We start from the raw sequence: 56,791 nt of genomic DNA on the forward strand, positions 1-56,791 counted from the left end.
GAGCGGACTTTGGCAAAGACCTCGATCTCATCCCCTTCATCGAGCGGCTGATCGCCGATCCAGTTCATTTCGCGCAGCAGGATCGTGTGTGTTGCCAAAGCCTCACGCGGGCCCACGATCACGCGGCGTTCGTCCGCATCAAGGCGCACCACGTAAAGCGGCTCGCCCGTGGCCACACCAATGCCTCGGCGCTGGCCGATCGTGAAGTGGATGATGCCGTTGTGTTCACCCAGGACCCGGCCGTCCATATGGACAATCTCGCCAGGTTCGGCAGCGTTTGGCCGCAGCTTTCGGATCACCGCGGCATAGTCTCCGTTCGGCACGAAGCAGATGTCCTGGCTGTCAGGCTTGTTGGCAACCGACAACCCGAACTCTTCGGCAAGGGCACGGACTTGAGACTTCGGCATGCCGCCGAGCGGAAAGCGGACGAAATCCAGCTGTTCCTGCGTTGTGGCAAACAGGAAGTAGCTCTGATCCCGGTCAAGGTCCGTGGGGCGGAAGAGCGCACGCTTGTTGCCCTGGGCTGCCGAGCGAACATAGTGGCCGGTGGCCAAGGCGTCCGCGCCAAGATCCTTTGCCGTTTTCAAAAGGTCGGTGAACTTGACGGTCTGGTTGCAGGAGACGCAGGGAATGGGGGTTTCGCCGGCGATATAACTGTCGGCAAACCGGTCCATAACCTGTTCCTTGAAGCGGCTTTCATAGTCGAGCACGTAGTGCGGGATGCCGATCTTTTCGGCGGCCCGGCGTGCGTCATGGATGTCGACGCCCGCACAGCATGCCTTTGCCTTGGCGACGGCGGCGCCATGGTCATAGAGCTGCAAGGTCACACCAATAACATCATAACCTTCGGCGTGCATCAGCGCGGCAACGACGGAACTGTCCACGCCGCCGGACATGGCAACGACCACGCGCGTGTCTTCGGGGCGGCCGGGAAGATCCAGACTGTTCAACATGTTCAAAAGCACTTTCAGAAAGTTCGGGCCCTGCCGGTCACAGGCGTTCAGTAAGCGCTGTGTCCGGTCACCCCGGAAACGCTCGTTTCCTCGGGCCATTTCCAACTGGGGCGCACTATACAGATAAGGGCGCTGCTTGCCAATTGCGAGCCGTGCGCACCCGGCATGCATTGCCGGAGCGGCAAAGCTTGCCGCGTTATGGCTGGTTGGTGTCAGGTTGGCAGGGTTAAAATATTTTGAGATTCAATGCCTTGACTGGATTTTTGAAACTGGCCCGCGGTTTGCTTTCTTATTCTATGACTCTGTCTGCCCAATTGCGGGCAAATTTTATTGAGGTGCTCTTGTGCTGCCTTTTGGATTGATGACCGATATGACTGCCGCTTCTTCGCCTGCCAATCGTGGCGGTGCGAGTGTTGCCGGGCCCATGGGGGAAGCCGAGAACGGGTTTCGGCAGTTTTCGGATGATCTTCAGGAGACCCTGCAGGCATTGGCGCCTGACAGTGTTGCGCAAGAAGGCGGCGCTGTCTCAAGCGGTCAGTCAGCACCGAACCTGGATGCGCCGAAGGCCGATGCGGCAGAGCTTGCTGGCGACGCCGTTGTGAGCGCAGAAGCTGCAGCGGGTGACGAGGCGCTGGAGGCCGGTGCCGTCCTGGCCGATGACCCCGGTGCTGCCGTTCCTGGAAGCTTGGGGGAGATTTGGCAGGCTGCTGCTGGTGAAGCCCCTGTCGTTAATGGTGCTGGACCTGTTCCTGCTGCTGAAGATGGCGGATTGGCTGAAGAGGCGGGCCTTCCGCTCGTTCGTCCCGCCGGTGACGGCGATGCAGCTGCTGCAGGAAGCCGAGGTGGTGATATTCGGGGCGAGGCAGTTGCTGCGAAGGCAGGTGCTGCCAGCAAGCCTGGTTTTGCGTCCGCATTAGCTTCTGCTGGACAAGGCGCCGCTGGTGCGCCACCTGCAGCCGGGGTGTCCGAGGCGGCCCCTGCCAGCTCTTCACAGGATGTCTCTGATCTCCCGTCTCCGGTAAATCGTCAGCCGATCATCGCTCAGCAGGTTGAAACTGCTGCCGGTGATGTGGCTGGGCAGGAGGGAAAAGCGGCAGCAACGGTGGTTAAGGTTGCCGATCCAGCAAAGCCGCTATCACCATCATCTGCCGCTGAGGACGGTCTCAGCCGGACAAATGATGCGCCGATCATTGAGCCAAAGCAGCGGCGATGGCAGGTAAGTTTGCCGCCGGAGTTGCGCTCGCAGTCCGTCATGGTTCAAACGGCACCGCAAAACGTACCGGTTGCTCAGGCTGAGGCTTCGGACGAAGTTCTCGATCCGCTTCAAAAAGCGGCGAGGGCTCAAGCAGCAGCGCAGGCCGCCGGGTCCAAGGAGCCTGTTGCAAAGCCTCTGAACACGTCTGCACAAGCCGGTGCACAAATCAATGCACAGCCAGGGATTTCTTCTGCAGTCAATAATCAGCCTGTTTTGGTTCCGCAGACCGCAGAGGTGTCTGTGACGCAGGAAGAGGCAAGTGTCCGTCAACCAGCTGCGCCTGAGGTTGCAAGGCCTGCGCCGGTGACACCGTCGTTGCCTCAAGCGCAACCGGCTCCGGCAGCAAGCGCACAGCCTCCTGTGACGCCAGTTGCCGTTTCAAACCGGCCGACGAACTCCACCATCCCGCAGCCAGCAATAGCAGAGCAGGGTGGTGCGGATCTGGGTGTTGATGACCTTGCTGTTGATGTGGACGCTGAACCTGTGCGTTTGGAGCGCAGACCAGCTGGAGAGGTGTTGTTCGCAGGGGCGAAGGCGCCTTCGGTGAATTCCGCAACACCGCAGATGCAGGGACTGAGCAGCGGCCAACCGCAGATGGTGGCCATGCAGAGTAGCGGCGGAGCTGGTCAGCAGAGTGCTATCCCTGCAGCTGCTCTCTCAAATGAAATAATCGCGGATGAAGTTCTCCCTGCATCGGCTTTTGAAACAGATCTGGGTGCGGACCTTGATTTCACCGCGACCGTGCGCGGTGGTGAGATGCAGGGAGCTGCCCGCACCGAAGCCTTGCAGACGCCAAATCAGGCACAAAGCTCTCAATTGGCCTCTCAGGTCGCAGTTGAGATGGCACGGAACCTGAAAAACGCGCAGACCCGGTTTCAGATGCGGTTTGATCCTCCCGAGCTCGGGAGAGTTGATGTCAACATGAAGGTTGCAGCGGATGGCAGTGTTCAGGCGCATCTGATTGTTGAGCGTCCTGAAACGCTCGACATGTTCCTGCGGGATCAGCGCGGTTTGGAGCGCGCGCTCGAGGCGGCCGGGCTGAACACCAATTCAAATGATCTGCAGTTTTCGCTGAAACAAGGGCCGGGACAACAGTTTGCATCCCAGGATGAGCAGGGACAGCAAAACGGGCAATCCGGCACAGCCAATACCGATGCGGATAGCGGCGGAGATGCCTCTGCGGATGAGACCATGGATGGACAACTTCTCAGGATGACGCTGGCAGAGCAGCGCGGCGGTCTGGATGTAAGGATTTAATGGGCACCTAGAGTGCCTGAGGAGAGTGTGATGACCTTTTTTTCACCGAGTACAAGCAACACCACCAGCACAAGCGGCGCGACACAATCGTCGAGCCAATCCAGCACACAGGCTAGTGAAGCGGGCTTGTCGGCGAACTACGAATTGTTTCTCAGCATGCTGACCACGCAAATCCAGAATCAGGATCCCTTGGATCCGCTCGATTCTGCCGAATACACCAACCAGCTGGTTCAGTATTCGAATGTCGAGCAGTCTATTCAAACGAACAAGAACCTCGAAGAGATGATCAGTTTGCTTTCCAGCAATCAGTCATCTGCCTACGTGAATTACATCGGCACCGAAGTGACGGCCGCTGGCGGAACGGCAATGTTCGATAACGGTCAGGCGAACTGGAAATACGATGTCCTGGAGGATGCGACCGGGACCGTCGAGATCCTGAATGATGCAGGGCAGACGGTCTATTCCGGGGAAATTGAGCTCAAGGCGGGCGGTGGCACTTACACATGGGATGGGGCCACTGACTTGGGAGGCACGGCATCCAAGGGCGCCTACACGATCCAGCTGGATGTAAGTGACAGCGCCGGGAATGCCGAGCCCGCATCCATCGAGGTCTCGGGTGTCGTTGATGAAGTGGATTTTAGCGGAGCCGTTCCGTTCCTAAGGATTGGGGAGCTCTCAGTTCCGGTGAGCGCGGTGAAGTCCGTACGGTCTATCTAAATCTCGTTGGCTAAGTAATTTGCCTGAAATTAGTGGTTTTGCAGGGCGCCAGTGAAAGCTGGCGCCCTTCATTTTTGCATCTTGAGCGGATTTCAGCGCATTGCATTGCAAATTGCATGGCGGCAGGCTTATGGTTAACAGAACCTAATAAGTTTCACTTGTTTTTGAAGTAATGAATTCATCAATCCCTAAATATCATTCACAGATTCCAGATATTATAGTTAATAAAAGTCAAATATTGCTTTAGTCGTTTGTTAAGCGTCATTGTGTAGTCTCAAACTCAACCTTGGTCATGGTTAGTGTGAGAGTACAATGACCGAACAAATTCGTTCGCGTGTAAAATATGTCATCGGCCCGGATGGGAGCCCGCTCACGATTGCGGATCTTCCACCTACCTCTACCAAGCGCTGGGTTATCCGGCGGAAGGCGGAAGTGGTAGCAGCAGTGCGGGGCGGCCTATTATCCCTCGAGGAAGCCTGTCAGAGGTATACCCTGACAGTGGAAGAGTTCCTGTCTTGGCAGAGCTCGATCGAAAAACATGGATTGGCAGGGCTACGCGCAACGCGGATCCAGCAATACCGGAATTGATGGCCTGACAGCCAAAGATATTAACGACCGCGTGGGGGCGGTGCGACGAGGTCGGCTTAGCCGGCCTTTTTTGTTGCGCGCTTTTTCGGTAAACTTATCCAAAGGTTAATGAGGTGGGCAGTTTTTCCCCACTTCAGTTGCAAAATGCCTTAGCGAATTTCGCAGAAAACAGCCAACTCACCCGCATTGATAATGTTTTGTTAACTTCTTGTTAACCTTCCGGGCGGCAAATTTTGCCCATCAGAGGCATGGCGTGATTTGCCGACTCTGCCGATAAGGGCAAGTGGCAGGCGAAAGATGCGGGCGGGCATTCGTGAACGGACTTATTGAATTCATAAAAACACTGGGACCAGCGCGGATAGCGGCGATGGGGGCCGTTGCAGCGATCCTGGTCGGTGTCTTTGCGTTTATCATCTTCCGGGTGACTGCGCCGCAGATGACGACGCTCTACAACGAGCTGACGCTTGAAGACTCCGCAGCGATCGTCTCCCAGCTTGAAAGCCAGGGGGTGCAGTTCAAGTTGGCCCGCGAAGGCGCGTCCATCATGGTGCCGCAGGAGCAAGTCGCGCGTTTGCGGATGCAACTCGCCGCTGAAGGCCTCCCGACAGGTGGTTCCATCGGGTACGAGATTTTCGACCGCTCCGACACGCTCGGCGCGACCAGCTTCGTTCAGAACATCAATCACCTCCGTGCAATGGAAGGCGAGCTGTCGCGCACGATCAGCTCCCTCGACCGGATCCGCTCCGCGCGTGTTCATCTCGTGATCCCTGAGCGCCAGCTGTTCCAGCGTGACCGGCGCCCGCCGTCTGCTTCAATCGTTTTGAACGTGCGTGGGGGACTGGGGCCCGGAGAAATCCGTGCGGTTCAGCACCTCGTGGCGACGGCTGTTGACGGGCTGGACCCGGATAAAGTGTCAATTGTCGATGAATCCGGCCGCTTGTTGGCGTCGGGCGCAAGCAGCGATGACGAGGGCATGGTATCTGCCCGGCTGCAGGAGCGTTCAACTGCCATCGAAAGCCGCCTGCGCAATCAGGTCGAGGAAATACTGAATTCCGTTGTCGGGCCAGGCCGTGCCCGGGTGCGCGTCAACGCTGATATCGATTTTAATCGTCTGACAGAGACGACAGAGACCTTTGATCCAGAAGGGCAGGTCGTCCGCTCGACCCAGACGAAGGAAGAAGCTACGTCCAGCACGCGTCAAGATGGGCAGGTCACGGTTGGAAACGAGCTTCCAAATGCCGACGCAAATCAGAACAACGAGGCTGAAGAGCAAGATACGTCTTCGCTAACCGAGGAGATTGTCAATTACGAGATCTCCAGATCCACACGCACGGAAGTCGTTGAAGCTGGCCGTATCACACGTCTTTCGGTCGCAGTGCTTGTGGACGGCACCTACGAGACTGATGGAGATGGCAATTCCGTCTACACACCGCGCTCGCAGGAAGCTCTCGACCGGATTGCTGTGCTTGTGCGTTCAGCTGTGGGGTTCGATGAAGCGCGTGGCGACGTTGTTGAAGTGATCAATCTTCAATTCGCCCTGCCGCCGGAACTCGACATTGCTGAAGCAGATGGTCTCTTTGAGTTTACGCGCTCTGATATCATGCGGTTTGCAGAGCTCGGTGTCCTGTTCCTGATCGCAATTCTGCTCCTCCTCTTCGTCGTCCGTCCGCTTCTGCGCCGTATCGTGACACCGGAAGAGCGGCAACCGCAGGAGTTGGTGATCGGCCCAGATGGTACGTTGGTCGCTGACAGCGAAGTGCCGAAGGAGGAAGAGGAAGAAGATGAATTCGTGATCGAATGGTTGGAGCAGGCAAAACAAGAAGGTGCACTGCAGGCCAGTTCGATCGCGAAGGTTGGCGAAATGATCTCTGATCATCCAACCGAGGCCGTGAACATTGTCCGTGGTTGGCTAGATGAGCAGGCGGCGTAATGGCAAGCGATCAGCTACAACAACACCTTACAGTCAGCGTTGATGAGGAAGAGCGCGAACTAAAGGGCGCAGAGCGGGCGGCGGTTTTGCTGCTGGCTCTCGGTGAATCTCACGGTGCACCCATCTGGGATAAACTGGACGAGATCGAGGTTCGGCAAGTGTCCGCTGCCATGGCGAACCTTGGACCTGTCACTCCGAACATGCTTGAGGATCTCTTCAAGGATTTCGTGCGCCGCATCAGCTCGAAAGGCGCGTTGACCGGAAACGTGGATGCCACTGAGCGGCTGCTAGCGACCTTCCTGCCAGGCGACAAAGTCTCTGTCATCATGGAGGAGATCCGTGGTCCTGCAGGCCGGAATATGTGGGAGAAGCTCTCCAACGTTCAGGAAAACGTTCTGGCGAACTACCTGAAGAACGAGTACCCGCAGACCGTTGCGGTGGTCCTGTCGAAAATCAATTCCGATCACGCGGCGCGCGTCCTAGGCATCCTGCCTGAGGAGTTGGCGCTCGAAGTTGTCAGCCGGATGCTGCGCATGGACGCGGTTCAGAAGGAAGTTCTGGAGAAGGTCGAGCAAACGTTGCGGGTGGAATTCATGTCCAACCTGACCAACACCTCGCGCCGGGACAGCCATGAAATGATGGCTGACATCTTCAACAACTTCGACCGTCAAACCGAAGCCCGTTTCCTGGCAGCTTTGGAAGAGGACAACCGTGAAGCGGCAGATCGCATCAAGACCTTGATGTTCACCTTCGATGATCTGCTGAAGCTGGACGCGGCAAGTGCTCAGACTTTGTTGCGGCATGTAGAGAAAGATCAGCTTGCGATCGCCCTGAAGGGCTCTACGGACGCAGCACGCGAATTCTTCTTTGGCAATATGTCTTCGCGTGCCGCGAAGCTGTTGCAGGACGATATGGAGGCCTTGGGACCGGTCCGCTTGCGCGATGTAGACGATGCGCAAACTGGAATGGTCAATCAAGCCAAGGATTTGGCTGCCAAGGGTGAGATTATGATCTCGAAATCCAAGGGCGATGAAGAGATCATCTACTAATGCGGCACGAGGCTGGGACATATACGAGATTGGGCACGATGACGAACCCGTCTAAATTTCTGTTCAACACTGACTTCGCCGAGCCCGAAGAGCCCGAAGTTGTTGAGCCGCCGAAACCGGAAATTCCGATGATGCCGGTCGCCGACCACCAGGCCCAGCTCAAAAAAGCCAAGGCGCAGGCATTTGAAGAAGGCCGGGTTCAGGCGCTCAAGGACTTGCAGACCAAACAAGAAACCTTGTTAACGGAAGAGGTTGGGCACCTGGTGGCCGCCGTGGGCCGGGTACTGGAAACCATCGACGATTCCGTTGCCAATCAGGAGAAGGATGCTGTCGGCCTTGCATTTCTTGTGGCTAGACGCCTCTGCGCACATCTGATTGCCCGGCAGCCACTGGCAGAAACCGTTGCTTTGGTGTCAGAGTGTTTGGGCCCTTTGCGGCGGGCACCCCATCTCGTCATTCGTGTGGCTGAGCGGGACGTGGAAGCGCTTAAGGCCAAGGTCGACCCCATCATTCATGAAAAGGGTTTCGAGGGGCGCCTGGTCATTCTTGGCGAGCCGGAGATTGCCAGAGGCGATTGCCACATCGAGTGGGCGGATGGCGGAATTCGGCGGGACCGCAAAGCTCTTGAAGCTGAAATTGATGGCAGCATCCGCGCGTATTTGAAAGCAGGGCGCACTCCGAAACCGGCTCCGAAGGCCGATGGAGCATCTGAGAAAGACACTGAGGCATGAGTGACGAACAAGACACAAACATCCCTCTGGATGAATTGGAAGCGCCGGACCGGGTTGGAGAGGCTGAGGAGATCCATAATCCTCAGTCGGCAGCCGATCTTGAAGCGGTATTCGACGTTCCGGTTAGGATCTCGGCGGTCCTGGGGCACTCGAAAATGCATGTGTCGGACCTGCTGAAACTCGCGTCAGGTACGGTGTTGGAACTCGACCGCAAAGTCGGGGAAGCCATTGATATTTATGTAAATGATCGCCTAGTGGCACGTGGAGAGGTTGTTCTCGTTGAGGACAAACTCGGTGTGACCATGACGGAAATCATCAAGACCGATCGATAGAAGAGGGATCGTATGCGTCTGCTGATTGTCGGAACTCTGGGCGGCCAGCTCACTGCAGCGTCGAAGATCGCCATGCAGCGTGGAGCTCAGGTCACGCACGCCGATGACGTCGAAGGAGCACTGAAAGTCCTGCGGTCCGGCCGTGGCGCCGATCTTTTGATGGTTGAAGTTCACCTCGATATCGAAGGTCTGATCGCCAAGCTGCAGGCGGAACGGGTTCATGTGCCTGTGGTTGCTTGCGGTGTCGAAACAGATGCACAAGCTGCCGTTTCCGCAATTCGTGCCGGGGCGAAGGAATACATCCCGCTGCCTCCGGACCCGGAGTTGATCGCAGCCGTTCTTGCTGCCGTTGCCCAGGATCGTGGCGATCTGATTTACCGCGACGACGCTATGGCATCCGTTGTGAAACTTGCAGAACAGGTAGCACCGTCCGAGGCGTCCGTCCTGATCACGGGGGAATCGGGGACCGGTAAAGAAGTGATCGCCCGTCACGTGCACAAATGCTCAAACCGCGCGTCAAAGCCATTCATCTCGATCAATTGCGCAGCCATTCCAGAACATCTTCTTGAATCCGAATTGTTCGGACACGAGAAGGGGGCTTTCACCGGCGCAGTTGCCCGCCGGATCGGCAAGTTCGAGGAAGCCGATGGTGGCACACTGCTTCTGGACGAAATTTCGGAAATGGATGTCCGGCTGCAGGCAAAATTACTGCGGGCGATCCAGGAACGTGTCATCGACCGGGTTGGCGGCACACGGCCTGTACCCGTGAACATTCGCATTCTGGCGACATCGAACCGCGATCTTGCCGAGAGTGTGCGGTCTGGAAGCTTCCGGGAAGATCTGCTCTTCCGCCTGAATGTCGTCAATCTGAAACTGCCGCCCTTGCGCGAACGCCCAGCCGATATCATGGAGCTGGCGCAGTTCTTCATTGCCCACTATTCGGAAGCCAATGGCGTGCCGATCCGCCAGCTTTCTCTGGAAGCGCGGCAGGCTCTGATGTCCAATCAATGGCAGGGCAACGTTCGTGAATTGGAAAACACGATGCACCGCGCCATTCTTCTGGCAAGCGGCGCTGAGATCGGTGTTGAAGCCATTCGCATGCCGGACGGTACACCGTTAAGCGCTGCGCGGGGACCTGCAGAACGGGCGGCGCAAACTGCTGAGGCTGTCACCCGGAATTTCGTTGGCCGGACAGTTGCCGACGTGGAGCGGGATCTGATCCTGGACACGCTCGACCACTGTCTCGGGAACCGGACGCACGCGGCAAAAATCCTTGGGATCTCCATCCGGACACTTCGCAACAAGCTGAATCAGTACACGGATGAGGGCGTTCAAGTGCCGAGCCCGGGCGAGGCAAGGGGCTAATCAAGTAGCAGGTTGACATATAAGCAACTGAATTCGCGTCAGTTTGGAATGGGATCTAAGTCGTAAATGTCAGACACAGCAGCAGGTGGTGGCGGTCCAACCGGACCAAACACCGGGCAGGAGGGTGCTTCCGGAGCGCCATCCGGCGCTGCCGTTTCGGGTTTTCCGAGCGTTCATGAAATCATTGATACGCTGCGCAAGGGCGATGTCGGCCTTGCGACCGGTATTTTGGTGATCCTGACGCTGCTGATCCTCCCGATGCCACCGGTCATGCTGGACATGTTCCTGGCGGTGTCGATCATTTTCTCCGTCCTCGTCTTGATGACAGGACTCTTCATTCAAAAGCCGCTTGAGTTTTCGTCATTCCCAACGGTTCTTCTGATCGCGACCATGTTGCGGCTTGGTCTCAACATAGCCTCGACCCGGCTGATCCTGGCAAACGGCCATGAGGGCACGGCTGCTGCGGGAAATGTCATCCAGTCGTTCGGCAATCTGGTGATGGGCGGCAATTTCGTCATCGGGATTATCGTTTTCGCGATCCTTGTGATCGTGAACTTCGTCGTCATCACCAAGGGTTCGGGCCGTATCGCGGAAGTCGCAGCCCGTTTCACATTGGACGCGATGCCGGGTAAGCAGATGGCGATCGACGCTGATCTGTCTGCCGGGCTTATTGATGAATCGGAGGCCAAAGCTCGCCGCAAGGCTCTGGAAGATGAAAGTTCGTTCTTCGGGGCGATGGACGGTGCTTCGAAGTTCGTCCGCGGAGACGCAATTGCGGGCCTTCTGATCACATTTATTAACATTCTGGGCGGCATTTTCATCGGTGTCGCGCAGATGGAGCTGACCTTCTCGGAAGCTGCCAACAACTACACGCTTCTGACCATTGGTGACGGTCTCGTTTCCCAGATTCCGGCATTGATCGTGTCTACGGCTGCCGGCCTGCTTGTTTCCAAAGCTGGGGTTCATGGAGCCGCTGACAAGGCGCTCACAAGCCAGTTTACAGGCTACCCCAAGGCGCTGGGCATGTCGGCGGCCGTCATGGTGGTGCTTGCCCTGTTGCCTGGCATGCCGATGATCCCATTCCTGGGCCTTGCTGCGGGAGCCGCATATCTCGCTTATCAGGTCGGGGCGAACAAGAAGAAGGAAGCGGCCAAGGCCGCCGTGGTCAAGGCCATCGAAGAAGCGCCGCAGCCGCCACCGGAGCCGCCAATCACAGATGCGCTTAAGATGGATGAACTGCGGATCGAGCTTGGCTATGCACTGCTGCCGCTGATCAATGGCAAGGCCAACGGCGATTCTGATGTCCTGACCGAGCAAATCAAGGCCTTGCGGCGCCAGATTGCGGGCGACATGGGCGTGATCATGCCGCCGGTCCGCATCCTCGACAATATTCAACTCGGCGCAAATGACTATGTGATCAAGGTGAAGGAAGTTGAGGCCGGGCGCGGCATTCTCTATCCAAACCACTTCATGGTCATGGACCCGGCGGGCGGGCAGGTCAAATTGCCGGGCACGCACACCACAGAACCGACCTTTGGACTGCCTGCGACCTGGGTCGAGGCGCAGTACCGCGAAGACGCCTCCTTGCGCGGTTACACCGTTGTGGACCCGGCGACCGTCTTGTCGACGCATCTGACAGAGACCATCAAGAACAATATCAGCGAATTGCTGACCTATGGTGATGTTCAGAAACTCCTGAAAGAACTCAAGGGCGAGCAGGCCAAACTGGTCGAAGACCTGATCCCATCCCAAATCACCGTGTCCGGCGTTCAACGCGTGTTGCAGGCCCTGCTAAACGAGCGGATATCCGTGCGCGATCTCGGCACGATCCTGGAAGGCGTTTCGGAAGCAACGGGCATGACCCGCAACACGGACACGATTGCAGAGCATGTCCGCACGCGGCTCGGCCGGCAGATTTGTGCAGCTAATCTTGCAGCCGGTGGGTACCTTCCGCTCATTGCCATGTCGCCACAATGGGAACAGGCTTTCTTGGAGGCCATCATCGGTGAGGGGGACGACCGCCAACTCGCGATGCAGCCGAGTAAGCTTCAGGAATTTGTTGGGGTGGTACGCGACGCCTTTGAGGAAGCGGCCCAGCAGGGTGAGGTTCCTGTTCTGTTGACCTCGCCGCAAACCCGGCCGTTCGTTCGCTCCATTGTGGAACGCTTCCGGGCGCATACAACGGTCATGAGCCAGGGCGAAGTCCATCCTCGGATCAAACTGAAGACGATTGGTTCAATCTGAAACCATCAAATGAGAACATTGACCCGTGCGGCCACGGCAGTCGGGCTGGCATAGGTTGATTGTGGTGCAGAGGCGTTTTGGAGGAAAAACCGGGCCTGCTGCGTTCCCGAGGCGATTGTGATGTTCGTAATAGAAGTTGTGAGCTGCGTTCTCAATGCCTGCGATTTCTGGAGGGAATTTGAGCGCTTTTGTGACCAACCCTCGTTGTAGCTTTTCCAGCGAGCCGTACGCTTGGAGCTGAAACGTTTATGATAGTCACGCTGGATGTAATTTCCGACCTTGGGCATTGCGCATCTCTCCTGGATACGCATCGATCTTCACAAAACATGGTTAACAGCGTGTTAATCAACATGCGTATTGCACACAAAGTCTCTGAGACTGAATTCGTCCTTGTCGTATCAGCGGTCGTCAAACCTGCATGTTGATGCGGGTTGCGATGGCGGACGGAGTGTTGTAGCCGCCATCGGGATTATAAAGACGGACTTTCATCAAGTGGAGCGCTTGCAGTTCGTTCGATGCCTGATTGATCCGCAACACCGAGTTCACCAGTTGGGTGCCGATGTGTTGGCTTTTTTGAATAGCTCTTGACCGCCGCAGATTCCAGATTTGGTCGTTCCTCGCCCAGGCTTTTTTGCGGGAATCTCGTGTGCGGAAGAAGTTGTTTTTAAACTTTGATCCAGTGACCGGCATTGCGGCCTCCAATGTTTCGTCAAAGGTGCAATGCGCTCAGAACAGTTAACGGATTGCGCTGGTGTATGATGCAAAACCGGAGGTATCGAGCGATTCTTGGCTTACGGTTAATCAGCTGATACATGCACTTTGAAAAGTGTTGCTCATTGGAGTTTTTATGCCAAATCCGATTTTGAACCTCGACGGTTATACGGAAGTGCCGGACACAAAAATTGCCGTTGTTGTCACCTATTTGGAAATGACCGAAAGGCCCTCAGAAGCGCTTGCTCCGCAGCGCTCTGATATTGCCTTGGAGGCTTGGTCGTCTCCATCGGCTTCCGAGTACAAGGCGTTGTTTCGGGAAGTCGGAGAGGAATGGATCTGGTTTGGACGATTGATTAAGCCGGACGCCGAATTGGAGACCCTTTTGTCGGAACCCGCTCGCGAAAACTTCCTTCCGCTGCGCGCCGGTAAGGCGGTTGGCACATTGGAGCTGAATTACGCCGACCCGGAGAATGTCGAGCTCGCCTACTTTGGCTTGGTGCCAAGCGTCATTGGTGGAGGTGTTGGCCGGTGGCTGATGGCGCAAGCGGTAGAGATGGCTTGGTCGCGGCCTGAAACAAAACGTTTGTGGTTGCACACTTGTACGGCGGACAGTCCCCAAGCGCTGAAGTTTTATCAGTCCTGTGGTTTTAAGCCCTACAAACGGGCCATCGAAGTGGCGGATGATCCGCGTGGACTTGGATTGTATGCCAGTAAAACCGCGCCGCATGTTCCTTGCCTGATGGGCTAGAACTGGTCGCTGCATCTTCGATCAAGCACTCTTTTTGACCCGCTCCGGAAACGCATGGGCGATCGCCTGTCGGTTTGCGTCCAGAACACCGCGTTCGGTGATCAGGCCGGTCACGAGATGGGCGGGGGTTACGTCGAAGGCCGGATTGCCCACTTCGGAGCCCTCCGCAACTATTTGGACGGTCTCCAGCGCGCCGGTGGCCGTGCGGCCCGTAATCCAGCTGACTTCATCCCCATTACGTTCCTCAATCGGAATATCGCGCACGCCATCGGATAGGGAAAAGTCGATGGTGGGCGAGGGGAGCGCAACGTAAAACGGCACATTGTTGTCCTTGGCTGCCAGCGCCTTCAAGTATGTGCCGATCTTGTTGCAGACATCACCGGTGGCTGTTGTCCGGTCTGTACCGGTGATGACAATGTCGACCTCTCCATGTTGCATCAGATGGCCTCCGGCATTGTCCGCAATGACCGTGTGAGGCACCCCGTGATGTCCGAGTTCCCAGGCCGTCAAGAAGGCCCCCTGGTTCCTCGGCCGGGTTTCATCCACCCAGACATGAACCGGAATACCGCCGTCATGGGCCATGTAGATGGGTGCTGTTGCGGTCCCCCAATCGACCGTCGCAAGCCATCCGGCATTGCAGTGCGTTAAAATGTTGATCGGCTCACCAGGCCGTTTGGTTTTGCCGAGAGCCGCGATCAACTCCATGCCGTGCATACCGATTGAGAGATTGATCGCGATATCCTCATCGCAAATCTCATTTGCCAGAGCGTAGGCGGCTTCTGCCCTGTTTTCAGGAGGAACCTTGATTAGGGATCTCCGGCACCTCTCCAGCGCCCAGTTCAGATTGACTGCAGTTGGGCGTGTTTCCAGAAGCACGGTACAAGCCGCCAGCAGGGACACGTCTGACGGATCTTCGTGCATTGCGAGTGCCACGCCATATGCAGCTGTTGCGCCAATGAGCGGCGCACCGCGTACTTGCATGACGCGAATCGCATGTGCCGCTTGGGCCATCGTGCGCAGTTGAACGGTCTCAAAGGTAAATGGAAACTTGGTTTGGTCGATAATCTCGACCGTGACACCGTCATCTGCGAGCCAGATCGTCCGGTACTTCTCTCCGTCGACATTCATGGCGGCGCCTCCCAAAAAACCGGATTTCTCTTTGAATAACGCAACATGATGGCGCAAACCAGCCAGCCTTCGCTGGTCTCAGGGTTGAAAATCGCTTAATCTTTGTTAACCATCTTTGCGCGATTGGCAGTGGATACCCGGCAAAGAGGAATGGCGTCGCGGCCACACCCGGTTAAGACTCAATTAAGACTTGGTGGACCCGACGAGAAAACGGAGCTGGTACTCAATGGCTGAAATGCAGGACAATGTGGTTCCGCACACGCGCATGCGATCATTGCGCGATGCCATCCGCAAGGTGCAGCTGGGCGAAGTAGAACGCTCCGATGTGGTTGTTGAGCTGCAAGACACTGAACGTGCCCGGCTCGACATGCTTGCGGATGAGTTGAAGGACGTTTTCCGGGAAATCCCGGAAGATGACGATCAGTTTTCCTTGCAGATCATCTCCGGCTCGACACCGCGTCTATGGATTGATGCGACCAGCCATGTGGCTGTTGCCGGGGACAGGCGCACATACCGTTTCCTGAAAGACACGCGCCTTGGCCGGGTCGTTATTCTGGAGACGGCCAATATCGACGACATGGCTGATTGCCTAACCGAGTATATCGCGGAACGCGTTCTTGAGCGCGAGAAGGCCCTTGAAGGTGACTGGCTGAACAACCGTTTGCGCCAAGTTGCGATGGAATCCAAAGTTGTCCGTGTGAAAGAGAGCCATACACCTTGGCTGCCTGTCGCCGGCGCTTTTGGGATCGGTCTTGCGCTTGGCATTGTCGGTCTGATTGGCTTTGCTTGGTTTGCCAATCCTCTGTGACACATGGCTTAAGACTAGTGATACTGAAACTTTTCGAGGCATTGTTCGGAGAACAAATTTAACTTCGTCAAGCGTTTCATCATTGTCATGTGTTCAGAAGTCATTGCTGATCTGTATCCAGCCGAATCAATGAATTGAGCGATCTCGTCGATGATGCTCTCCGGGACCCTCTTGCGAAACGCTTTTGAATCGCAAGAATAATTTATTATTGTTTCGATATCATTTGTGTGTTCGAAGGTTTGTTCCTCCAGCTTGGTTGGTTCTTGAAGTATTTTCCTGATTTCGATTGCAGCTGTATCGCCTGCGAGAAAACCGTTTGCCAACGACCCAAGGATAAATGAGATTTTGTCGAGCGGCTTACCATTCAATCCCTCGAGGTAATTTGTGTCCGTTAAACGGAAGCCTGCATTGCCCGGTACATAAGTGGTTGTAACACTCTTTGGTTCGATGCCGGAGAATTGATCTATTATTCGTTCGTCATATTTTTCTTCCCGGCTCCCAAACAGGCTAAGCGATGATAGGTGGCTGTAGCCAACGCTTGCAACGACGAGGGCTACCGGGCAGATAATCAACAATGTCCTGAAACTGAAATTCACCTTAAATCCTAGTTTTTATCATGTTTGTCTAAATCTAGAGTTGCATATGTTGGTTAAGTATTTTTTGAAGTTTTAGCCAGCGAGCTTACGCAGGTTGTGTTTCTAAGTTGAGGGTACAGCAATGTCCCGTTGCGAAAGTGGTTTTACAGGTCCGCCGGTTTCTTCAAATCCATGCTCTTCCATCTGGCATGTCCAGCCGTCAGTTTGCCTGGCAATCGAGAATAAATTGTAGCGGGCAGCCGGTTTGTGACCGCCCGGGGCGCTGGTCGCTGACGGCACGCCAATGACCGGCACGGGGCCGTCCGGCCCCTCGATACTTTCAAAACTGTCGATATGCGTATGGCCGTGCAGGATTAGTTCGGCCCCGGCACGCTTGACGACGGTGCGCAGCCGGGAGGCATCGGAGAGGCGTTTGTGCCATTTCGTTGCGTTCTTGAATGGCGGGTGGTGAATGAGAACGACACGAAACAGCTTTTCTTCCGCAAGTTCCTCCAAAATTGCCCGCAAGCGGCGGCTTTGTTTTGTTCCAACGCGCCCGGAGGCAAACCAAGGCGCCGTTGCCCGGCCAGTGGTGACGCCAATGATTGCGACATCGCCGCGCTTGCGCACATAAGGAAACGTTGCCTCTGAGCCGACTTTTTCAGAAGGAACATCGTCTTCGCCATCGCCGCGCATAAAAGGCCACCATGCGGTTCGGGCTTTTTTGACGGCACCGCGGACATAGGCATCGTGATTGCCCGGAACCACGGAGACCTGGTCAGGCGGACCCAATTCGTCCAGCCATGCTCGGGCACCGCTAATTTCAAGGGGGAGCGCGATGTTGACGAGGTCACCGGTCACCGCGATGTGGTCCGGCGCTTGCGCCTTCATGTCCTCGACCAACTGTTCAAGGTGATTGCCGCCCATGATTTTGGAGCGGTTGCGCTGCCAGTTCAGATAACCGAGCAAACGCTTGGAAAACAATTGAAGGAGCTTGGGGTCCGGAAGGGGACCCAAATGGGGATCGGAGAGATGCGCAAGCCTGAACATGGAGGCGCATCATCAAAGCAAAAAGCGCCGCGTCAAGAAAAAATGAGCGGCGCCAAGCGGATAGTCTGCGAAATGTCGTTGGGAGGAGTTTACTTCGCAGATTTTGTTTGTGTTTTTGTCTGCCGAGGGGCTGAGCCCTGGGTCTGACCGGTCCGGGTACCTTCGCAGAGGCTGGCTCCGACTACATGCACAAATCCAAACATGGCACAGAATCCAACTTGGCCGACAACTGCTTGATCAGTTGGTCGGGAACGTGGTCAGAGATGCAGCGATCCGCGGATTGCTGGTGTCGATAGCCGGTTTCCACTGGTAGTTCCGGCGACGCTTCTGAAAAAGTGTCTTGAACATAACGCTGTCCTTTGAGTTGTCGGGGTGGGCAATCGGCTGCCCTAATCGTCATCAATCTGCCTCTTATATAGGCGTGCGGTGCACAAAGGAGGAGCGTTATTCCTTCGGGGCTGCCCTGCAAGGATTGCATGGGTTAATGAAGCGTTCCCAAAGGCTTGCAAAATGCAGACAAAGGCAGGACGACGGTTGTTGCGCGTCGTCCTGCCAATTTTTCAGTAAATGTTCGTTGAGCTGATCTTCAGTTAAGCTGCCGCCTTGAACCGGTCCCTGTCATGCGGTGCCAGGAAATTGAGATCCGGCCCAACCGGTACAATCCGGTGCGGGTTGATCGTTTCGTGCGAGCCGAAATAGTGCTGTTTGATGGTCGCCATATCGACCGTCTCGGCAACGCCTGGATGCTGATAGAGTTCTCGCAAGTAATTGAAGAGGTTGGGGTAATCGGCAATCCGGCGGATGTTGCACTTGAAATGCGTCACGTAAACCGGGTCAAAGCGCACAAGCGTTGTAAACAGGCGCCAATCGGCTTCAGTCAAGACCTCACCTGCAAGATAGCGTTGCTTTGAGAGGCGGGCCTCGAGATCGTCCAGCGTTTCGAAAAGCGCTGTAACTGCTTCCTCGTATGCCTCTTGTGTAGTGGCAAAGCCGGACTTGTAAACGCCGTTGTTCACGGTGTGATAGATGCGCTCATTGACCGCGTCGACCTCAGCGCGCAGGGCTTGCGGATAATAGTCGATCGTTGAACCGGTCAGGTGATCGAATTCGGTGTTGAACATCCGAATGATTTCCGCCGACTCGTTGCTGACAATTGTCTTTTGCTGCTTGTCCCAAAGGATCGGCACTGTGGCCCGGCCTGAATAGGTCGGATCTGCCTTGACGTAGACCTGCCACGCGTAGTTCGCGCCGGTGAGCGGCTCTGCTTCCCCAAACTCCCAACCGTTTTCCAGCATGAGCGGCTGGACGGCGGAAACGGAAATGTAGTCGTTCAGGCCTTTCAGGGTCCGGAAGATCAAGGTCCGGTGCGCCCATGGGCAGGCATAGGAGACAAACAAATGATACCGGTTGGCTTCGGCCTTGAAACCGCCGTCGCCCGTTGGGCCTGGGCTCCCGTCTTTCGTGATGAAATTCCGGAATGCGGCGTCCTTGCGCACGAACCGCCCGCCTGTTGATTTGGTGTCATACCACTGATCGTGCCACACGCCGTCGACGAGCGTTCCCATATCGGTCTCCTTGGAGTTTGTTCTTCGATTTAGGTTGTGCCGTGATGGCAAATTTCAATCAACTGAATGGACTGTCCCTGTCTGGTGAACAATTGGATGCTCGCAAAAACGTGGTCTATCCCGTCAAAAAGTTCTGGACCGGCAGGAGCCATGCGTGGTACGCGCTAGCTTCTGTTTGAAACCGCACGCAGATTCCACCTGCGCAGCGCGTAAGGACCTTCGGGATTGATGAGCACAGGTCACATGCTCCGACGACGAACCAGCCGACGAGGAAACTCTCGTCTGCACCGTTGCGGCTGACCTATTCCCGATAACTCCGACAAACAGGGATACCGGCAGGCGCGCAATCGCCAAATTTTGCCAGCTGGAACTAATCCCATGAAACAGACCTCTTGGGTCATTCGTCTCGAAGACGCCACCGACGACACCGCAATTGAAGACCTGCAAGCAGAAGCTTTCGGGCCTGGCCGGTTTGCACGAACCGCTTTCAGGGTCCGTGAGAACGTCCCCCACAGGCAAGATCTTGCCTTTGTCGGCCTGTCCGGATCCAGGATTGCAGGGTCTGTCCGTTTGAGCCCCATCACGATCGGTGAGACCGACGCGTTGTTGTTAGGGCCATTGACGGTCTCTCCGGATTTCAAGAACCGCGGTTTAGGCAAGGCGCTGATGTGGACAGCCCTTGAGGCTGCAAAGGCGGCCGGAGACGAATACGTGTTGCTGGTTGGGGATGCGCCTTATTACAGCCCGTTTGGCTTTGAACAGGTGCCTTTCGGCAGCATTACCTTACCTGGCCCGGTCGACCCGCAAAGGCTCTTGATTGCACGCTTGCAGGATGGGGCGCCGCCGACCGGCGCAGTTCAGGGCAAGGCTGCATAGAGCACGTCGCGAATAAGCATCATCTCTCAACGTGCTCAAAGCAGTAATTGTTGACGCATTCCCGGCCGGGAAACCTGTGTCGATTTGCTCAGAAACGCTCTAGCGGCCTTCCCGGTACCAGGTTGCCGAGACGGCGCCCAGAAGGATGGCGAGACCAAGCAGTCCGATGAGGAGCGGGAACCGGTCGACACCATTCAACAGGCTGGCTTCGGTTTGTTTGAGGCCGATCCAGCCGTTGCCTTCGTAACTTGCCGACTGGCGCATGGAGATGACGCGCGGGAGATCTATATCACCGCCGACATCCCTTAGCCGTTGGACAGCTCCGCCTGTCGCATCGGTCACGGGTGACAGCACTTCGGTATCAGAGAGAACGTTGGTGTACTCCCTCGGGTTTTGCGGACCAACGTGAATAAGGGCATTCATCTCACCATCTGTGACGGAGAAGAGGCCAGTTTCCGTCACGGGGGAGGAGCCGCGCCACAGCCCAGGCTCTTGTTCTGTCATGGTGAGGTCAACGCTGTCGCCTGTGGGCGAAACGACGGTCACCTCATTGACCGTTTCCCCGAGTGTTTGCCGTTCGACAATCAGTTCAGGGCCGCGCAAAGATACATTGAGTGCTTCTTCTTCGAGATCCGGTTCCTGCATCAGCCAATGGGCAAGGCGCCTCAGCAGTGGGACATGCGGGCCGCCGCCCTCAAAACCGCGCGCCCACAGCCAAACATGATCTGAGAGCAACATAGCAACGCGGCCTTCGCCTTCCCGGTTCAGAACCAGAAGCGGCGTTTCGCTTGGACCGGACATCAATGTCTGGCCGCCGTCCAACTCGGTATCAACCACCCGAAACCAGCGGCTCCACCCTGGAGGATCTTGTTCGGCGCCCGGCAAGCCCCGGGTCACAGGATGCCGCTCGCCGAGGTTGGCAAGGGTCGCGTAAAAAGGCTCTTCCAAAATGGCTCCGGTTGGACGGGCCGGAAGAATGGGGGCAAGCGGCGTTCTGTAAAGACTGCCGCCTTCTGCGTAATCAGGTCCGCCAGCCAACAGGACGGCGCCGCCGTCGCGCACGTACCGCGTGATGTTGTCGAAATAGAGCATCGGCAACACACCGCGCCGGACATAGCGGTCGAAGATGATCAGATCGAACTCATCGATCTTGACCGAAAACAGCTCCCGGGTCGGAAAAGCGATCAGAGACAGCTGGTTGATCGGTGTGCCGTCCTGCTTTTCAGGCGGGCGCAAAATGGTGAAATGAACGAGATCAACGGATGCATCGGATTTCAGAAGGTTCCGCCAGGTGCGTTCTCCAGCATGCGGAGAACCGGACACGAGCAGCACCCTCAGGTTCTCGCGGATGCCGTCCACGGTGACGACAGCCCGATTGTTCAACGTCGTCAGTTCGCCGGGCAGGGCCTCTGCCTCGATTTCGAAGATGTTGTCGCCGCCATGGGCGATCTCTACCGGGATGTCGATCTTCTCCCCGGTCCGCGCGGTGCGCAGGGTTACGACATCACCGTCCCGTTTGATTGTCAGGTTCACCTGATCTCCGGGGCCGGTTCCCAATCCTTGATCGACAACAGTGAGGCTGATGGTCTGTTCAGAACCGACAAGGCCAAAGCGCGGAGCCGTATCCAGAACGATCCGGCGGTCGCGTTCATCCGCAGTCCCAGTGATGAGTCCGTGAACAGGGGCATCGAAGCCGAGCGCTTCTGCGTTTTCCGGGATATCGTGGATCTGTCCGTCGGTGATGATGATTGCACCACCAACCCTTTCAGGCGGAACATCGGCAAGCCCGTTTGCGAGGGTCTGGAAGACTTCCGTCCCGTCTCCGGATCCTGAGTTTCGGGCTTCGAGCAGCCGGAGGTCAAACCCCTCCAGCTCTGCAATGCGTGACTGAATTTCCTCAGCCGCGGCAGTTGTTGTTTCTTCTCGGTCCGCAAGCCGTTGGCTTTGGCTCTTATCGACCACAAGCGCCACGACGCTGGACAAGGGTTCTCTGTCTTCGCGTTCTACGGCAGGGTTGGCGAGCGCAAGCACGAGCAACGCCATCGCCAGGGCCCGCAGCACCCAACCACGCAAATTAATGATGCCGAGAAGGACCGCAACCACGATAGCAATCGCGCCGGCGGATATCAGCACCCATTGCGGAACGAGCGGGTCGAATGAAATAGACCAGTCCATCAAACCTCCTATTGCCCGAGCCGTTCCAGCAGCGCCGGAATATGGACCTGGTCAGCCTTGTAGTTTCCAGTGAGGCTGTACATCACGATATTAACGCCCGAACGGAAGGCATAGTCCCGCTGGATCGGGTTGTTTGGCACTGTCGGGAACATGAACTCGCCCGTCGGCGTGATCGCCCAAGCCGATGCGAAATCATTCCCCGTAATCATCAGCGGAGAAACGCCATCTCCCGCCCGAACCGGGCGATCACCGCGGGCAGTCGCTTCATCAAGGCTTTCCACCCACAACGGGCTGGTGGAATAACGGCCCGGGAATGTGTCGAGCAGATAGAAAGCCTTCGTGAGCACGTGATCCGGCGGGACAGGTTCCAATGGAGGAACGTCGAGATCCTCAAGGATCTCACGCAGTTTCAGAGTTGCTGGTGTCGATCCGAAACCGGTTGTCGACGCGTTGATATGATCCCGTGTGTCAAACAGGATCGTACCGCCGTTGCGCATGAACGTGTCGATCCGGGCGATCGTCTGGTCACTCGGTTTGTCAGCTGAGGGATCTATCGGCCAGTAAAGCAGCGAGTAGAAGGCCAGCTCGTCACGCGCAATGTCGATAGCGACTGGAGCGCCGGGTTCCAGCGCGGTGCGTTCTGACAAAAACTGCGTCAGGCCGGCAAGACCGGCGGCACTTGCATCATCAACCTCTGGGACACCTGTCAGAACATAGGCCAAACGGGTTTCGAGGGTGGATTCCAATGCTCTCAAGTCATCAGACGAAGACTGCGCATATGCATCTGGAACACCAGCCGTGCTGAGGAGTGCTGTTGCCAACGCTGCTGCACCGATGACACTTGCCATTCGGGTCTTCAGGCGCAGACGGTTCAGGCCGCCCGCAAGAACAAACACGGCAATGGCGTCCGCAATGATCAGCAAAAAGGCCAAAGTGAAGAATATCGCTCTCAAGTCCAGTGGATCCGTCGCGGGATAAGGCGCTGTTTCCGCGTCAGGTCCTAGCGCCTCGATGTTGAGGGGTTGCAGTGTATTCTCAGCGCGCATCAGATTGAGGGCCCGGAAACCATCTTCGCTGCCATAAAGACCCGGCGGGGTGCGGCGGCTGGCAGCGGCTTCCCGGAAATTCGCTGCGCTCACCGGTGTGACATCGACAGGGGGCGCACCGAAGCGGCCATAGCCGTCGAGTAACCGCAGAGGCGGCAGAACGCTGCGGGCCGGTTGGCCGTCCTCGGCTGTCTCTGACGCTTGAGCCACATTGGAGACTGACAAAATGCGCCGCAACATGTTCAGGAAAACGCCGGAGAGAGGAAGATTTGACCAGGAGGAATCCGCAGTTACATGGAACAAAACAATACTTCCGTCGCCAGATTGCGCTGCGGTGACCAACGGTGTGCCGTCTTCCAGCATTGCCCAGGTGCGTTTCGGCAGGTCCGATGTTGGTTCTGCGAGAACCTGTCGGTTCACCGTCACCTCAGCAGGGACCTTCAAACCAGAAAAGGGAGAGGCATCCGGAAAGGGCGCCAAATGCTGAGGTTGTTTCCAGGAGAGTGATCCGCCGAGCGACCGGTCTCCAGATCTGAGGCGGACAGGGATCAGCTCGTCCGTGCCGCCTGCCGTTCTGGGGCCAGCAAACCGGACAAGAGTCCCGCCGCTTTGGACCCACTCGCCAAGTTCGATCGCCGTGGTGTCTGGCAGCCTCCCAACATCCGCAAGGATCAGCACTGAAATTCCCTGGTCGATCAGTGATGGCACTGCCGCTGCAATATCGCTGTCCCGCGGCCGGCGGATGTCGGAAAACGGAGCGAGCGCCCTTTCTAGATAATAGAGAGGTGAGAGAAGCGGCTGATCAAGGTCTCCGGATTGTCCAGAGATCAGCCCGACGGTCCGCCGGCGCCAGCTGTCGTCTACAAGTTGCACGGCTCCGGCCGCCTGTTCTCCGGCGATTTCGACTCGGGCGATATCGTTTCGGAGTTCGCTTGGGAGCTCGAACCGGGCTTCGGTCTCAACATCACCGCTGGCAAACGTCGCCGTCGATTCCGCAAGCACCAGGCCTTTCAGATCGAGAGCCCGCACATTGACAACCGATGTCGTGTTCTCAGGGTGACGGACCACATCGACGCTCAGCGCTTCGGTGTCGTTGGCTAGACCCTTGAGTCCAAGCGGTGTTTGAAGTCCGGTCAACACGGTCACCGGGACGCCTTCTGTCAGGGACGCCAGAGTTTCCAGAAACGCATCATTGGTGGCGGCACCATCTGAAAGCCATACGACCGCACCTGGAGGTGTATCCTGCGCGGCCTTTCTGAGGCCAATGCCCAGTTCACTGCGTAGAGGCGGGTAGGGGCGGGGTTCGAGCGCACGCAGAGTTTCAAGTGCTGCCGCCGGGCTTTCGGGAGCAAAGCTTTGGTTCGGACCTTCCGCGGTGGCGGCAAACATCACCGGCTGTCCGTTTTGCTCTGCCTCGGTCAAAATGTTCTCAGCGGTTCGAACCTGATCCTGCCAAGAGGTCGCTGAGGTCCAGCCGTTGTCGATCAGGAGCCACATGACGCCGTCCCGGCTTGCAACTGGTTCCTGCGCGCGCCAGACTGGCCCGGCAAGCGCAAAAATCAGGATTGCCGCCAAGAGCAACCGCAGCAGGGTCAGCCACCATGGGCTGCGCTGCGGTGTTTCGTCGTGCTCATCAATGTCCAGCAATAGCCGGGTGGGCGGAAACGCGATCTGTTGCGGCCGTGGGGGCGTCAAGCGCAACAACCACCAAATCACGGGAAGCAGAGCCAGTGCAGTCAAAACCCACGGCGCGGTAAAAGTCAGTGGTAAGCTGGCAAACACGGATCAGGCGCCCCCCCGCGGCATTGTATCGAGGTTGCCAGAAAGCGCGCTATGGAGGACCAGCAATGGCTCGGCGGCTGAATGGTCTGTGTGATGCAGGACGTATGTCCACCCCGCGCGGCGTGCCATGTCTCGGATTTCAGCGCGATGTGCTTCAAGCCGTTTGTGGTATTCCTCCCGCCATGTTTCGGCGCGGCCTGCAGTTAATCGGATGCCAGCTTCCGGGTCGTTGAATTCAACACGGCCGTCGAATGGAAAGGTCTCTTCGATCGGGTCCAGAACCTGCACGATATGTCCGCGAGCGCCGGTCCCGGCGACTTGGGCGATCCAGGCAGCAATATCTTGAAGCGGATCCAGGAAATCGGAGACCAGAACAACATCTGCAAAACGCTTGACCGAAGTTGGGTCAGGCAAGGCGACCGGTTTAGACAAGTGTGTCAACGCATCCGCAAGCCGTTCAGCGGCTCTGCGATCTGAAAATGGACGTGTCACACCGGTCAAACCAATGCGCTCACCAGTTTCTGCGAGCATATCCGCCAATGCCAGCATCAGGATCAGTGCCCGATCCCGCTTGGTCACCTGAGACAGCCGGGATTGAAACTCCATGGACGAGGAGAGATCGGCCCAAAGCCAAACAGTGTGCGCTGCTTCCCACTCCCGTTCACGGACATAGAGATGGTCATCCCGGGCAGACCGGCGCCAGTCGATGCGTTTGGCTGGCTCTCCCATATTGAAGGGACGGAATTGCCAGAAACTTTCGCCGGGTCCGGCTCTCCGCCGGCCATGCCATCCTGCAATGATGGAACTTGCAACATGGCTTGCCTCAACAAGAAGGTCAGGGAGCGCGTCGGCGACAGACCGGGCATCGCCGATGATGTTCGGCCAGTTTTCCTGGTCCAGTTTCACACTCTCCGTTGATGATGCCATGATGTCGGGAGGCTCCCTCGGATTCGAAATTTGCGTTATGCGATTGTTTCTTTCACCCTCTGAATGACATCCCTCACGGTATGTCCATCTGCCCGGGCTGCGAAGGTGAGGGCCATCCGATGCTGCAGGATCGGCTCTGCCAGAGCCAGAACATCATCAACTGACGGTGCCAGCCGGCCATCAACGAGCGCGCGGGCCCGGACGGTCAACATCAGGGCCTGGCTGGCGCGGGGACCCGGTCCCCAAGCAATCAGCTTTGTGAGATCGGAATTTTCGTCCGAGCCGCCCGGTCGGGCCGAGCGGACAAGCTTCAAGATGCTTTCAACTACTGATTCACCCACCGGCATGCGGCGGACGAGTTGCTGGAATTCCATGAGCTCCTGGGCGGTGATCGCGCTATGTGCCGTGGTCTGCTCTGCTCCGGTGGTTTCTAGGAGAATGCGGCGCTCGGCTTCAAGATCCGGGTAATGCACATCAATCTGCATCAAGAACCGGTCGAGCTGGGCCTCCGGCAAAGGGTATGTGCCTTCCTGTTCCAAGGGGTTTTGGGTCGCAAGAACATGGAACGGGCGCGGGAGATCATGCGGATGACCCGCAACCGTGACGTGATACTCCTGCATCGCCTGAAGGAGGGCAGATTGGGTTCTCGGGCTGGCGCGGTTGATTTCGTCGGCCATCAGCAACTGTGAGAAGACCGGGCCAGGAATAAATCTGAAAGATCGTCCGCCGCTGGTATCTTGTTCCATGACTTCTGCGCCAAGGATATCTGAAGGCATCAGGTCTGGCGTGAATTGGATCCGCCGTGCATCCAGTCCCAGAACTGTTCCGAGCGTTTCGACCAGTTTGGTTTTCGCAAGACCCGGCACACCGACAAGCAGCCCATGTCCGCCGGCGAGGATCGTCACAAGTGTTTGTTCAACAACGTTCTCCTGGCCGAAGATTATCTTTGCGATATCGGCCTTGACTTCTGAAATGCGTTCAACGGCCCGTTCGGCGCTTTCAGCAACAGCAGCGAGATCTTCTTCAGAAGGATTTGCGGGAGAAACGACGCTCATTGATCACCTGTCCTGTTGCTTATCTTGCTGATGCCTGCCGGGTAGCTCGGTGGGCGGCCAAATTTTTTCCGTTAACCCAGTCTGACACCATATAATTCAGTAGATAAGGCACAATTGTGCGCCATACAGTGGATAGGTCCAAGATTCTTTTCTTCCCTGCGGCATAAACGCAAAAATTGCGATTGTTGTTCCAGTGGGGATTGGCGTTGGATTAGACGCGGACTAGGTAGGATTCCGGATCATAGATTCGGATGTCTGATGGGACGGGGAGTGAAATGACATCGCAAGCCAAACCAGAGGCTGCTTTACCGGATGGCCTAAAAGCCCTGATGAGCCGAGCTGGTTCGAAAGACAAGGCGCCGCCGCCGGTGGACAAGTGGAACCCGCCTTTTTGCGGCGATTTGGATATCCGGATTGCACGTGACGGAACCTGGTTCTATCTCGGCTCGCCAATTGGCCGGAAGCCATTGGTCGAGCTGTTTGCGTCTGTCCTGCGCAAGGATGAAGATGGCAAGCACTACCTTGTAACCCCGGTCGAAAAAATCGGTATCACGGTCGACGATGCTCCGCTGCTGGCTGTGGAAATGGTTGTGGAAAATGAAGGCATGGACCAGCAACTCACCGTGCGCACAAATCTCGGTGATCTGGTCCGCATAGGACCGGATCGGCCACTGCGTTTTGAGAAGGAGCCGGACAGCGGCGGAATAAAGCCCTATGTTGTTGTCCGCGGACGCATTGAAGCGCTGTTTACCCGCGCACTTATGTATCAGCTGGTTGACCACATGGTCGAACGTCAAGGAGAGGCCGGTTTGGAAACAGGAATTTGGAGCGGTGGTCAGTTTTTTGCCGTTGACCCTGAGCTTCTGTAATCGCCCTTTTTATCCAATTGTCGATTTGACGAAAGCACCCCATATCAAGCGCAATGACCGCTTCAACTGATACATCCGCAACCATATTGGCCGATTGGTCCCAGCATCTGGAAGAACGGCTTGCATTGGCAGCGAGCGTGTCCACAGAACGGGAAACAGGCGACCACATATTGAACCCGGATGTCGGGCCTTACGCCTTTTGGAAGGGACCACCGAGGGACGCTGCCGTCTTGATCGGTATCCGCAACACGGCAGCCGGCCCGAGCGTTGTTTTGACCCAGCGCACACCGCATCTCAAATCCCATGCTGGGCAGGTGGCGTTTCCAGGTGGCAAAATTGATCCGGACGACGACGGACCGGTCGAGGCAGCTTTGAGAGAAGCGCAAGAAGAGATCGGTCTGGATCCCGCCCAGGCACAGCCACTTGGACATTTGGCGCCTTATCTAACCGGGTCGGGATATCGGGTCACACCAATCGTTGCAGAGGTGAGGGATCCCGTTCAGTTCATTCCGAACCCGAACGAAGTTGAAGATGTTTTCGAAGTTCCCTTCGAGTTTCTTATGAACCCTGCCAACCATCAAAAGCTGAGCCGCGAGTGGCAGGGGAAACGACGCTACTTCTATGCAATGCCTTTTGCCGGACGTCACATCTGGGGCGTTACAGCAGGCATTATCCGCTCATTATATGACACGGTGTACCGCTGATGCTTCGCATTATCCTGACACAACTCTTCCTGTTTTTACTGCCGTTTGCTTGTTATGCGTGCTATCTCTGGCTGTCTAAAAAGGGTGACAATCCGGAGAGCTGGTCACGCGGGCCGGTCGCCTGGTTGACCGTCGCAGGCCTCTTTTTGACGATCTCCGGATTTGTTGCCGTAGCGCAATTCAACAGGGCTCCAGAAGGCACGGAGTACAGGCCGGCAGAATTCCGCGACGGCGTACTCATTCCCGGACGGTTCGAATAAGTTCATGAAAGACAGAGCTGAAGACATTCTCGCTGCGGCCAATTGGCTGCGGTCGCCAGGCATTCAGGCTGTGTTTTCGGCTCTCAATCGCGACAATGACAGCGCGCGTGTCGTGGGCGGCGCTATTCGCAACACGTTGTTGGGACATCCAGTCCCCGACATCGATATCGCCACGACTGCCACGCCGCAGGACGTCACGCAGCGGGCAGCTGATGCAGGCTTGAAACCCATCGGCACGGGGATTGATCACGGCACCATAACCGTGATCAGCGACGGATTTCCTTACGAAGTCACCACGCTGCGCGAAGATGTCGAAACCTATGGCCGCCAGGCGAAAGTGGTGTTTGGACGTGACTGGAAAAAGGATGCCCTGCGGCGCGACTTCACAATGAACGCGCTTTATGTGGACAGTGTCGGGAAGTTGCACGACCCACTGGGTGGTCTTGAAGACTGTCTTGCCAGGCGTGTCAGGTTTATCGGTGATCCCGACATGCGGCTGCGCGAGGACTATCTTCGCATTCTCCGCTTCTTCAGGATCTACGCGGCCTATGGCGATGGGGAAATGGATGCCGAAGGCCTCGGTGCCTGCCTGCGCCAGCGCGACGGTTTGCGCCACCTTTCCGCTGAACGCATTGGCCACGAAATGCGCCGTCTCGTCTCTGCTCCGAAGGCAGCGATTGCGGTGCGGATGATGAATGATTGCGGCCTTTGGGAAATCGCAACGGGAGGCCTTGCAAAGATCGAGGATTTTGAAGCGTTTCGCCAACTGGATGCGCTCGCGCCTGAAACACAGGACCCGGAGGTTGGCCTGACCGTGCTGTCAGGTTTTGTCCGCGAAGATGTCGATCGCGTTGCTGATCGGCTGCGGCTGTCCAATTCAGAGCGTAAAAGAATGCAAATCTGTTGGGAGGCTTACAAAACGTTCCGGCAGTCGGACCAGATGCCGGATTTCAAAATGTTGCTCTACACCCATGGCCGCCAAGGAGCTATTGATGGGCTGCTGGCTCACTGGGCAGCCTATGAGGCGCAAAAACGGTCGGGAGATCGGCCAGCTTTTGAAGATGCGCTTTTAAAGCTTAAATCCCTTGAGGTGCCGGTGTTTCCTCTAAAAGGCGCGGACATGATTGCGCTCGGACATCGTCCGGGCCCGCAAGTTGGCAAGGTTCTCAAAACTCTGGAGAAGATCTGGTGCGAAAACGGTTTCGCCCTAAGCAAACAGGATCTTCTTGCGCGTTTGGAGAACCGCGCTTAGCGAATTGATAAGAGTCCTTGGATACCTTTTCCCGATGAGTTCCTTGGGGTTATCACCCCTGCCGTGGGTTCTGTTGGGAAAGTAGAAATGCCGCATAGCGAAGTCATCTTGATCTCTGATGGGCCGCTGCCTCTGGATTCTCCGGTTCGGAAAATTCCGTTCTTCTTCCGGGCGCGCCTGATCGATATGGCAAAAGTCTCTCCCAAGACTGCGGGTGAAGCCTCTGTTGCGATTATCGAACTTCTCGGTTCCAGCAAGCCGGGCATGTCGGCTCTGAAGTCATCCTGGGGCAGCATTGCGGAGATCCCGGTAATTGGCATCATCGACAAGTCAGACCGGCGAGAAGTAACCCAGGCGGCGGCGCTTGGTGAAATGGACCTTGTAGATCGAGAGGCGCCGCTGGCGTTGCTCCTCCATCAGGTTAAAAAATATCTGAAAACCGATATTTTACAGGACCTGCCAAAGGACACTCCAGAACGGACAGCAGAAGCTTTCTCCAAAGCCAACGCATTTCTGGAAACGCTTTGCATGTCTGCAGTCAGTGATGCGTCGATACAGATCCGGGCGATGGAAGACAGCGCCAAGGATGCGCTTTCGGCGATTGACCTTGAAGGTTTGCTGGCGTGGATGCAGGCGGTCGAAAGCCATCACAGCCCGACGTACAGCCATTCTTTGAAAGTTGCGGGTTTGGCGGGCGCATTTGCGCGGTACCTGAAATGGTCAGAAGCTGATTGCCGGGAGATGGTGGCGGGCGGGCTCGTGCATGACATCGGCAAGATGCGCATCCCCTTGACCATTCTGGACAAGCCTGGACGCCTGACCGATGAGGAGCGTTCTCTGATCGCCAAGCATCCGGTGTTTGGCCAGGAAATACTGAAGCCGCGTCTTGAGGTGCCTTACGAAATCAAGCGCATGGCTATTCAGCATCATGAGTACCTGGACGGGAGCGGGTATCCCAATCACCTCAAAGCGGACCGCTTGTCTCAAAAAGTCCGCGTCATGACGATTTGTGACATCTTCACCGCCCTGACAGAAGAGCGCGCCTATAAGGAGCCAATCCCTCCGCGGCAGGCGATCGCCATGATGAAAAACATGGGGCCGAAGCTCGATCAGGACCTGCTGCGTCAGTTTTCAGACATGATCCTGGATCGCGTTTTTGCAGAACTGTCGAAACCCGTCTCTGCCGCAGGTGGGGACGCTGCTGCTTAAGCAGCGCAAGCACCATTTTCTCGAACTAGCTTTCCTTAGGGCCATTTCACAACCGGTGGCATGGAAGACAGGATCGAGGCGACATTTCCGCCGGTCTTCAAGCCGAAGATTGTGCCGCGGTCATAGAGAAGATTGTACTCCACATACCGGCCCCTGCGGATCAGCTGCTCTTCGCGCTGGGCATCTGTCCAGGAGTTTTCATAGTTTTTGCGAACGAGCTCAGGGTAGACCTCCAAAAAAGACCGGCCGACATCCTTGGTGAACGCGAGATCCGCGTTCCAATCGCCACTGTGCAGATAGTCGTAGAAAATCCCGCCAATGCCGCGGGGTTCGTTCCGGTGTTTCAGGAAGAAATACTCATCACACCAATCCTTGTAAGCCGGATAGTCAGCAACGGCATGGGGCTCGCATGCTGCTTTCATGGCCTCATGGAAGGCAACCGTGTCAGGATCGTCCTGGGTCCGCCGGTCGTCCAACACGGGTGTGAGATCAGCGCCGCCCCCGAACCACTGGCGGGTTGTAACCACCATCCGCGTGTTCATGTGAACTGCCGGAACGTTTGGGTTCTGAGGGTGCGCAATCAGGCTGATGCCGGACGCCCAGAACCTGGGATCTTCGCTGGCACCTGGAATTTGACCGCGGAACTCTGGAGAGAACTCGCCGTGGACGGTGGAAATATGGACGCCGACTTTTTCAAAGACACGGCCATGCATCATCGACATGACGCCGCCGCCGCCCTTTGCGCCTGAACTGTCGGTCCGTTCCCAAGGGGTGCGCTCGAACCGGCCCGCAGGCAAGTCACTCAGCGGTCCATTGAGTTCGCCAATGTCGTCTTCCAGTTTTTCAAACGCCGCACAAATCTGATCCCTAAGATCCTTGAACCACGCGGATGCTGTCAGCTTCTTGTCTTCAATTCCCTCAGGAATCGGACCGCCGCGTGATTCTGGAGAGGGTGCTGTCATCTGATTTGCCTCGACATGAAGAGCCCGCGCTGGAAATGCACAAGCGTTGGATTAGCTTGATGTTTTAGGAAATGCCCGGGTTTGCCGCAAGGCCTCTCCCAAAACCATGCCGCAGGACACAGCTACGTTGAGGGATCGCATGCCCTCGGCCATCGGGATGGTCAGCCGCGCATCTGCCAGCTGATGGATTGCATCCGGTGCCCCGGTGCTTTCGCGGCCCAGAAGCAGGATATCATCTGCTTCAAATTCGAAATCCGTGTAAGCGAGGTCTGTTTTGGTCGTCAGCAGCACGAGGCGCCGTTTATGTGTTTGGCGCCAGTCGTCGAACGCCTCGAAATTGAGATGGCGCTTCAGGGCAGCCCGTTCCAGATAGTCCATCCCAGCGCGTTTCAAAGCGCTGTCGGACAGCGGAAATCCCGCAGGTTCGATCAAGTGCACCGTCACACTCATGCAGGCCGCGAGCCTAAGCATGGTTCCGGTGTTCTGCGGGATGTCTGGCTGGTAAAGGGCAATGTCGGGCATGTCTGCTTCTTGTCTTGAAGGTTCATTGCCTCCTAACAGGAGAAGGCCGTCCTGTCATGGGCCGTGGCCCATTGAGCAGTTCCAAGCGTAGTATGAACGCAAGAATCGCCCGCCACCCATTTGGACATTTCAATGATTGCTTTGTTCCGGCTTTTTGAATCCTGGATTGATCCTTTCCGGCCTTTGCCGTCTGAAGCCATGCCCAAAGGCGGTGTTGCGTTTCTTTTGTTCTTTCTGAAGCAGGCGCGTTGGCCATTCTTCCTAATGCTGATTGTCGGCAGCCTGACAGCCTTTGTCGAAGTGACGCTGTTCAATTTCCTGGGCCATATTGTTGATTTGCTCGACAGCAGCGACCGGGAAACGTTTTTTGCCGAACACGGCTGGACCCTGTTCGGCATGGCGTTCTTTGTCTTGGTGGTACGGGCCGCCACCAATACGCTCATGGCGCTTCTGGAAGAGCAGACCATTGTTCCGGGGTTTTTTAATCTGGTTCGTTGGCAGGCGCACCAGCAGGTGATGCGCCAAAGCATTGCGTTCTTTCAAGATGATCTTGCAGGCCGCCTGTCGCAGAAGGTGCTCCAATCCGGGATGTCCGCCGGCGACTTCATGGTGAACCTCCTTCAAGTCGCCTGGTTTATCGTGGTCTACGCCCTGACAACATTGGTGCTTGTCGCAGATCTTGACTGGCGGCTTGGGGCTATTGTCGCGGTTTGGCTTGTCTTGTTTGCCATCACTGCACGCGTTTTCGTTCCGCGCGTGCGCAAGGCGGCAAAGGATACAGCCAATGCTTATTCCGGCGTCTCCGGACGCCTGGTCGACACCTACAGCAACATTCAGTCTGTCAAATTGTTCGGTTCTCTGAAAGAAGAAAACCGGGGCTCCAGATCCGCCTTTATCCGATTTATCGGTCAGCTCAAGACCTTCACCCGCCTGCTCACCTCAATCCGCGTCGTGATGAGCCTTGTCAATGGCGCGATGATCGTCGCAATTGCCGGGATGGCGCTTGTGATCTGGCGCGATGGCGGCATCAGCACGGGGCATGTGGCTTTTACGCTCAGCCTGATCCTGCGCCTGAATATTTTGCTGAATCGGTTGTTCAATCAGCTGAATGGTCTGTTCCGGAATTTCGGAACCGTCCTGGACAGTATGGAGGCCATCGTCAAACCCGTGGCCGTTCAGGATGAGGACAATGCGCCAGCGCTGACTGTGGACAAGGGCGCGGTCGAATTCAAAAACATCACATTCCATTACGGCAAAGCAGGCGGTGTCATCGAGGATCTAAGCCTAAAGATTGCGCCCGGAGAGCGTGTCGGTGTGGTCGGACCATCGGGTGCGGGAAAGACAACGCTGACCAGTTTGCTTCTGCGCTTCTATGATGTGGAGGCAGGCCAGATCCTGATTGATGGTCAGAATATACGCTCGGTGAAACAGGAGACGCTCCGGCGGGCTATCGGGATGGTGACACAGGATCCGTCCCTCCTACACCGGTCCATCCGGGAGAACATTCTTTATGGGCGGCCTGAGGCGAGTGAAGATGAGCTGCGCGATGCAGCGGAGCGCGCACACGCACTTGAGTTCATTGAAAACCTCGAAGACAAATCCGGACGAAAAGGTTTTGACGCTTATGCCGGAGAGCGCGGCGTCAAACTGTCGGGTGGTCAACGCCAAAGAATTGCAATCGCCCGGGTTCTTTTAAAAAACGCCCCAATTCTGGTGCTGGATGAAGCTACATCTGCGCTCGACTCCGAGGTGGAGGCTGCGATCCAGGAAAATCTACAGCAATTGATGGCAGGCAAGACCGTGATTGCAATTGCGCACCGCCTGTCAACAATCGCTGCGCTGGACCGTCTTATCGTGATGGACGGCGGACAGATTGTTCAAGAGGGGACTCATGACAGTCTGTTGAAGAACGAAGATGGATTGTATGCGCAGCTCTGGCGGCGGCAATCAGGCGGCTTCCTTCAGGCAGGATTGTCGGCCGATGAACGGGTTAATTCGAGCCCGTCTTGATCTGTATGAATGCGGGTGGCGTAGAAAGCTCGCCAACCGCCTGAGGATCTTATGGTTCATTTCATCACAGCGTATATCACCACCGCGATTGTGTTTCTCGCAATTGACTATGTTTGGCTGACCCAAGTCGCCACGCGTTTCTATTTTGATCGCATTGGTCATCTGCTGATGGAACGCCCAAATATGGGCGCTGCGGCAGCCTTTTATCTGATCTACGTTGTCGGCATCGTTCTGTTTGCCGTTGGTCCTGCGCTTAAAAATGAAAGCTTTGCATACGCCGTGATGTACGGCGCCATGTTCGGCTTCTTCACCTACGCGACCTACGACGTCACCAACTATGCAACCTTGAAGGACTGGCCGGTTATCGTTGCCGTCGTGGATATCGCCTGGGGCACGGTGCTTGGTGCGGTTTCCGCTGGCGCGGGCTATCTGATTAGCCGTCAGATCCTCGGCTGACAACTCGGCAAGTCTGCGAAAAACCTGAACCCCGTGAACGTGACGCAGGTTAGTGCAGGCCTACTCTTAATTGTTGTAGTTACTGATTTTTTACAGCCTTGAGATATCAAGGTCCAACACAGATCACTGCGCGGGCTTCCCGAGTGTACCCGCAGGATTGGGGTTGGAGCCCGGATATTCGTGACGCTTTCGATAAACGGCCGATTTATTTCAATGGTGGTCACCGCCGCCATTATCATGATGGGTGGAACAGCGTTCGCGTTCTATACGTTCCGCCAAGCAATGATCGCTCAGTTGGGAACTGCAGACAGTGCTCAGCAGTTCCTTCAGGGCAATGTGGCGGAGAAACTCGATGGCCTGATTTTGGATCAGATGATCACCATTGGTCTGATTGTGTCGCCGGTTGGCCTCGCGTTTCTCGGTCTGGCAGTTGTTTTGGCCTTGGGCATTGCCCGTCCGCTTGCCCGCTTGCAGGGAGCGCTTGGCAAGTTGTCTGCCGGTGATCTCGAGGTCGAAATCGACGGTGTCGAGCGATCCGATGAAATCGGCGCCATAGCGCGGTCTGTGACAGACTTTCGCGTGAACCTTGCCGAAAAAGCTGCCGAGCAGGCACGGCAAGAACAAGCCCACCAGGATGCGTTGAACGCAGAACGCGTCGCGCTGATGCAGGATGTTGCAGACGATTTTGAGAAATCTGTGCTCGGTGTTGTTTCTTCATTGCTCGAAAAGTCTGACAGCGTAGAGAGCAACTCCAATGATTTGACGCGTGCTGTGGAATCCTCGCTCCACGCCGTGTCTGAAGTCAGCACTGCGTCTGCGGATGCAAATCAGTCTGTTGAGACGGTGACCGGGGCTTCCCATCGCTTGTCAGAGTCTCTGTCCCGTGTCCGTGAGGATGTGGATCAGGCAACTGACATTGCGGATGCTGCGGTCACTGAAGCGCGCAAAACCGATGAAATCGTCGGGCGGCTTTCTGAGACAGGCCGCGCAATCGGCGAAATTGTTGAGCTGATCAGTCAGATTGCCAGCCAGACCAATCTCCTTGCTTTGAACGCAACGATCGAGGCAGCAAGGGCTGGAGAAGCCGGGCGCGGGTTTGCCGTTGTTGCAAGCGAGGTAAAGGCGCTGGCCGAGCAGACCACTAAGGCAACCGAGGATATTTCTGCGCAGGTTTCGGCAGTGCAGGACGTCGCGCAGCAATCCGGTGTCGCCATCGCTTCGATTGCCGATACGATTGAACGCGTGAGTGCGATTTCATCCAAGATCCGGGATGCTGTGGAAGACCAGACTTCTGCAACTGGCGAGATCAACGGCAGTGCGCAGACTGCGCTGCAAAGCTCTGAGCGGGTAACCGGCAACGTCGGGACTTTGAACGATGCGATGGAAGCCAGCCGGACCGCGACAGATGGCATGCATCAAGCCTCTGCAGAACTTGGAACGTTGTCAAACACACTTCAGGCGCAGGTTTCGCAGTTCCTACAGAGCGTCCGCGCAGCTTAAGTCTTTGTCGCTGGTCTGTGGTGGCTAAGCTCCACTGCCGTACTGATCCCGGGCTGAGTGAATCATTGCGACCGCTCACTCACATGTCACACATGTGGCTGATTTGTCACAGCTCTGGGTTTAGGCTGCTTTAGGCCGAAATCGGTCTTCCCTTATCCGCGATTCCAGAGTACCAAAAAGTCCTCAACTTTGACGGGTTGAAGTTTCCATCCCTTTGGCCGCCAGGCCAAGCAACCAGGAGGGCTTACATGCTAAATTGTTCGACGCATCCAGCGACAGCCGTCCATTTGGTTCGCACGGGATCATCTGCACGTTTCGGATAAAGAAACGCGCCTGAGTTCCTAACACTTTTCCGACGTCCGGCATAAGCCGTCCATCAGTTTTGGCTGCATGTGCGTCCTTGCGCATGTCTGCGGGCGTTACTCTCAATTTCTTTCGTTTCGGAGACACATCATGTCTTTCGGTGATCCCTTTGGGCCATTCCGACCCGGCATAGGTCCAGATATCGTCCAGGAGCCGCCTGTCCGGCGGCCGGACGTTTTCATTGACCCGCACTTGCGTCCGCGTCCGCCAGTTTTATTGCGTCTGCGCAACTTGTTGAAAATTCTCGGTGTATTCGGTGGGGCGACTGGCGTTCTGACAGTGCTGTTCGCGGTGCCGGTCTTCATTTCCGAATTTACAGCGATCGAAACTGTTGGCGTCCATGGAAAGATCCTGACCGCGCCGCAATTCGCTGACCGGCTTGAAAATCTTCTAATTGGTTCCTTTATCGTAGCTCTATCGCTGGTAAGTTTCTTTGCTTCGGCCGCGATTGCGTCTCCGCGCCTCGGCGTGCGTGATCATGAAAGGGAACCCTACAAATTCGAGTGCGGGGATGGTCATACGTCTGTCCAGCCCACTCATGCAAAGGTTCGTCATGTTTAAGTGGTTTGAAAACCTGATTGATCCGTTCGAGAACACGGATCTCGACGTCCCGCCGAAAGGCTTCTGGGCGTTCTGTTGGTACTACACGAAACCGGTGTGGCCGATCCTTGCGGTCGCATCGGTCCTGGGTGCCGCCATCGCCATTCTTGAAGTGTTCATTTTTACCTTCCTCGGCGATCTGGTGAACTGGCTCGGAACAGAGAACGCGCAGACCTTCTTTGCAGACAACTGGCCCCAGCTTCTGTGGATGGGTTTTGTCATAATGATCCTTCTGCCGGTCGTGTCAGGCATTTGGGAGATGGTGTTCCATCAGGGCTTGATGGGCACCTATCCGATGTCTGTGCGGTGGCGGGTTCACCGGTATCTTCTCCGGCAGAGCGTGGCGTTTTATCAAAACGACTTTGCAGGGCGGATTGCGAACAAGCTGATGCAAACAGCGCTCGCGGTTCGCGAAGTGGTGACCCGGATCGCAGACATTCTGGTCTATGTGATCGTCTATTTTGTCGCTGCTCTGTTCATCGTCGCGGAGGCAAGCATCTATTTCGCCATTCCGTTCCTGGCCTGGCTTGGCGGATATCTGCTGACGATGCGCATATTCATCCCGCGTTTGAAGAACGTGTCCCGGGATCAAGCCGATGCGCGATCCGTGATGACGGGACACGTCGTCGATGCATACACGAACATCTCGACCGTAAAACTCTTCTCCCACGCAGCGCGCGAAGAAGACTATGCAAAGAGGTCGATGCTTGACTTCCTGAAGACGGTCTTTCTTCAGATGCGGCTCGTCACGGGTATGAACATCACCCTGACAACGCTGAACATGGCGTTGCTCTTTGCGGTCTCGGCGATGTCCATCACGCTTTGGCAACAAGGGTTGGTGAGCACTGGCGAGATTGCCGTTGCGGTCGCCCTTGTTCTGCGGTTTCAGGGCATGTCGCAGTGGATCCTTTGGGAAGTGTCCGGCCTGTTTGAAAATATCGGGACGGTTCAGGACGGCATCAACACAATCTCCCGGGAGCGGGATGTGGTGGATGTTCCAAACGCCAAGCAGCTGATCGTCGACAAAGGTGAGATCGAGTTCGAGCGGATCCGATTCCACTATGGCAAGGAAACCGGCGTCATCGAGGATCTGTCCTTGAAGATCAAGGCTGGCGAAAAAATTGGCCTGATCGGCAGGTCCGGGGCAGGCAAGTCTACCTTGGTCAACCTGCTTCTGCGCTTCTATGATCTGGAAGGCGGCAGGGTGCTGATCGATGGTCAGGACGTTGCCAAGGTCCTGCAGGACGACATCCGGGCCAACGTGGGTGTTGTTACGCAGGATACGTCCTTGTTGCACCGGTCGATCTTCGAGAACGTTGCTTATGGCAAGCCGGACGTCAGCCGCGAGGAAGTCGAGGCAGCTCTGGAAAAGGCGCATGCAATCGAGTTCGTCCGCACTCTTGAAGATCAAAACGGGCGTGTCGGCTTAGATGCGCATGTCGGCGAGCGCGGTGTGAAACTCTCCGGTGGTCAGCGTCAGAGGATTGCGATTGCGCGGGTGCTTCTGAAAGATGCCCCGATCCTTGCCCTGGATGAGGCGACATCGGCGCTGGATTCAGAAGTCGAAATCGCCATCCAGGAAAGCCTGTTCGATCTGATGGAAGGCAAAACCGTTATCGCGATTGCTCACAGGCTGTCCACGATTGCGGCGATGGACCGGCTCATTGTCATGGATCATGGTCGAATCATCGAAGAAGGAACGCATCAGGAGCTTTTGGACTTGAACGGTCTTTACGCTCAGCTCTGGCAGCACCAGTCTGGCGGGTTCCTGGCGCCAGTTCAGGCGGCTTGATTCCAACTACATCGTCACGCAAGGCCGGGGAAATGGATTTTCCGGTCTTGCGATTTTCCGAAAAACGGCAGAAAAACGGCGCGAGCGCAGTTTCGGCTGCGACATATGCGTTCTAAGGCGTTTGTTGAACTGGACAAGCGCTTTGAACGGTGCAAAAAGACACACGCCTTGCCCGGTGCGGAAATCTGCCGCACCCGGCAACCGTTGAGCCCGGCACGAGTCCGCCTATCCTTGCTCTCAGGGACGGGCCCGGACGTGCGACGGGCTTTCGGTACAGAATAAACTGGTTTCGAGAGGACGCGACCTTGGCAAATACGGATCAGGCGGAACCGACCCGCCGAGATTTCCTCTACATTGCGACCGGCGCCATGGGTGTCGTCGGCGCTGGCGCGCTGGCATGGCCATTCATCGATCAGATGAACCCGGATGCCTCCGCTTTGGCTCTGGCTTCTATTGAAGTCGACGTCTCTGCCGTGGAAGAGGGGCAGTCTATCAGCGTGAAATGGCGTGGTAAGCCGGTCTTCATCCGCAACCGTACGGATGCGGAAGTGGAAGAGGCGAACGCTGTCGCAGTATCGGATCTGCCGGACCCGCTTGCACGCAACGCCAACCTGCCTGCCGACGCTGAAGCGACGGACGTGAACCGCGGCATCGAAGGCAATGAGAAGCTGCTGGTCCAGGTTGGTATCTGCACACACCTTGGCTGCGTCCCTGTGGGTGATGCCGGTGAGTACGGCGGCTGGTTCTGCCCGTGCCACGGCTCGCACTACGACACCGCCGGCCGGATCCGCAAGGGCCCGGCGCCTGAGAACCTGCTCATTCCGCCGCTTGAGATGGTCAGCGAGACCACCATCAAAATCGGCTAACGGCACGAGTTAATCTGGAGGCAGCCATGGCTGGACATTCTGAATATGTACCGCAGAGCGCTGCGGCAAAGTGGCTTGAGAGCCGTTTGCCGGTCATTTCGCTCGTACGCGGATCTTTCGTCGACTTTCCGACACCGAAGAACCTGAACTATTTCTGGACCTTCGGCGGGATCCTTTTCTTCGTGCTCATCGCGCAGATCCTGACAGGGATCGTGCTCGTGATGCACTACACGGCAAGCACAACTGCTGCATTCGACAGCGTTGAGCACATCATGCGCGATGTGAACTTCGGCTGGATGCTGCGCTACCTGCACGCCAACGGCGCGTCGATGTTCTTCATCGCCGTCTACATCCACATTTTCCGTGGTCTCTACTACGGGTCGTACAAGGCTCCCCGCGAGATCTCCTGGATACTGGGTGTGATCATCTTCCTTCTGATGATGGCAACAGCGTTCATGGGTTACGTTCTGCCATGGGGTCAGATGTCCTTCTGGGGCGCGACGGTTATCACCAACTTGTTCTCGGCAATTCCGGTTGTCGGTGAGAGTGTTGTGATCTGGCTGTGGGGCGGCTTTGCGGTCGACAACCCGACGCTGACACGCTTCTTCTCGCTGCACTACCTGCTGCCGTTCATGATCTTCGGCGTCGTTCTGCTGCACGTGTGGGCATTCCACACCACCGGCAACAACAACCCGACAGGCGTCCAGCCGAAGACCAAACAGGACACGATCCCGTTCCACCCGTACTACACGATCAAGGACCTGTTCGCGATTGTCGTGTTCATGATCTTCTTCGCGTACTTCGTCTTCTATCTGCCGAATTACCTGGGTCACGCCGACAACTACATCGAAGCTAACCCGCTCGTCACGCCGGCGCACATCGTTCCTGAATGGTACTTCCTGCCGTTCTACGCGATCCTGCGCGCTGTTCCGGACAAGCTCGGCGGTGTTGTTCTGATGTTTGGTGCGATTGCGGTGCTGTTCATCCTGCCGTGGCTGGACACTTCCAAGGTCCGCTCCGGTGCTTACCGTCCGCTGTTCAAGCAGTTCTTCTGGATCTTCGCAGCCAACGCAGTGGTTCTGGGCTACCTCGGCGCCATGCCGGCGGAAGGGATCTACGTGATCATGTCCCAGATCTGCACCACCATCTACTTTGCCTACTTCCTTATCGCCCTGCCGCTGTTGGGCTTCCTGGAGAAACCGAAGCCACTTCCGGCATCAATCTCCGAGTCGGTGCTCAAGGGCGGATCCGGCACACCGGTCGGCGCTGCGGCCGCACCGGAAACGAAATAACGCGAACCGGATCGGGAGTTATTTGAGACAATGAAAACCATGATCACAATGGTTCGTTCCCTCGCAGCGGTGGCGGCTCTCGCCATCGCATCCCCGGCTTTTGCGGCCGGAGCGAAGGTTGAAATCGATTATCAGGATTGGTCCTTTGCCGGACCGTTCGGTTACTACGACCGTGCGCAGTTGCAACGTGGCTTCAAGGTCTACGTTGAAAACTGTGCAGCCTGTCACGCTTTGAGCCGCGTTGCATTCCGCAACCTGGCTGAGGATGGTGGTCCGAGCTTCACCGAAGACCAGGCCAAAGCAATTGCTGCCGACTACACTGTTGTAGACGGCCCGGATGATTTCGGCGACATGTACGACCGTCCGGCAATCCTAGCTGACCGCTTCCCGTCGCCGTTCCCGAACGAGAATGCGGCACGTGCAGCCAATAACGGTGCGTATCCGCCGGACTTTTCGCTTCTCGCGAAAGCCCGTGCGCCGCAGCGTGGTTTCCCTGGGTTCGTTTTCGACATCTTCACCCAGTACCAGGAAAACGGCCCTGACTACATCTACTCGCTGCTGACCGGTTACGTAGATCCGCCAGAGGGTGTGGAAGTGCCGGTTGGTCAATACTACAACCACTCCTTCATGGCTGGTCAGTTCATCTCGATGGCGCCGCCTCTTTTCGAGGAAGCGGTCGAGTACACCGACGGCACACCGATGACGGTTGAGAATTACGCACGCGATGTCGCAGCGTTCATGATGTGGGCCGCCGAGCCTCACCTGGAAGAGCGCAAGAAGATAGGTTTCCGTGTGATGATCTTCCTCATCGTCTTCGCTGGCATGCTCTACTTCACCAAGAAGAAAATCTGGCGCGATGTCGAGCACTAAGCTCTAAGCGCTAAGAAGCACTCGGAAAAAGGCGGGCATCGAGCCCGCCTTTTTTCATTTGCCCGCTGTTCATTGCTGGCTTGGCTTGTTAAGCAAACCGGTAATTCAGGAACTCATCCAACGAGGGCAAAATGAGCGACGCAGTTCTGGGGATCATTGGCGGATCCGGGATCTATGACCTTCCTGGTCTTGAGGATGCGCAATGGATAAGCGTCGAAAGCCCATGGGGCACGCCGTCGGATCAGGTGCGGATCGGCACGATTGACGGGCTTAAGATCGTCTTCTTGCCGCGCCATGGCCGGGGGCATGTTTATTCGCCGACGACGATCAACTATCGCGCCAATATCGACGTCGTGAAGCGGTGCGGTGTGACGGACCTCTTGTCCGTTTCTGCGTGCGGCTCATTGAAGGAAGAACATGAGCCAGGGATGTTTGTGCTTGTGGATCAGTTCATTGATCGTACGATTGCACGGGAAAAGAGCTTCTTCGGGACCGGCTGTGTTGCCCATGTCTCCATGGCAACCCCAGTCAGCCCAAAACTGGTCGACGCCGTTGCAGCGGCCGCGGAAGCGGAAGGCCTGAAATACAGCAAAGGCGGGACGTATCTCGCCATGGAAGGTCCGCAGTTTTCGTCGCTTGCGGAAAGTGAACTTTACCGGACCTGGAATTGCGATGTTATTGGCATGACGAACATGCCGGAGGCCAAGCTCGCGCGGGAAGCTGAAATCTCCTATGCGACGGTTGCGATGGTGACCGACTATGACAGCTGGCATCCGGACCATGGTGAAGTGGACATTCAAGCGATATTGAAAGTCCTGCATGAGAATGCGGAAAATGCTCAAAGACTTGTCGCGCGTGTCGCGAAGGACCTTCCCAGGGAACATCAATCCTGTCCCGCCGGTACAGACACTGCTCTGGAATTTGCTCTGATGACAGCGCCGGAGAAACGCGATCCGGAATTGGTTGCCAAACTTGATGCTGTTGCAGGGCGTGTCTTGAACCGCAGCTGATACCAACAACTTCATTACCATCAAAAGACTTCGACCGGCACGGTAATCTTGATATAAGCGTCGGCCGGGGCTGTGCAGCGGCTTGTGTTGCGCGACATTGTTTTTGCAGGAAAGAGAGCAAAATGACCGATCAGACAATTCGTGACGAACTGATCAGTGCCATTAGAACAATCAAGGATTATCCTAAAGAGGGCATCCTTTTTCGCGACATAACCACTCTGCTCGGCAACGCCCGGGCGTTCCGGCGTGCGGTCGACGCGCTGGTCCAGCCTTGGGCCGGGTCCAAGGTCGATCAGATTGCCGGGATAGAAGCCCGGGGTTTCATCCTGGGTGGCGCGGTTGCCCACCAGCTGTCTGCAGGCTTTGTTCCGATCCGCAAGAAAGGAAAGCTGCCGCACGAAACCGTGCGCATTGCCTATTCCCTGGAATACGGCCTGGACGAAATGGAAATGCACAAGGATGCGATCCAGCCAGGCGACCGGGTGATCCTGGTCGACGATCTGATTGCGACCGGTGGCACTGCGGAAGCTGCCTGCAAACTCTTGAGATCCATGGGGGCAAACATCGAAGCTGCGTGTTTCATTGTTGATCTTCCCGATCTTGGCGGCCGGAAAAAGTTGGAAGATTTGAGTGTTCCCGTCCGGACACTGGTTGAGTTCCCAGGGCACTGATCGCGAATGGCGGCGCGCGGATCTGGAGAGGCAGAAAAACCGGCATTTTCCGACGAGTTTCGAACGGAGTTCGAGAGCCTTCTCAGATGGCGGAGGGATGTGCGCCGATTCCGGAGGGACCCGGTCAATCCGAAAACGCTGGAACATCTTCTTGAGCTGGCGGATCTGGCACCCTCAGTTGGGAACAGCCAACCTTGGCGTATCGTGACTGTGGAGAGTGCGGCGAAGCGGGCGCGCGTCGTTTCGAGTTTCGAGGCGGAAAATGCTGTGGCCGCCGAGGCCTATCAGGATGAGAAAGCTGCTCTTTACCGCCGGCTTAAATTGGCTGGATTGAAAGAAGCGCCCGTCCATCTGGCGGTCTTCAGCGCGTCCAATCCTAACCAGGGACATGGGCTTGGGCGGGCGACGATGCCCGAAACACTGGCCTATTCCACCGTTAGCATGATCCACACCTTCTGGCTTGCAGCTCGTACCGAGGGTATCGGGGTTGGTTGGGTGTCAATTCTGGATCCGATGAAGATCGGCGAAATCCTCGACGTTGACCCGAATTGGCAATTTGTTGCGTATCTTTGTGTCGGACACCCGGAAGAAGAACATATCGACCCAGAACTTGAGCGGGCACGTTGGCAATCGCGAAGCCCATTGGACGAGCGCTTGTTTCGCCGTTAGCATACCTGCCGCTTTGAGGGACTGCCGCTGAACGCGTGTTGTTTGTAGTTAGGAACCATCATGTCTGTGACCATTCATGCAACGACAGCCGAAGATCATGCAGATGTCCTGCAGCTGTTGAACGACCGTTGGACATCACCGGATATGATCATCGAAAATGAAACCATCGATGCGTCCCGGCTACCCGGCTACACAGCCCGCGCCGATGGCGAGCTTGTCGGCCTGGTGACCTTGATCAAGCGGCCGGAGGAGTGGGAAATTCTGACGCTCGACTCTTTGAATCGTTGGGACGGTGTTGGTAGCCGTTTGCTTCAGGCCGTGGTGGAAGAGGCGAAAGCCAGCCACATCCACCGTTTGACGGTTCGGACCTCCAACGACAATCTGGATGCGTTTCGGTTCTACCAGCGGCGCGGGTTCCGTTTGGAGCGCATCGGGTTCGGGGTGATTGATGCCGAGCGTGAGAAAAATCCTGGAATCCCGTTGACCGGCGACTACGGCATCGAAATCCACGACGAAGTCTTTTTTTCCCGAAGCCTGTAACATACGGAGCAAAGCAACTGTGAGGGCCTTGGGATCAGTCCTTGCGCCGCTCCACGAAGACGTTCGCCTTGAAGGAAAACACCGGTTCGTCATTCTGATTGCGTGCGATTATGTTGGAATGGACAATGCCCCACTCCGGCCGGCTGCGGCTTTCAGTCTTGCCCGTGACGACGCGTTGATAGGTCAGTGTATCACCGGCAAATACCGGTTTGAGCCACTTCAGTTTTTCAAAACCCGGAGACGGACCCACACGGGCAGACACACGCCCTTCACTTTGAGCCGCTTCGATCAATCGTTTGTTGGTTGCCACCAGCAGCTTCATGAAGACGGACGCCGTATGCCAGCCGGAGGCGCACAATCGGCCGAAATGGGTTTTGGCCGCCCCTTCTTCGCTGAGGTGAAAGGGTTGAGGGTCATATTTTTCAGCGAAGCGGATGATGTCTTCGGCTTCAAAGGTGTGCGTGCCCAATTCGATCGTTTCGCCGACTTCAATCTCCTCGAAATATTTCGTCATGGGGCGGCCTCCCGCTTCAGGAACAGAATGGGATTTTCCCAAAACATCACCTGCTTCTGATCTTGATTGGTCGCCGTGATGCGAAATGTCACGATCCCCAAGTCGGGCTTGGATCGTAGTTCCTTGCTCGCCAGAACCTCAGCTTTTGCCGTGAGTGTGTCTCCTGGATAGACCGGGCTTTGCCACTTCAGTTCATCTATACCGGGCGAGCCTTGCCCGGTGGAGTTGTTTAAGAGGTTGGTGGCGAGCAAACGCATCACCATGGAACCGGTGTGCCAGCCGGAAGCTGCCAGCCCGCCAAGCATGGAGGCTTTCCCGGCCTCTTCATCGAGATGAAACGGTTGCGGGTCGAACTCTTCGGCGAACTCGATAATATCGTCTTTGCTTGCGGTAACGCTGCCCAGTTCAAAAACCTGTCCGGGCTCGAAGTCTTCAAAATGATATATGTCTGGCATCAATAGCTGTGTAATTAGAGAGGCATAGCGCGGCAGGCCGCGCTATGAGGATGCGCAATCTTACCGATTGTTCAGTCGTAGTAAATCTCATTGTCGTCGAGATAGACATTGCTGGCTGCACAAATGTCGATGGCGATCGGCTCGTCGAGCACTTCGCTGTCATCAGCGCCAAGCCAGCCGATCTGGAAGACCTGATCGCAATTGCCGGTATCTGCATTGAACGCTGCTTGGGCGTTTTGACCGGGCATCAAGGCATCGCCCAGCCAGTTGTCGCTCCAGCCATCACCCCCATTTGTGTAAAAACCGACGGCAATGTTGCCTTCTGTGTTGTTGTAGACTTGGAAGTAGCCTTCCGAACCAGTGCCTTGCGCACCGGCAAAACTCGCGGTCAATGCAAAGCCTACGCCTGCCGCAGCAGATAAAAAGTATTTCATGGTGTCCCCCTGATATGCCGGGCTTTTTTAGCCTGACGCATGCATAACACGTTACTTTCGGCGGGGGCTCAAGAGAAAATGGGATTTTTGCTGACAGACAGGACGTCTCACTGAGCCGTCCATGACCGAGCTGTTGTTGGTCTGCAGTCATCAGCTTGACGAAAAGAATCTCCCCGCACACTGTGGGAGTAAATCGGGCTTCCCTATTCTGATCACAGGCCCATGTCCCCATGCCAAGAGGTTTATTCAGACGGATATGACCACACAGACAAAGCAAAGCCGTGGCGGGTCCATATTGGCCGCGGCCAGCGGAAATGTTCTGGAGTGGTACGACTTCACGGTTTACGGCTTCATGGCCTCCACAATCGCTGTTCTCTTCTTTCCTTCCGAGGACAAAGTCGCTTCGCTCTTGTCAGCATTTGCGGTGTTGGCAGTCGGATATGCAGCGAGGCTGGTAGGCAGTTTGCTGTTTGGGCATATTGGTGACCGCTTCGGCCGCAAACCAGTGCTGATTGCCTCGGTGATGACGATGGGTTTGGGATCAGTCGCCATTGCGGCCCTGCCGACTTATGACCAGATTGGCATTACAGCTGCTGTTCTCCTCGTCCTGATACGGATCGCCCAGGGAATATCAGTTGCGGGTGAATACACAACATCTGGCGTGCTCATCGTTGAACAAGCCCCTGCAAACAAACGGGCTTTGACCGGCTCCTGGATTGCGTTTGCGATGATGTGGGGCTGTGTTCTGGGATCTGCAGTGCCAACGCTGATCAGCAACCTTTTGACCGATGAACAGATGCACAGCTGGGGCTGGCGGATCCCGTTCGTCATTGGTGGGTTGATTGCTTTCTTAAGCACCGTCCTCCGGCGGCATCTGACCGAGGCCGCTCCCAAAGTCCAAGAGTGGGAATTGGGCTCACCGGTGCTGCACACCTTGAAGCGGTTTCCTGGTCTCATTTTCGAGATGATGGTGCTCGTGATCCCGGTGTCCGTGATCTATTTTGTGATCTTCGTGTATGCCGTGACCTACATCGGCAATGAATCTGACTTCACATCCGCCGAGGCGCTGGACATCACAACTGCAAACCTCGTCATCATGGCCTTGTTTGTGCCGGTCTGCGGGTACATCGCTGACAAAGTTGGCCTGAGAGCCGCTTTGATGGCCGCAGCTATCAGTGCGATCGTGCTGGCATTGCCTTGCTGGTGGCTAATGCTTTCAAACAAGCTGGAACTGGTCTTTGTCGGTCAGCTGGGATTGACGCTCGCCAGCACCGCTGGGTGGGCCCTGTCGATTACTGCTCTGACGCAAATGGCGCCGCAGCACCTTCGATGCAGTACAGTCGCCATCGGCTACAATATCTGCCTGGCGGTTTTCGGGGGCACAACGCCTTTTGTGGCAACCTACCTTGTGCAGGAAACCGGCGACACGTTCGCACCCGCCTATTACATCGTGCTCGTTTCGATCCTGTCTGCAATCGTCATCTGGCGGATCCCGAAACATATTGCGCGGGCAGGGCCCATGTCTGTTGAGCCCGATTAAGGGCTGCCTGCTCTAGAGCGGCCAGAACACCAGGATCGCCGGAATGCCGACAGCCAAAACCAGCACTTCCAGTGGAAGGCCGATGCGCCAGTAATCGCCGAAGCGGTATCCGCCGGGGCCCATGATGATCGTGTTGTTCTTGTGTCCGATAGGGGTCAGAAAGGCACAGGAACCGGCCACCGCGACCGCCATCAGGAACGGGTCGGGATTAACACCGAGACTGTTTGCGATCTGAACCGAGATAGGGGCTGCGATCAGGCACGTCGCGACGTTGTTCAGGAAATCCGACAAGGTCATTGTGACGGCCATCAAAACCGCCAAGGTGACCCAGGCTGGCGCTCCGGCCGTCAGAGCCAGAATGCCATCGGCAATGATCTGGGCATTCCCCGCTGCTTCAAAGGCTTGTCCGAGAGGGATCAGCGAACCGAGAAGAACGATCACTTTCCATTCGACGGCTGTGTAGACATCAGATCCGCTGACGAGGCCAGTCGCCGCATAAAGGACGACGCAGGCAGCAAGAGCGACCGGAAGGTATGCGAACCCTGCGACAGCTGCTGCGATGGCAAGAACGAAGCCCAAAATAGCCAGACGGGCCTTGTTGCGCTGGATCATCCCCGTGGTTCTGCCTTCCAGCGGAAACACGCCAAGCCATTGAACTGCCATCTCCAAACGATCGGATGAACCAAGCAGGAGGAGGACATCACCCGGCCGGATGGTTTCATGCCGGACGCGGTTCTGGATCCTGCGCCCGGCACGGGAAATGCCCAGCAGCGTCACGCCGTGACCGTAAAGAAGCCTGAGCTGAAAGGCGGACGTGCCATTGATGCGCGCTGTGTCTGGAACAATGGCCTCGGTGAGGCTCAAGGCTCCGCCAGTCAACCCGCCTTTGTGGCGTTCGGAGCCGGCGAACTCCAGTTTTGCCGCTCCCATAAAGGCTTCGATAGCCTTCGGATCGCCTTCCACCAGAATGAAGTCGTTCTCCTTGATCAATTCCCGGCGGGCAAACCCTCTGATGCGGCTGCCATGGCGCACCAGTCCGATGATCGCGACATCTTTTTCGTCCGCGACGGGATAAAGATCGCCAAGCGTGAGGTCTTTGTCTTCGGGAAGTTTGCCGACTTTCAATTCCGCGCTGTAGAGCCCCTCGGCCATGCTGTCGGTTTCGGGTGCCTGCCGGAACCGTGCCGGCAACAGCCGCCAGCCGATCAATGTAACAAAGGCAATGCCGCTGATCGCGACAACAAGGCCGACCGGGGCGAAATCGAACATGGAAAACGGCGAACCGAGCGCGTCTGACCGGTACTCGGCAATCACGATGTTGGGCGGTGTTCCGATCAATGTGATCATACCGCCGAGGATCGTTGCGAAGGAAAGCGGCATCAACGACAGACCGGGAGACCGGGCTGCCTTCTTGGCGGCTTCCAGATCCAGCGGCATCAGAAGCGCGAGAGCTGCCACATTGTTGATGATGCCGGATAGTCCGGCGCCGACGATTGCCATGATGCCGATATGACCCGACAAGCTACGGGATGCTGAGAACAGGTACTTGGCAACCAGTTCGACGGCACCGGAATTCATCAGTCCGCGGGATACGATCAGCACAAGGGCGATGATGATGACTGCCGGGTGGCCGAACCCGGAAAAGATCTGATCCGAGGGGACAAGGTCCAGGAAGGCAGCAAGGATTAGCGCGGCAAAGGCGACCAGGTCGAAGCGGATTTTGCCCCAAATCAACAGGGCGAAGACGACTGCAAAGAGTGAAAACAGCAGTATCTGATCCAGCGTCACCTTGGAATTCTCCGATCCGTTCGCGTCGCCTGGAAAGTGCTGGAACTTAGGCCGGATTGGCGTTCAGCGTCGAGCGATTTCTCCGAAAGCTCCGTGTGGTACGCAAAGCCATATGCTGGGTGCGGAATTTAGGAACCTGTAATGTTCTGAACATCCACAGGACACATTCAAACACCACATGCTTTTCCAGACAGGAACAGACCAACTGGAAAGGAAAACAGAAATGAGCAAAGTGTCAAAAACAACCATCCGCTGCGAAGCCAACGACCACTACGACCGCGTTGAATATTACGCAAAGTCCCGGCACTATCGCTTGGTGCCCCGGAAGTGGCGCGATGAAGCCGGTCCGAACCCCTTGGTAATGCAGGGCTTGAATGTAAGTTGAGAGATCCCCCGGGCTCAGGATGTTCCGGGGGATCTTTTTGTCGGGACTGAAGCAGGCGCTATCTGCTTTAAATCACAGTGACTTCCAGGGGAGGCAATCCCGTCACTGAACCAACCAGCTTGTCGCCGCGCACAACAGGCCCAACGCCTGCAGGCGTGCCGGTTTGGATGACATCTCCCGGCGCCAGTTCAAAATACTCAGAAAGATAGGAAATCATTTCCGGCACCTTCCAGATCATTTGATTGAGGTCGCCCTCTTGGCGCAGATCACCGTTTACCGTGAGCTGGATCCTGCCTTCGGAGAGATCGCCGCAGTCGGCCGCCGGGACAATGGGCGTGATGGGGGCGGACTGCTCAAACGCCTTTCCGATCTCCCAGGGACGGCCCATCTTCTTTGCGTTTCCTTGAAGATCGCGCCGTGTCATGTCGAGCGAAACGGCATACCCGAACACATGATCCAGGGCTTCGCCCACCGGAATGTTGCGCCCGCCTGATTTCAGTGCGACGGCCAGTTCGATCTCATGATGTACGTCGTCGGACTTCGGCGGGTAAGGAAACGAACCGGAAGTGTTGAGATTGTCCGGGTTCTTCTGAAAAAAGAAGGGCGGCTCCTTGTCCGGGTCGTGGCCCATCTCCACGGCGTGGGCGGCGTAGTTCCGGCCTATGCAATAGACACGGCGGACCGGGAACAGGTCTCCGATGCCGTCAACGGGCACTGCGGTCACGGCAGGAGGAGCAAAAACAAAAGTCGGCATGGTGAAAAGCTCTGCCTAGAGTGTCGAGTTCGGAGAATTGCGCAAAGGACAGTATCCCTTGCGCCCAGAAAAAAGCCCGGGCAGGGACCCGGGCTCTGATTTCATATCAAGTGTTAAACTTGAAGAGCAGAACGTCCCCGTCCTTGACGATGTACTCCTTGCCTTCATCGCGGGCCTTGCCGGCTTCCTTGGCTGCGCTCTCGCCGCCGAGCGATGTGTAATCGTCGTAGGCAATGGTCTGTGCGCGAATGAAACCCCGTTCAAAGTCCGTGTGAATGACGCCGGCAGCACCTGGTGCCTTGGTGCCGTTTGTGATGGTCCAGGCGCGGGTTTCTTTTGGTCCAGCGGTGAAATACGTGATCAGGCCGAGGAGTTCGTATCCGGCCCGGATCATCCGGTCGAGACCTGGTTCTTCCAGTCCGATGGTCTCCAGGAATTCTTCCTGTTCTTCCTTGTCGAGCTGAGAAATCTCAGCTTCGATCGCAGCGGAAATCACAACGGCAACGGCACCTTCCGCAGCCGCCTTCTCTGCGACTTTCCGGGACAGCTCGTTGCCTTCTCCTGCGGACGCCTCATCAACGTTGCAGACATAAAGAACAGGTTTGGATGTCAGAAGGTTGAGGCCCTTAAGGATCTTGGCTTCTTCCGCGTCCGCTGTTTCCAGCATACGGGCAGGTTTACCGTCCTGAAGGAGTGCCAGTGCGCCTTCCATGATCGGAAGAACTGCCTTGGCTTCCTTGTCGCCACCGGTCGCTTTTTTCTTCAGCGGCGCGATGCGTTTCTCCAGGCTTTCCATGTCGGAGACCATGAGCTCGGTCTCCACTGTATCGGCATCGGCGATCGGATCGATGGCACCATCTACGTGGGTGATGTCATCGTCTTCAAAACACCGCAAAACGTGCGCGATGGCATCGACTTCGCGGATGTTCGCAAGGAACTGGTTGCCGAGACCCTCACCTTTGGAGGCACCACGCACAAGGCCTGCAATGTCCACGAAGGTGATCCGCGTCGGGATCACTTCCTTCGATTGCGCAATATCACGAATTGCATAAAGGCGCGGATCCGGCACCGCAACTTCGCCGGTGTTCGGCTCGATGGTGCAGAACGGATAGTTTGCGGCCTGGGCCGCAGCTGTCTTGGTCAGCGCATTAAAAAGCGTGGACTTGCCGACATTCGGCAGTCCGACAATGCCGCACTGGAAACCCATAGGAGTTCGCTTTCGGTTTGTGTCTGAAACTGTTGCCGCGCTTCATGCCCGAGGGGACCGGCAAGGTCAAGGGTTTGGCGGTTCCAAGCTGGTTACGAACATCGTGGAAGTGCTGAAGTAGGGACCAGCTTGGAGTGCGTATTGTGGGTTTGTTCTCTCAGGTCCGCTTTTAACCCGCCGGATTGAAGCCTTGTTCGTTTATTGCAGACCGGTTGGATCGATCAGTCCGCCAGTGCAGCCCATCCCGATCTCATTTGCGGCGAGCATAAGTTCGCCCAGATCCGAAGTTGGGGTGATCTGGCCTTTCAGGCTAAGCCAAATCTCGTTGATCAAAGTTCGGCCGCCATCGTTGGTACACTTGATCAGGACCCGTGCGCCTGTGCCGACGCCGAAGGCAGCATCAAAGGTGGCCCGAATTTGTGCGCCGGAAACCTCGCGGCCGACATTGTTGAAGAACACGTCGCCGACGGCTGAATCGTTTACGAGGCCAGTCAGATAGAGGGTGTCGTCGTAGTACTCGTCCGCGCCGCCGGCGCCGAAGTAGCAGGTGCCGTGTTTGATCCACTCGTGATAATGCAGGAAGCTCGCAAAACCGGGCATGGCCGCGGCGAGTGCGTCGGCCGTTTCGGTGTCAATCTCAGGGGCGGGGAGGAGGTGCCAGTTGCCCGGTTTGTCGAGGTTTCGAACAGAGGCCGGCACACCGCAATAGTCGTTACCTTTCGGTTGCGGCCAGAGCCCATGGATGGACAGTTGACGGGTTGTGTGCGGCAGATTTCCTGAATTCAGATCCTGGCACTCCTGTTTGCCGGGGCGGATCTCACAAAAAGCAGGCTGCCAGCTGAGCGTCAGCAGATTGTCTGTGGATTCCTGTCCGCTTGTAACAGGCGTGATGCCAGGGTCGACGACTGGATCGACGGTCACCGTGCCGGCATCCACCACATGCACACCGCAAGATGTGCTGACCCAGCGGAGCTGCGTCACCGGAGCATCATCAACCAGGATCTGGAAATAATCGCCGCCTTGTTTGTTGATGCCCCTGATGTCGTAGGCAATCCGCGGAGACGTCAAGACGTTGCCGGGATTGGTCTGCCTGTTCTTGCTTTGGTAGGCTTCGCAGGTTTGTTCGGCGATGAAATAGCCTTCAAGTTTCTTGAAGGCAGCCGCGGGCGTGAGTGTGAGCCCCAGAACAACGCTTGCAAGAACAACCTGGCGCATGATTTCCCCTTTTATCAAGCTTGGGGCCATTATCCTGATGCAGGTTACCACAATATGACGTGCGGTTGTGTGATCTAAAATCTCTAATTGTATTCTATGTTTTGTCGCCACCACCCAGAAGCTTTTTCAGCATGTCTGCCATCGGGCCTGACTTGGGCAAGTTCGCGGCGGGTTTATTCTGCCGGGCCTGGCGAATATGGCTCTGCTGTTTTGGCTTGGAGGGCTTGTCCGGCTTCTGGGAGGCCGCCTTGTTGCCGCGCTGAGCTTTTTCCGGTTCGAGCGCCAATGTCATCTTGTTGGCAAACTGGCTGTCTTTTGCTTCTGCCAAAAGGCCAGCCTGATCAGCAATTTCTGCAAGCAGCGGGTCCAGCCAGTCTTGGTCCGCCTTGGAGAAGTCGCCTAGGACATAGTTGGAGACGAGTTTTTTGTCGCCCGGATGACCGATTCCAAGCCGCAAACGCCGGTACTCCTGACCAATATGCGCCGATATTGACCGCAGACCGTTGTGACCGCCATGACCACCGCCCTTCTTCATCCGGAATTTGGCAGGCGGGAGATCCAGTTCATCATAAATGACGACTATGTCTTCCGGCTCGATCTTGAAAAAGCGCATGGCTTCGCCGACTGCGCGGCCGGATTCGTTCATGTAGGTGGAGGGCTTGAGCAACAGCACCTTTTCGCTGCCCAGACGCCCCTCAGAGACCTGACCCTGAAAACGGGCGCGCCAGGGTTGGAAACCGGAATTGCGGCGGTGGATCTCATCAAGCGCCATGAAACCAATGTTGTGGCGGTTATGGGCGTATTTTCCGCCGGGATTTCCAAGGCCGACAATCAGTTTCATGATCTGTCTCTGCGCGTTCTTTGAAATCAGGGTGCTGAAACGAAAAGGCAGCCGAAATCGGCTGCCCAAAGTGCAGAAGACGATGCCGTCTTCTGCAAATTTATCGAAGGATCAAGCTTATTCGCTTGTCTCTTCTTCACCACCTTCGGCTTCTTCTTCGTCGTCCTGTACACCGCCGCCAGGAGCAGCAAGTGTTGCGACGGTGAAGTCACGGTCGGTAATGGTCGGCTGCGCGCCTTCCGGCAGGGTGGTTGCCGATATGTGCAGCGTGTCGCCGATTTCGACTTTCGCAAGGTCGAAGACCAGTGTTTCCGGGATGGCATTCGCCGGAACGATCAGCTCGACAGTGTGACGAACCACGTTCAGCATGCCGCCTTTTTTCAGGCCCGGGCAGGTCTCTTCGTTGATGAAGGTCACCGGAATATCGACCGTCAGGGTCGTGTTGCCGGATACGCGCAGGAAATCAACGTGAAGAACATCGTCGCGCACTGGGTGCAGCTGGAAGTCCTTGGCGATGACCTGGTGCTTTTCACCGTCGATGTCGATGGTTCCGATGTTGATCAGGAAACCGCCCTTGTGCAGGGTGAGGGTGGTTTCTTTCACCGGAATGGTGATCGGCAGAGCCGGTTTCTTGTCGCCGTAGATCACGGCAGGTAGAAGGCCTTCGCGACGCAGTGCTCGTGCGGCCCCCTTGCCCACACGGTCCCGTGCCGACGCCTTCAGCTCATAGCTGGAAGCCATGGCAAACTCCTATAGGTATATGTAACGGACCGGCGAACAGGGTCACCGAGTGTTCGATCAGTTGTCCGGGATCGGTCCTACGAGCGCCTCCTCCAGGGGTGCAGGCGCGAGCGCGATATAGCTGAAACCCTTTGGAAAAGCAAGCTGCCCCGATAGGTGCGCGATTATCGTCAAATCTGCTAGTTCTCAAAAGTAAAAATTATCAACCATCGAGTGTTGTTTGAGTTATTTAGATTATTGGTTTTGTAATGCAACTCATTGGTTGAATGTAATAGTAATTCAATCAGTAAACATAAGCGACTATACATATGTGATTAAGATCTGCCGCGTTGAATGTCGTTACGGAACTCAACGGAGAGCGATCCATGAAAACGTTTTTGAAGTCCGCGGTATTTGTACTCCTTGCAACCGGTGCCGCTAACGCGAATGAGTTTAGGGCTGAGCTGGAAGAGCTGGCGAACGGCCAAATTGCCGAAATCGCGTCCTCTTCTGAAGTGATTGCGGCCGTAAAGGCACAGAACACGCAAACTGCCGGTCATGATCAGGCCAAGATCGATGAGCTCGACAAAACCTGGCGCGCTGAAGCAGAAGCAGTTGATCAGCCGATGATCGATGCCGTGCTTGAAAACGATCTGTCCGGATATTTGGCCGATCTGCAAGATGGCAGCGATGGTCTCTTTACCGAAATCTTTGTGATGGATGCCAAGGGTCTCAATGTTGGTCAGAGCGATGTGACCTCTGACTATTGGCAAGGCGATGAAGCCAAATGGCAAGAGACCTACGGCGCGGGTTCGGGCTCCGTGCACATCAGTGATCTTGAAGAAGATGAGAGCACTCAGCTTCTGCAGAGCCAGGTCAGTGTACCGGTTGTTGATCCGGATAGTGGTGAGCCTATCGGTGCCGTCACGTTCGGCGTGAACGTCGAAAATCTTTAATATTTCAACGGGCAAGGTGGAAACCTTGCCCACGTTCTTTGCGGAGCAAAGCCTTTGAAAGTCTCTCAGAAACTTCCCGCCATCATGGTCGGGATTGCATTGTTCTGTTCGGCAGGTGTCGGTATTGCGAGCTACATGTCCGGAGCACAATCTGTCCGGGATCTGGCTAAAGAAAAGCTTATGGGCCTCGCTGAAAGCCGCAAGGACGCCCTGACAGATTATCTGTCCTCTAAACAGGCTCTTGTGACAGATCATGCATCAGGCAAAGGCTTACGGGCTGCCTATTCCGACTTTGATAAAAACTGGGCGAAGTACGGCGACAAGGCGCAGGCAACCCTTACCAAGGTGTATGTCACGGACAATCCGCATCCTGCGGATCAACGTGCAGATCTTGTGAAGGCTGGCCGCAAGCCATACGACCGGGCGCATACCAAGCATCATCCTGCAATGCGGGCGTTCGCCGAATCCAACAGCTTCGACGAGATCCTATTGATCAATTTGGACGGCGATGTTGTCTACAGCGTTCAGAAAAAGGCTGATTTTGCTCAAAATCTGAAGTCAGCCGAATGGACCGGCACGGCAGCAGCCAAGGCGTTCGAGGCGGCCATTGCAGGTGCTCCGGACCAGGCGCATGTTTTCGATGTAGAGCGCTATCCTGGACCCAACGACAAGCCTGTTGGTTTTATGTCAGTACC

The 56,791-nt window shown here is 56.3% G+C and carries 55 protein-coding genes (1 of these 55 cut by a window edge); 33 read left to right on the forward strand and 22 right to left on the reverse strand.

What is annotated here, in order from left to right; genetic code table 11:
- A partial coding sequence (gene mnmA, locus RBB44_RS16660) for a tRNA 2-thiouridine(34) synthase MnmA (protein WP_306156137.1) occupies window positions 1-953 on the reverse strand: 953 nt, incomplete at its 3' end.
- Window positions 954-1,323: 370 nt separating this feature from the next.
- Here mnmA and RBB44_RS16665 point away from each other — a divergent pair.
- The 9 genes from RBB44_RS16665 to flhA all read left to right on the forward strand — a co-directional run bounded on the left by RBB44_RS16665 (window position 1,324) and on the right by flhA (window position 12,421).
- Window positions 1,324-3,465, forward strand: coding sequence for a flagellar hook-length control protein FliK (locus RBB44_RS16665; protein WP_306148786.1), 2,142 nt, complete (start codon window positions 1,324-1,326; stop codon window positions 3,463-3,465).
- 30 nt (window positions 3,466-3,495) lie between these two features.
- Window positions 3,496-4,182 (forward strand): flagellar hook assembly protein FlgD, encoded by a 687-nt coding sequence (locus RBB44_RS16670; RefSeq protein WP_306148787.1) that lies wholly within the window; start codon window positions 3,496-3,498, stop codon window positions 4,180-4,182.
- Window positions 4,183-4,494: 312 nt separating this feature from the next.
- Window positions 4,495-4,770: a DUF1153 domain-containing protein gene (locus RBB44_RS16675; protein ID WP_008194991.1), complete on the forward strand. Its 276-nt coding sequence runs from the start codon at window positions 4,495-4,497 to the stop codon at window positions 4,768-4,770.
- A 313-nt stretch (window positions 4,771-5,083) separates the two neighbouring features.
- Window positions 5,084-6,700 (forward strand): flagellar basal-body MS-ring/collar protein FliF, encoded by a 1,617-nt coding sequence (fliF, locus tag RBB44_RS16680; protein ID WP_306148788.1) that lies wholly within the window; start codon window positions 5,084-5,086, stop codon window positions 6,698-6,700.
- Window positions 6,700-7,749: a flagellar motor switch protein FliG gene (gene fliG / locus RBB44_RS16685; RefSeq protein WP_209174422.1), complete on the forward strand. Its 1,050-nt coding sequence runs from the start codon at window positions 6,700-6,702 to the stop codon at window positions 7,747-7,749. The genes fliF and fliG overlap by 1 nt, the downstream gene beginning before the upstream one ends.
- A gap of 38 nt (window positions 7,750-7,787) precedes the next feature.
- Complete coding sequence (locus RBB44_RS16690; RefSeq protein WP_209002074.1) at window positions 7,788-8,480, forward strand: FliH/SctL family protein; 693 nt, start codon at window positions 7,788-7,790, stop codon at window positions 8,478-8,480.
- Window positions 8,477-8,812: a flagellar motor switch protein FliN gene (gene fliN, locus RBB44_RS16695; protein ID WP_133945899.1), complete on the forward strand. Its 336-nt coding sequence runs from the start codon at window positions 8,477-8,479 to the stop codon at window positions 8,810-8,812. The genes RBB44_RS16690 and fliN overlap by 4 nt, the downstream gene beginning before the upstream one ends.
- Window positions 8,813-8,824: 12 nt before the next feature.
- On the forward strand, window positions 8,825-10,177 hold the full coding sequence (locus RBB44_RS16700; RefSeq protein ID WP_306148789.1) for a sigma-54 dependent transcriptional regulator: 1,353 nt from the start codon (window positions 8,825-8,827) through the stop codon (window positions 10,175-10,177).
- A gap of 66 nt (window positions 10,178-10,243) precedes the next feature.
- Window positions 10,244-12,421 carry a flagellar biosynthesis protein FlhA gene (gene flhA, locus RBB44_RS16705; protein ID WP_209180940.1) on the forward strand — a complete coding sequence of 726 codons (2,178 nt, stop codon included), beginning with the start codon at window positions 10,244-10,246 and terminating at the stop codon, window positions 12,419-12,421.
- Window positions 12,422-12,426: 5 nt separating this feature from the next.
- Here the strand turns inward: flhA and RBB44_RS16710 are convergent, their stop codons facing one another.
- Together RBB44_RS16710 and RBB44_RS16715 are read right to left on the reverse strand one after the other, a co-directional pair.
- Window positions 12,427-12,708: a flagellar biosynthesis protein gene (locus RBB44_RS16710; RefSeq protein ID WP_133945905.1), complete on the reverse strand. Its 282-nt coding sequence runs from the start codon at window positions 12,706-12,708 to the stop codon at window positions 12,427-12,429.
- 121 nt (window positions 12,709-12,829) lie between these two features.
- A complete protein-coding gene (locus RBB44_RS16715; RefSeq protein ID WP_306148790.1) occupies window positions 12,830-13,111 on the reverse strand; it encodes a hypothetical protein in 282 nt (93 codons plus the stop codon).
- A 157-nt stretch (window positions 13,112-13,268) separates the two neighbouring features.
- Here RBB44_RS16715 and RBB44_RS16720 point away from each other — a divergent pair, with 157 nt between their 5' ends.
- Complete coding sequence (locus RBB44_RS16720) at window positions 13,269-13,883, forward strand: GNAT family N-acetyltransferase (protein ID WP_306148791.1); 615 nt, start codon at window positions 13,269-13,271, stop codon at window positions 13,881-13,883.
- A 21-nt stretch (window positions 13,884-13,904) separates the two neighbouring features.
- On the opposite strand, the gene mtnA is transcribed toward RBB44_RS16720, so the two are convergent.
- On the reverse strand, window positions 13,905-15,011 hold the full coding sequence (gene mtnA, locus RBB44_RS16725; RefSeq protein WP_306148792.1) for an S-methyl-5-thioribose-1-phosphate isomerase: 1,107 nt from the start codon (window positions 15,009-15,011) through the stop codon (window positions 13,905-13,907).
- Between the two features lie 226 nt (window positions 15,012-15,237).
- On the opposite strand from mtnA, the gene RBB44_RS16730 reads away from it, so the two are divergent.
- The gene (locus tag RBB44_RS16730; protein WP_008192007.1) at window positions 15,238-15,819 is read left to right on the forward strand and encodes a hypothetical protein; all 582 of its coding nucleotides are present in this window, start codon (window positions 15,238-15,240) and stop codon (window positions 15,817-15,819) included.
- 14 nt (window positions 15,820-15,833) lie between these two features.
- Here RBB44_RS16730 and RBB44_RS16735 read toward each other — a convergent pair whose 3' ends face one another.
- From RBB44_RS16735 to RBB44_RS16745, 3 genes are all read right to left on the reverse strand, one after another.
- Window positions 15,834-16,415, reverse strand: coding sequence for a hypothetical protein (locus tag RBB44_RS16735; protein ID WP_306148793.1), 582 nt, complete (start codon window positions 16,413-16,415; stop codon window positions 15,834-15,836).
- Window positions 16,416-16,517: 102 nt separating this feature from the next.
- The gene (locus tag RBB44_RS16740) at window positions 16,518-17,444 is read right to left on the reverse strand and encodes a metallophosphoesterase (RefSeq protein ID WP_306148794.1); all 927 of its coding nucleotides are present in this window, start codon (window positions 17,442-17,444) and stop codon (window positions 16,518-16,520) included.
- 590 nt (window positions 17,445-18,034) lie between these two features.
- On the reverse strand, window positions 18,035-19,009 hold the full coding sequence (locus tag RBB44_RS16745) for a glutathione S-transferase family protein (protein WP_306148795.1): 975 nt from the start codon (window positions 19,007-19,009) through the stop codon (window positions 18,035-18,037).
- A 378-nt stretch (window positions 19,010-19,387) separates the two neighbouring features.
- On the opposite strand from RBB44_RS16745, the gene RBB44_RS16750 reads away from it, so the two are divergent.
- Window positions 19,388-19,885, forward strand: coding sequence for a GNAT family N-acetyltransferase (locus tag RBB44_RS16750; protein WP_306148796.1), 498 nt, complete (start codon window positions 19,388-19,390; stop codon window positions 19,883-19,885).
- A 99-nt stretch (window positions 19,886-19,984) separates the two neighbouring features.
- Here the strand turns inward: RBB44_RS16750 and RBB44_RS16755 are convergent, their stop codons facing one another.
- The 4 genes from RBB44_RS16755 to RBB44_RS16770 are packed head-to-tail and all read right to left on the reverse strand — an operon-like array spanning window position 19,985 to window position 26,870.
- Entirely contained in the window at window positions 19,985-22,060 is a 2,076-nt protein-coding gene (locus tag RBB44_RS16755; RefSeq protein WP_306148797.1) for a hypothetical protein, read from the reverse strand.
- 8 nt (window positions 22,061-22,068) lie between these two features.
- Entirely contained in the window at window positions 22,069-24,888 is a 2,820-nt protein-coding gene (locus RBB44_RS16760) for a DUF4159 domain-containing protein (protein WP_306148798.1), read from the reverse strand.
- A 3-nt stretch (window positions 24,889-24,891) separates the two neighbouring features.
- Window positions 24,892-25,815 carry a DUF58 domain-containing protein gene (locus RBB44_RS16765; RefSeq protein WP_306148799.1) on the reverse strand — a complete coding sequence of 308 codons (924 nt, stop codon included), beginning with the start codon at window positions 25,813-25,815 and terminating at the stop codon, window positions 24,892-24,894.
- A 35-nt stretch (window positions 25,816-25,850) separates the two neighbouring features.
- Complete coding sequence (locus tag RBB44_RS16770) at window positions 25,851-26,870, reverse strand: MoxR family ATPase (RefSeq protein WP_133945928.1); 1,020 nt, start codon at window positions 26,868-26,870, stop codon at window positions 25,851-25,853.
- A 251-nt stretch (window positions 26,871-27,121) separates the two neighbouring features.
- Here RBB44_RS16770 and RBB44_RS16775 point away from each other — a divergent pair, with 251 nt between their 5' ends.
- The 5 genes from RBB44_RS16775 to RBB44_RS16795 all read left to right on the forward strand — a co-directional run bounded on the left by RBB44_RS16775 (window position 27,122) and on the right by RBB44_RS16795 (window position 31,164).
- Window positions 27,122-27,739: a DUF1285 domain-containing protein gene (locus RBB44_RS16775; RefSeq protein ID WP_371932274.1), complete on the forward strand. Its 618-nt coding sequence runs from the start codon at window positions 27,122-27,124 to the stop codon at window positions 27,737-27,739.
- Between the two features lie 53 nt (window positions 27,740-27,792).
- On the forward strand, window positions 27,793-28,443 hold the full coding sequence (locus RBB44_RS16780; RefSeq protein ID WP_306148801.1) for a CoA pyrophosphatase: 651 nt from the start codon (window positions 27,793-27,795) through the stop codon (window positions 28,441-28,443).
- Window positions 28,443-28,703 carry a DUF6111 family protein gene (locus RBB44_RS16785; RefSeq protein ID WP_306148802.1) on the forward strand — a complete coding sequence of 87 codons (261 nt, stop codon included), beginning with the start codon at window positions 28,443-28,445 and terminating at the stop codon, window positions 28,701-28,703. The genes RBB44_RS16780 and RBB44_RS16785 overlap by 1 nt, the downstream gene beginning before the upstream one ends.
- 4 nt (window positions 28,704-28,707) lie before the next feature.
- A complete protein-coding gene (locus RBB44_RS16790) occupies window positions 28,708-29,955 on the forward strand; it encodes a CCA tRNA nucleotidyltransferase (RefSeq protein ID WP_306148803.1) in 1,248 nt (415 codons plus the stop codon).
- Window positions 29,956-30,042: 87 nt separating this feature from the next.
- Window positions 30,043-31,164, forward strand: a complete 1,122-nt coding sequence (locus RBB44_RS16795) for an HD-GYP domain-containing protein (RefSeq protein ID WP_306148804.1) — start codon at window positions 30,043-30,045, stop codon at window positions 31,162-31,164.
- 35 nt (window positions 31,165-31,199) lie between these two features.
- Here the strand turns inward: RBB44_RS16795 and hemF are convergent, their stop codons facing one another.
- Entirely contained in the window at window positions 31,200-32,126 is a 927-nt protein-coding gene (hemF, locus tag RBB44_RS16800) for an oxygen-dependent coproporphyrinogen oxidase (RefSeq protein ID WP_306148805.1), read from the reverse strand.
- A gap of 51 nt (window positions 32,127-32,177) precedes the next feature.
- A complete protein-coding gene (locus RBB44_RS16805) occupies window positions 32,178-32,648 on the reverse strand; it encodes a tRNA (cytidine(34)-2'-O)-methyltransferase (RefSeq protein WP_209180926.1) in 471 nt (156 codons plus the stop codon).
- A 132-nt stretch (window positions 32,649-32,780) separates the two neighbouring features.
- Between RBB44_RS16805 and RBB44_RS16810 the strand changes: the two genes are divergently transcribed.
- The 12 genes from RBB44_RS16810 to RBB44_RS16865 all read left to right on the forward strand — a co-directional run bounded on the left by RBB44_RS16810 (window position 32,781) and on the right by RBB44_RS16865 (window position 45,287).
- Window positions 32,781-34,658, forward strand: coding sequence for an ABC transporter ATP-binding protein (locus RBB44_RS16810; RefSeq protein ID WP_306148806.1), 1,878 nt, complete (start codon window positions 32,781-32,783; stop codon window positions 34,656-34,658).
- Between the two features lie 51 nt (window positions 34,659-34,709).
- Window positions 34,710-35,114 carry a DUF2177 family protein gene (locus RBB44_RS16815; protein ID WP_306148807.1) on the forward strand — a complete coding sequence of 135 codons (405 nt, stop codon included), beginning with the start codon at window positions 34,710-34,712 and terminating at the stop codon, window positions 35,112-35,114.
- Between the two features lie 180 nt (window positions 35,115-35,294).
- Window positions 35,295-36,614, forward strand: a complete 1,320-nt coding sequence (locus RBB44_RS16820) for a methyl-accepting chemotaxis protein (protein ID WP_306148808.1) — start codon at window positions 35,295-35,297, stop codon at window positions 36,612-36,614.
- A 453-nt stretch (window positions 36,615-37,067) separates the two neighbouring features.
- Window positions 37,068-37,538 (forward strand): hypothetical protein, encoded by a 471-nt coding sequence (locus tag RBB44_RS16825; protein ID WP_306148809.1) that lies wholly within the window; start codon window positions 37,068-37,070, stop codon window positions 37,536-37,538.
- Window positions 37,531-39,369 (forward strand): ABC transporter ATP-binding protein, encoded by a 1,839-nt coding sequence (locus RBB44_RS16830; protein ID WP_306148810.1) that lies wholly within the window; start codon window positions 37,531-37,533, stop codon window positions 39,367-39,369. Before RBB44_RS16825 ends, RBB44_RS16830 begins: the two co-directional genes overlap by 8 nt.
- 305 nt (window positions 39,370-39,674) lie before the next feature.
- On the forward strand, window positions 39,675-40,235 hold the full coding sequence (petA, locus tag RBB44_RS16835) for a ubiquinol-cytochrome c reductase iron-sulfur subunit (RefSeq protein WP_133945955.1): 561 nt from the start codon (window positions 39,675-39,677) through the stop codon (window positions 40,233-40,235).
- 26 nt (window positions 40,236-40,261) lie between these two features.
- On the forward strand, window positions 40,262-41,527 hold the full coding sequence (locus RBB44_RS16840; RefSeq protein ID WP_133945957.1) for a cytochrome b/b6: 1,266 nt from the start codon (window positions 40,262-40,264) through the stop codon (window positions 41,525-41,527).
- A gap of 30 nt (window positions 41,528-41,557) precedes the next feature.
- Entirely contained in the window at window positions 41,558-42,397 is an 840-nt protein-coding gene (locus RBB44_RS16845; RefSeq protein WP_306148811.1) for a cytochrome c1, read from the forward strand.
- Between the two features lie 131 nt (window positions 42,398-42,528).
- Window positions 42,529-43,407: an S-methyl-5'-thioadenosine phosphorylase gene (locus RBB44_RS16850; RefSeq protein WP_306148812.1), complete on the forward strand. Its 879-nt coding sequence runs from the start codon at window positions 42,529-42,531 to the stop codon at window positions 43,405-43,407.
- A 122-nt stretch (window positions 43,408-43,529) separates the two neighbouring features.
- Window positions 43,530-44,078 carry an adenine phosphoribosyltransferase gene (locus RBB44_RS16855; protein WP_133945963.1) on the forward strand — a complete coding sequence of 183 codons (549 nt, stop codon included), beginning with the start codon at window positions 43,530-43,532 and terminating at the stop codon, window positions 44,076-44,078.
- Window positions 44,079-44,084: 6 nt separating this feature from the next.
- Window positions 44,085-44,747 (forward strand): 5,6-dimethylbenzimidazole synthase, encoded by a 663-nt coding sequence (gene bluB / locus RBB44_RS16860; RefSeq protein WP_306148813.1) that lies wholly within the window; start codon window positions 44,085-44,087, stop codon window positions 44,745-44,747.
- A gap of 60 nt (window positions 44,748-44,807) precedes the next feature.
- Window positions 44,808-45,287, forward strand: a complete 480-nt coding sequence (locus RBB44_RS16865) for a GNAT family N-acetyltransferase (RefSeq protein ID WP_306148814.1) — start codon at window positions 44,808-44,810, stop codon at window positions 45,285-45,287.
- Between the two features lie 34 nt (window positions 45,288-45,321).
- Here the strand turns inward: RBB44_RS16865 and RBB44_RS16870 are convergent, their stop codons facing one another.
- The 3 genes from RBB44_RS16870 to RBB44_RS16880 form a co-directional block, all read right to left on the reverse strand.
- The gene (locus tag RBB44_RS16870; protein WP_306148815.1) at window positions 45,322-45,801 is read right to left on the reverse strand and encodes a MaoC family dehydratase; all 480 of its coding nucleotides are present in this window, start codon (window positions 45,799-45,801) and stop codon (window positions 45,322-45,324) included.
- Window positions 45,798-46,256 carry a MaoC family dehydratase gene (locus RBB44_RS16875; RefSeq protein WP_306148816.1) on the reverse strand — a complete coding sequence of 153 codons (459 nt, stop codon included), beginning with the start codon at window positions 46,254-46,256 and terminating at the stop codon, window positions 45,798-45,800. Before RBB44_RS16875 ends, RBB44_RS16870 begins: the two co-directional genes overlap by 4 nt.
- Before the next feature lie 71 nt (window positions 46,257-46,327).
- Complete coding sequence (locus tag RBB44_RS16880; RefSeq protein WP_133945974.1) at window positions 46,328-46,690, reverse strand: hypothetical protein; 363 nt, start codon at window positions 46,688-46,690, stop codon at window positions 46,328-46,330.
- 256 nt (window positions 46,691-46,946) lie between these two features.
- Between RBB44_RS16880 and RBB44_RS16885 the strand changes: the two genes are divergently transcribed.
- On the forward strand, window positions 46,947-48,230 hold the full coding sequence (locus RBB44_RS16885; RefSeq protein WP_306148817.1) for an MFS transporter: 1,284 nt from the start codon (window positions 46,947-46,949) through the stop codon (window positions 48,228-48,230).
- A 12-nt stretch (window positions 48,231-48,242) separates the two neighbouring features.
- Here RBB44_RS16885 and RBB44_RS16890 read toward each other — a convergent pair whose 3' ends face one another.
- A complete protein-coding gene (locus RBB44_RS16890) occupies window positions 48,243-50,018 on the reverse strand; it encodes an SLC13 family permease (protein WP_306148818.1) in 1,776 nt (591 codons plus the stop codon).
- A gap of 223 nt (window positions 50,019-50,241) precedes the next feature.
- Between RBB44_RS16890 and RBB44_RS16895 the strand changes: the two genes are divergently transcribed.
- Complete coding sequence (locus RBB44_RS16895) at window positions 50,242-50,403, forward strand: hypothetical protein (protein ID WP_166672590.1); 162 nt, start codon at window positions 50,242-50,244, stop codon at window positions 50,401-50,403.
- 67 nt (window positions 50,404-50,470) lie between these two features.
- On the opposite strand, the gene RBB44_RS16900 is transcribed toward RBB44_RS16895, so the two are convergent.
- From RBB44_RS16900 to RBB44_RS16920, 5 genes are all read right to left on the reverse strand, one after another.
- Window positions 50,471-51,157 (reverse strand): fumarylacetoacetate hydrolase family protein, encoded by a 687-nt coding sequence (locus RBB44_RS16900; RefSeq protein ID WP_306148819.1) that lies wholly within the window; start codon window positions 51,155-51,157, stop codon window positions 50,471-50,473.
- 106 nt (window positions 51,158-51,263) lie between these two features.
- On the reverse strand, window positions 51,264-52,364 hold the full coding sequence (gene ychF / locus RBB44_RS16905; protein ID WP_209174387.1) for a redox-regulated ATPase YchF: 1,101 nt from the start codon (window positions 52,362-52,364) through the stop codon (window positions 51,264-51,266).
- A gap of 198 nt (window positions 52,365-52,562) precedes the next feature.
- On the reverse strand, window positions 52,563-53,579 hold the full coding sequence (locus tag RBB44_RS16910) for a ribonuclease T (protein WP_306148820.1): 1,017 nt from the start codon (window positions 53,577-53,579) through the stop codon (window positions 52,563-52,565).
- Between the two features lie 94 nt (window positions 53,580-53,673).
- Entirely contained in the window at window positions 53,674-54,420 is a 747-nt protein-coding gene (pth, locus tag RBB44_RS16915) for an aminoacyl-tRNA hydrolase (RefSeq protein WP_306148821.1), read from the reverse strand.
- Between the two features lie 117 nt (window positions 54,421-54,537).
- Window positions 54,538-55,161, reverse strand: a complete 624-nt coding sequence (locus RBB44_RS16920) for a 50S ribosomal protein L25/general stress protein Ctc (RefSeq protein ID WP_133945991.1) — start codon at window positions 55,159-55,161, stop codon at window positions 54,538-54,540.
- A gap of 365 nt (window positions 55,162-55,526) precedes the next feature.
- Here RBB44_RS16920 and RBB44_RS16925 point away from each other — a divergent pair, with 365 nt between their 5' ends.
- Entirely contained in the window at window positions 55,527-56,096 is a 570-nt protein-coding gene (locus tag RBB44_RS16925; RefSeq protein WP_306148822.1) for a PDC sensor domain-containing protein, read from the forward strand.
- A 54-nt stretch (window positions 56,097-56,150) separates the two neighbouring features.
- Window positions 56,151-56,791 carry the 5' end (the start) of a methyl-accepting chemotaxis protein gene (locus tag RBB44_RS16930; protein ID WP_306148823.1) on the forward strand. 1,486 nt of this gene lie beyond the right edge of the window, so the window shows 641 of its 2,127 coding nt (coding positions 1-641); its start codon is at window positions 56,151-56,153; the stop codon falls past the right edge of the window.

Source organism: Roseibium sp. MMSF_3247, from assembly GCF_030733765.1.
Taxonomy (GTDB): Bacteria; Pseudomonadota; Alphaproteobacteria; order Rhizobiales; family Stappiaceae; genus Roseibium.

Coding starts and splice junctions, on each gene's coding strand:
- RBB44_RS16665 (WP_306148786.1), top strand. CDS start 1,324: ATGACTGCCGCTTCTTCGCCTGCCAATCGTGGCGGTGCGAGTGTTGCC.
- RBB44_RS16670 (WP_306148787.1), top strand. CDS start 3,496: ATGACCTTTTTTTCACCGAGTACAAGCAACACCACCAGCACAAGCGGC.
- RBB44_RS16675 (WP_008194991.1), top strand. CDS start 4,495: ATGACCGAACAAATTCGTTCGCGTGTAAAATATGTCATCGGCCCGGAT.
- fliG (WP_209174422.1), top strand. CDS start 6,700: ATGGCAAGCGATCAGCTACAACAACACCTTACAGTCAGCGTTGATGAG.
- RBB44_RS16690 (WP_209002074.1), top strand. CDS start 7,788: ATGACGAACCCGTCTAAATTTCTGTTCAACACTGACTTCGCCGAGCCC.
- fliN (WP_133945899.1), top strand. CDS start 8,477: ATGAGTGACGAACAAGACACAAACATCCCTCTGGATGAATTGGAAGCG.
- RBB44_RS16700 (WP_306148789.1), top strand. CDS start 8,825: ATGCGTCTGCTGATTGTCGGAACTCTGGGCGGCCAGCTCACTGCAGCG.
- flhA (WP_209180940.1), top strand. CDS start 10,244: ATGTCAGACACAGCAGCAGGTGGTGGCGGTCCAACCGGACCAAACACC.
- RBB44_RS16710 (WP_133945905.1), bottom strand. CDS start 12,708: ATGCCCAAGGTCGGAAATTACATCCAGCGTGACTATCATAAACGTTTC.
- RBB44_RS16715 (WP_306148790.1), bottom strand. CDS start 13,111: ATGCCGGTCACTGGATCAAAGTTTAAAAACAACTTCTTCCGCACACGA.
- RBB44_RS16720 (WP_306148791.1), top strand. CDS start 13,269: ATGCCAAATCCGATTTTGAACCTCGACGGTTATACGGAAGTGCCGGAC.
- mtnA (WP_306148792.1), bottom strand. CDS start 15,011: ATGAATGTCGACGGAGAGAAGTACCGGACGATCTGGCTCGCAGATGAC.
- RBB44_RS16730 (WP_008192007.1), top strand. CDS start 15,238: ATGGCTGAAATGCAGGACAATGTGGTTCCGCACACGCGCATGCGATCA.
- RBB44_RS16740 (WP_306148794.1), bottom strand. CDS start 17,444: ATGTTCAGGCTTGCGCATCTCTCCGATCCCCATTTGGGTCCCCTTCCG.
- RBB44_RS16745 (WP_306148795.1), bottom strand. CDS start 19,009: ATGGGAACGCTCGTCGACGGCGTGTGGCACGATCAGTGGTATGACACC.
- RBB44_RS16750 (WP_306148796.1), top strand. CDS start 19,388: ATGAAACAGACCTCTTGGGTCATTCGTCTCGAAGACGCCACCGACGAC.
- RBB44_RS16755 (WP_306148797.1), bottom strand. CDS start 22,060: ATGGACTGGTCTATTTCATTCGACCCGCTCGTTCCGCAATGGGTGCTG.
- RBB44_RS16765 (WP_306148799.1), bottom strand. CDS start 25,815: ATGGCATCATCAACGGAGAGTGTGAAACTGGACCAGGAAAACTGGCCG.
- RBB44_RS16770 (WP_133945928.1), bottom strand. CDS start 26,870: ATGAGCGTCGTTTCTCCCGCAAATCCTTCTGAAGAAGATCTCGCTGCT.
- RBB44_RS16775 (WP_371932274.1), top strand. CDS start 27,122: ATGTCTGATGGGACGGGGAGTGAAATGACATCGCAAGCCAAACCAGAG.
- RBB44_RS16780 (WP_306148801.1), top strand. CDS start 27,793: ATGACCGCTTCAACTGATACATCCGCAACCATATTGGCCGATTGGTCC.
- RBB44_RS16785 (WP_306148802.1), top strand. CDS start 28,443: ATGCTTCGCATTATCCTGACACAACTCTTCCTGTTTTTACTGCCGTTT.
- RBB44_RS16790 (WP_306148803.1), top strand. CDS start 28,708: ATGAAAGACAGAGCTGAAGACATTCTCGCTGCGGCCAATTGGCTGCGG.
- RBB44_RS16795 (WP_306148804.1), top strand. CDS start 30,043: ATGCCGCATAGCGAAGTCATCTTGATCTCTGATGGGCCGCTGCCTCTG.
- hemF (WP_306148805.1), bottom strand. CDS start 32,126: ATGACAGCACCCTCTCCAGAATCACGCGGCGGTCCGATTCCTGAGGGA.
- RBB44_RS16805 (WP_209180926.1), bottom strand. CDS start 32,648: ATGCCCGACATTGCCCTTTACCAGCCAGACATCCCGCAGAACACCGGA.
- RBB44_RS16810 (WP_306148806.1), top strand. CDS start 32,781: ATGATTGCTTTGTTCCGGCTTTTTGAATCCTGGATTGATCCTTTCCGG.
- RBB44_RS16815 (WP_306148807.1), top strand. CDS start 34,710: ATGGTTCATTTCATCACAGCGTATATCACCACCGCGATTGTGTTTCTC.
- RBB44_RS16825 (WP_306148809.1), top strand. CDS start 37,068: ATGTCTTTCGGTGATCCCTTTGGGCCATTCCGACCCGGCATAGGTCCA.
- RBB44_RS16830 (WP_306148810.1), top strand. CDS start 37,531: ATGTTTAAGTGGTTTGAAAACCTGATTGATCCGTTCGAGAACACGGAT.
- RBB44_RS16840 (WP_133945957.1), top strand. CDS start 40,262: ATGGCTGGACATTCTGAATATGTACCGCAGAGCGCTGCGGCAAAGTGG.
- RBB44_RS16845 (WP_306148811.1), top strand. CDS start 41,558: ATGAAAACCATGATCACAATGGTTCGTTCCCTCGCAGCGGTGGCGGCT.
- RBB44_RS16850 (WP_306148812.1), top strand. CDS start 42,529: ATGAGCGACGCAGTTCTGGGGATCATTGGCGGATCCGGGATCTATGAC.
- RBB44_RS16855 (WP_133945963.1), top strand. CDS start 43,530: ATGACCGATCAGACAATTCGTGACGAACTGATCAGTGCCATTAGAACA.
- bluB (WP_306148813.1), top strand. CDS start 44,085: ATGGCGGCGCGCGGATCTGGAGAGGCAGAAAAACCGGCATTTTCCGAC.
- RBB44_RS16865 (WP_306148814.1), top strand. CDS start 44,808: ATGTCTGTGACCATTCATGCAACGACAGCCGAAGATCATGCAGATGTC.
- RBB44_RS16870 (WP_306148815.1), bottom strand. CDS start 45,801: ATGACGAAATATTTCGAGGAGATTGAAGTCGGCGAAACGATCGAATTG.
- RBB44_RS16875 (WP_306148816.1), bottom strand. CDS start 46,256: ATGCCAGACATATATCATTTTGAAGACTTCGAGCCCGGACAGGTTTTT.
- RBB44_RS16880 (WP_133945974.1), bottom strand. CDS start 46,690: ATGAAATACTTTTTATCTGCTGCGGCAGGCGTAGGCTTTGCATTGACC.
- RBB44_RS16885 (WP_306148817.1), top strand. CDS start 46,947: ATGACCACACAGACAAAGCAAAGCCGTGGCGGGTCCATATTGGCCGCG.
- RBB44_RS16895 (WP_166672590.1), top strand. CDS start 50,242: ATGAGCAAAGTGTCAAAAACAACCATCCGCTGCGAAGCCAACGACCAC.
- RBB44_RS16900 (WP_306148819.1), bottom strand. CDS start 51,157: ATGCCGACTTTTGTTTTTGCTCCTCCTGCCGTGACCGCAGTGCCCGTT.
- ychF (WP_209174387.1), bottom strand. CDS start 52,364: ATGGGTTTCCAGTGCGGCATTGTCGGACTGCCGAATGTCGGCAAGTCC.
- RBB44_RS16910 (WP_306148820.1), bottom strand. CDS start 53,579: ATGCGCCAGGTTGTTCTTGCAAGCGTTGTTCTGGGGCTCACACTCACG.
- pth (WP_306148821.1), bottom strand. CDS start 54,420: ATGAAACTGATTGTCGGCCTTGGAAATCCCGGCGGAAAATACGCCCAT.
- RBB44_RS16920 (WP_133945991.1), bottom strand. CDS start 55,161: ATGGCTTCCAGCTATGAGCTGAAGGCGTCGGCACGGGACCGTGTGGGC.
- RBB44_RS16925 (WP_306148822.1), top strand. CDS start 55,527: ATGAAAACGTTTTTGAAGTCCGCGGTATTTGTACTCCTTGCAACCGGT.